This is a genomic window from Gemmatimonadaceae bacterium, from assembly GCA_036003045.1.
GTDB lineage: Bacteria > Gemmatimonadota > Gemmatimonadetes > Gemmatimonadales > Gemmatimonadaceae > JAQBQB01.
On record DASYSS010000027.1, the window covers coordinates 1 to 57,671 of the forward strand.

The 57,671-nt window shown below is 66.7% G+C and carries 46 protein-coding genes (1 of these 46 running past the window's edge); 31 read left to right on the plus strand and 15 right to left on the minus strand.

What is annotated here, in order from left to right; all coding sequences use genetic code 11:
* The first annotated feature begins 235 nt into the window (after positions 1 to 235).
* Positions 236 to 1,435: a homogentisate 1,2-dioxygenase gene (locus VGQ44_05545; GenBank protein ID HEV8446259.1), complete on the plus strand. Its 1,200-nt coding sequence runs from the start codon at positions 236 to 238 to the stop codon at positions 1,433 to 1,435.
* A 186-nt stretch (positions 1,436 to 1,621) separates the two neighbouring features.
* Here VGQ44_05545 and VGQ44_05550 read toward each other — a convergent pair whose 3' ends face one another.
* Positions 1,622 to 2,434, minus strand: a complete 813-nt coding sequence (locus VGQ44_05550; GenBank protein ID HEV8446260.1) for an enoyl-CoA hydratase/isomerase family protein — start codon at positions 2,432 to 2,434, stop codon at positions 1,622 to 1,624.
* Positions 2,431 to 3,183: a hypothetical protein gene (locus tag VGQ44_05555; GenBank protein ID HEV8446261.1), complete on the minus strand. Its 753-nt coding sequence runs from the start codon at positions 3,181 to 3,183 to the stop codon at positions 2,431 to 2,433. The genes VGQ44_05550 and VGQ44_05555 overlap by 4 nt, the downstream gene beginning before the upstream one ends.
* A gap of 123 nt (positions 3,184 to 3,306) precedes the next feature.
* Here VGQ44_05555 and paaA point away from each other — a divergent pair, with 123 nt between their 5' ends.
* The 4 genes from paaA (at position 3,307) to paaD (ending at position 5,949) form a co-directional block, all read left to right on the plus strand.
* Positions 3,307 to 4,305 (plus strand): 1,2-phenylacetyl-CoA epoxidase subunit PaaA, encoded by a 999-nt coding sequence (gene paaA / locus VGQ44_05560; GenBank protein HEV8446262.1) that lies wholly within the window; start codon positions 3,307 to 3,309, stop codon positions 4,303 to 4,305.
* Between the two features lie 70 nt (positions 4,306 to 4,375).
* The gene (gene paaB / locus VGQ44_05565) at positions 4,376 to 4,666 is read left to right on the plus strand and encodes a 1,2-phenylacetyl-CoA epoxidase subunit PaaB (protein HEV8446263.1); all 291 of its coding nucleotides are present in this window, start codon (positions 4,376 to 4,378) and stop codon (positions 4,664 to 4,666) included.
* A 21-nt stretch (positions 4,667 to 4,687) separates the two neighbouring features.
* On the plus strand, positions 4,688 to 5,443 hold the full coding sequence (gene paaC, locus VGQ44_05570) for a 1,2-phenylacetyl-CoA epoxidase subunit PaaC (GenBank protein HEV8446264.1): 756 nt from the start codon (positions 4,688 to 4,690) through the stop codon (positions 5,441 to 5,443).
* Positions 5,443 to 5,949 (plus strand): 1,2-phenylacetyl-CoA epoxidase subunit PaaD, encoded by a 507-nt coding sequence (paaD, locus tag VGQ44_05575; protein HEV8446265.1) that lies wholly within the window; start codon positions 5,443 to 5,445, stop codon positions 5,947 to 5,949. Before paaC ends, paaD begins: the two co-directional genes overlap by 1 nt.
* A 392-nt stretch (positions 5,950 to 6,341) precedes the next feature.
* Here paaD and VGQ44_05580 read toward each other — a convergent pair whose 3' ends face one another.
* The gene (locus VGQ44_05580; GenBank protein ID HEV8446266.1) at positions 6,342 to 8,525 is read right to left on the minus strand and encodes a transketolase C-terminal domain-containing protein; all 2,184 of its coding nucleotides are present in this window, start codon (positions 8,523 to 8,525) and stop codon (positions 6,342 to 6,344) included.
* Positions 8,526 to 8,665: 140 nt separating this feature from the next.
* Between VGQ44_05580 and paaG the strand changes: the two genes are divergently transcribed.
* The 6 genes from paaG to VGQ44_05610 all read left to right on the plus strand — a co-directional run bounded on the left by paaG (position 8,666) and on the right by VGQ44_05610 (position 17,323).
* The gene (gene paaG / locus VGQ44_05585; protein ID HEV8446267.1) at positions 8,666 to 9,481 is read left to right on the plus strand and encodes a 2-(1,2-epoxy-1,2-dihydrophenyl)acetyl-CoA isomerase PaaG; all 816 of its coding nucleotides are present in this window, start codon (positions 8,666 to 8,668) and stop codon (positions 9,479 to 9,481) included.
* The gene (locus VGQ44_05590; protein HEV8446268.1) at positions 9,481 to 10,692 is read left to right on the plus strand and encodes a 3-hydroxyacyl-CoA dehydrogenase NAD-binding domain-containing protein; all 1,212 of its coding nucleotides are present in this window, start codon (positions 9,481 to 9,483) and stop codon (positions 10,690 to 10,692) included. The genes paaG and VGQ44_05590 overlap by 1 nt, the downstream gene beginning before the upstream one ends.
* Complete coding sequence (locus VGQ44_05595) at positions 10,689 to 11,144, plus strand: hotdog fold thioesterase (GenBank protein ID HEV8446269.1); 456 nt, start codon at positions 10,689 to 10,691, stop codon at positions 11,142 to 11,144. Before VGQ44_05590 ends, VGQ44_05595 begins: the two co-directional genes overlap by 4 nt.
* Positions 11,141 to 12,370: a 3-oxoadipyl-CoA thiolase gene (gene pcaF / locus VGQ44_05600; protein ID HEV8446270.1), complete on the plus strand. Its 1,230-nt coding sequence runs from the start codon at positions 11,141 to 11,143 to the stop codon at positions 12,368 to 12,370. Before VGQ44_05595 ends, pcaF begins: the two co-directional genes overlap by 4 nt.
* Positions 12,371 to 12,395: 25 nt before the next feature.
* Entirely contained in the window at positions 12,396 to 14,492 is a 2,097-nt protein-coding gene (gene paaZ, locus VGQ44_05605) for a phenylacetic acid degradation bifunctional protein PaaZ (GenBank protein HEV8446271.1), read from the plus strand.
* A gap of 173 nt (positions 14,493 to 14,665) precedes the next feature.
* Positions 14,666 to 17,323, plus strand: coding sequence for an ATP-binding protein (locus tag VGQ44_05610; GenBank protein ID HEV8446272.1), 2,658 nt, complete (start codon positions 14,666 to 14,668; stop codon positions 17,321 to 17,323).
* A gap of 49 nt (positions 17,324 to 17,372) precedes the next feature.
* Here VGQ44_05610 and VGQ44_05615 read toward each other — a convergent pair whose 3' ends face one another.
* The 3 genes from VGQ44_05615 to VGQ44_05625 form a co-directional block, all read right to left on the minus strand.
* Positions 17,373 to 19,043, minus strand: coding sequence for a peptidase dimerization domain-containing protein (locus VGQ44_05615; GenBank protein ID HEV8446273.1), 1,671 nt, complete (start codon positions 19,041 to 19,043; stop codon positions 17,373 to 17,375).
* Between the two features lie 131 nt (positions 19,044 to 19,174).
* Complete coding sequence (gene thrC, locus VGQ44_05620; GenBank protein ID HEV8446274.1) at positions 19,175 to 20,467, minus strand: threonine synthase; 1,293 nt, start codon at positions 20,465 to 20,467, stop codon at positions 19,175 to 19,177.
* A complete protein-coding gene (locus tag VGQ44_05625) occupies positions 20,464 to 21,423 on the minus strand; it encodes a homoserine kinase (GenBank protein ID HEV8446275.1) in 960 nt (319 codons plus the stop codon). The genes thrC and VGQ44_05625 overlap by 4 nt, the downstream gene beginning before the upstream one ends.
* 62 nt (positions 21,424 to 21,485) lie before the next feature.
* On the opposite strand from VGQ44_05625, the gene VGQ44_05630 reads away from it, so the two are divergent.
* Positions 21,486 to 22,883, plus strand: a complete 1,398-nt coding sequence (locus VGQ44_05630) for an APC family permease (GenBank protein ID HEV8446276.1) — start codon at positions 21,486 to 21,488, stop codon at positions 22,881 to 22,883.
* A gap of 22 nt (positions 22,884 to 22,905) precedes the next feature.
* Here the strand turns inward: VGQ44_05630 and VGQ44_05635 are convergent, their stop codons facing one another.
* Entirely contained in the window at positions 22,906 to 24,168 is a 1,263-nt protein-coding gene (locus VGQ44_05635) for an amidohydrolase family protein (protein HEV8446277.1), read from the minus strand.
* A 36-nt stretch (positions 24,169 to 24,204) separates the two neighbouring features.
* Entirely contained in the window at positions 24,205 to 25,623 is a 1,419-nt protein-coding gene (locus VGQ44_05640; protein ID HEV8446278.1) for a rhodanese-like domain-containing protein, read from the minus strand.
* 48 nt (positions 25,624 to 25,671) lie between these two features.
* Here VGQ44_05640 and VGQ44_05645 point away from each other — a divergent pair, with 48 nt between their 5' ends.
* From VGQ44_05645 to speA, 6 genes are all read left to right on the plus strand, one after another.
* Positions 25,672 to 27,009: a hypothetical protein gene (locus VGQ44_05645; protein ID HEV8446279.1), complete on the plus strand. Its 1,338-nt coding sequence runs from the start codon at positions 25,672 to 25,674 to the stop codon at positions 27,007 to 27,009.
* A gap of 90 nt (positions 27,010 to 27,099) precedes the next feature.
* The gene (locus tag VGQ44_05650) at positions 27,100 to 30,096 is read left to right on the plus strand and encodes a prolyl oligopeptidase family serine peptidase (protein HEV8446280.1); all 2,997 of its coding nucleotides are present in this window, start codon (positions 27,100 to 27,102) and stop codon (positions 30,094 to 30,096) included.
* A 40-nt stretch (positions 30,097 to 30,136) separates the two neighbouring features.
* On the plus strand, positions 30,137 to 31,171 hold the full coding sequence (locus tag VGQ44_05655) for an ABC transporter ATP-binding protein (protein HEV8446281.1): 1,035 nt from the start codon (positions 30,137 to 30,139) through the stop codon (positions 31,169 to 31,171).
* On the plus strand, positions 31,168 to 32,016 hold the full coding sequence (locus VGQ44_05660; protein ID HEV8446282.1) for an ABC transporter permease: 849 nt from the start codon (positions 31,168 to 31,170) through the stop codon (positions 32,014 to 32,016). Before VGQ44_05655 ends, VGQ44_05660 begins: the two co-directional genes overlap by 4 nt.
* Positions 32,013 to 32,627: a pyridoxamine 5'-phosphate oxidase gene (gene pdxH / locus VGQ44_05665; protein HEV8446283.1), complete on the plus strand. Its 615-nt coding sequence runs from the start codon at positions 32,013 to 32,015 to the stop codon at positions 32,625 to 32,627. The genes VGQ44_05660 and pdxH overlap by 4 nt, the downstream gene beginning before the upstream one ends.
* 22 nt (positions 32,628 to 32,649) lie before the next feature.
* Entirely contained in the window at positions 32,650 to 34,674 is a 2,025-nt protein-coding gene (gene speA / locus VGQ44_05670) for a biosynthetic arginine decarboxylase (protein ID HEV8446284.1), read from the plus strand.
* A 10-nt stretch (positions 34,675 to 34,684) separates the two neighbouring features.
* On the opposite strand, the gene VGQ44_05675 is transcribed toward speA, so the two are convergent.
* From VGQ44_05675 to VGQ44_05685, 3 genes are all read right to left on the minus strand, one after another.
* On the minus strand, positions 34,685 to 35,110 hold the full coding sequence (locus VGQ44_05675; GenBank protein ID HEV8446285.1) for a hypothetical protein: 426 nt from the start codon (positions 35,108 to 35,110) through the stop codon (positions 34,685 to 34,687).
* Positions 35,111 to 35,137: 27 nt separating this feature from the next.
* A complete protein-coding gene (locus VGQ44_05680) occupies positions 35,138 to 35,542 on the minus strand; it encodes a hypothetical protein (protein HEV8446286.1) in 405 nt (134 codons plus the stop codon).
* 198 nt (positions 35,543 to 35,740) lie between these two features.
* On the minus strand, positions 35,741 to 36,100 hold the full coding sequence (locus VGQ44_05685) for a hypothetical protein (protein ID HEV8446287.1): 360 nt from the start codon (positions 36,098 to 36,100) through the stop codon (positions 35,741 to 35,743).
* Positions 36,101 to 36,308: 208 nt separating this feature from the next.
* Here VGQ44_05685 and VGQ44_05690 point away from each other — a divergent pair, with 208 nt between their 5' ends.
* Positions 36,309 to 37,547 carry an amidohydrolase family protein gene (locus tag VGQ44_05690; GenBank protein HEV8446288.1) on the plus strand — a complete coding sequence of 413 codons (1,239 nt, stop codon included), beginning with the start codon at positions 36,309 to 36,311 and terminating at the stop codon, positions 37,545 to 37,547.
* A 109-nt stretch (positions 37,548 to 37,656) separates the two neighbouring features.
* On the opposite strand, the gene VGQ44_05695 is transcribed toward VGQ44_05690, so the two are convergent.
* Together VGQ44_05695 and VGQ44_05700 are read right to left on the minus strand one after the other, a co-directional pair.
* Complete coding sequence (locus tag VGQ44_05695) at positions 37,657 to 38,256, minus strand: superoxide dismutase (protein ID HEV8446289.1); 600 nt, start codon at positions 38,254 to 38,256, stop codon at positions 37,657 to 37,659.
* Positions 38,256 to 38,876 carry a VTT domain-containing protein gene (locus VGQ44_05700; protein ID HEV8446290.1) on the minus strand — a complete coding sequence of 207 codons (621 nt, stop codon included), beginning with the start codon at positions 38,874 to 38,876 and terminating at the stop codon, positions 38,256 to 38,258. The genes VGQ44_05695 and VGQ44_05700 overlap by 1 nt, the downstream gene beginning before the upstream one ends.
* 142 nt (positions 38,877 to 39,018) lie before the next feature.
* On the opposite strand from VGQ44_05700, the gene VGQ44_05705 reads away from it, so the two are divergent.
* Positions 39,019 to 41,646, plus strand: coding sequence for a glycosyl hydrolase-related protein (locus VGQ44_05705; protein ID HEV8446291.1), 2,628 nt, complete (start codon positions 39,019 to 39,021; stop codon positions 41,644 to 41,646).
* Between the two features lie 109 nt (positions 41,647 to 41,755).
* Here the strand turns inward: VGQ44_05705 and VGQ44_05710 are convergent, their stop codons facing one another.
* Entirely contained in the window at positions 41,756 to 42,625 is an 870-nt protein-coding gene (locus VGQ44_05710; GenBank protein ID HEV8446292.1) for an ABC transporter permease, read from the minus strand.
* Entirely contained in the window at positions 42,622 to 43,623 is a 1,002-nt protein-coding gene (locus tag VGQ44_05715) for an ABC transporter permease (protein HEV8446293.1), read from the minus strand. The genes VGQ44_05710 and VGQ44_05715 overlap by 4 nt, the downstream gene beginning before the upstream one ends.
* A gap of 12 nt (positions 43,624 to 43,635) precedes the next feature.
* Here VGQ44_05715 and VGQ44_05720 point away from each other — a divergent pair, with 12 nt between their 5' ends.
* The 11 genes from VGQ44_05720 to VGQ44_05770 form a co-directional block, all read left to right on the plus strand.
* Positions 43,636 to 45,222, plus strand: coding sequence for a peptide ABC transporter substrate-binding protein (locus VGQ44_05720; GenBank protein ID HEV8446294.1), 1,587 nt, complete (start codon positions 43,636 to 43,638; stop codon positions 45,220 to 45,222).
* The gene (locus VGQ44_05725) at positions 45,219 to 47,966 is read left to right on the plus strand and encodes a heparinase II/III family protein (GenBank protein ID HEV8446295.1); all 2,748 of its coding nucleotides are present in this window, start codon (positions 45,219 to 45,221) and stop codon (positions 47,964 to 47,966) included. The genes VGQ44_05720 and VGQ44_05725 overlap by 4 nt, the downstream gene beginning before the upstream one ends.
* Positions 47,959 to 48,708, plus strand: a complete 750-nt coding sequence (locus tag VGQ44_05730; protein HEV8446296.1) for a TrmH family RNA methyltransferase — start codon at positions 47,959 to 47,961, stop codon at positions 48,706 to 48,708. Before VGQ44_05725 ends, VGQ44_05730 begins: the two co-directional genes overlap by 8 nt.
* Positions 48,709 to 48,740: 32 nt before the next feature.
* Positions 48,741 to 50,099 (plus strand): aminotransferase class III-fold pyridoxal phosphate-dependent enzyme, encoded by a 1,359-nt coding sequence (locus VGQ44_05735; GenBank protein ID HEV8446297.1) that lies wholly within the window; start codon positions 48,741 to 48,743, stop codon positions 50,097 to 50,099.
* A complete protein-coding gene (locus tag VGQ44_05740) occupies positions 50,096 to 50,998 on the plus strand; it encodes an amidohydrolase family protein (protein ID HEV8446298.1) in 903 nt (300 codons plus the stop codon). The genes VGQ44_05735 and VGQ44_05740 overlap by 4 nt, the downstream gene beginning before the upstream one ends.
* Positions 50,995 to 51,771, plus strand: coding sequence for a hypothetical protein (locus VGQ44_05745; protein HEV8446299.1), 777 nt, complete (start codon positions 50,995 to 50,997; stop codon positions 51,769 to 51,771). Before VGQ44_05740 ends, VGQ44_05745 begins: the two co-directional genes overlap by 4 nt.
* 116 nt (positions 51,772 to 51,887) lie before the next feature.
* Positions 51,888 to 52,577, plus strand: coding sequence for a cytochrome c3 family protein (locus tag VGQ44_05750; GenBank protein ID HEV8446300.1), 690 nt, complete (start codon positions 51,888 to 51,890; stop codon positions 52,575 to 52,577).
* Position 52,578: 1 nt separating this feature from the next.
* A complete protein-coding gene (locus VGQ44_05755) occupies positions 52,579 to 55,677 on the plus strand; it encodes a molybdopterin-dependent oxidoreductase (GenBank protein HEV8446301.1) in 3,099 nt (1,032 codons plus the stop codon).
* A 12-nt stretch (positions 55,678 to 55,689) separates the two neighbouring features.
* Entirely contained in the window at positions 55,690 to 57,159 is a 1,470-nt protein-coding gene (nrfD, locus tag VGQ44_05760; GenBank protein ID HEV8446302.1) for an NrfD/PsrC family molybdoenzyme membrane anchor subunit, read from the plus strand.
* The gene (locus VGQ44_05765) at positions 57,159 to 57,659 is read left to right on the plus strand and encodes a DUF3341 domain-containing protein (GenBank protein HEV8446303.1); all 501 of its coding nucleotides are present in this window, start codon (positions 57,159 to 57,161) and stop codon (positions 57,657 to 57,659) included. The genes nrfD and VGQ44_05765 overlap by 1 nt, the downstream gene beginning before the upstream one ends.
* Positions 57,649 to 57,671, plus strand: partial view of a cytochrome c gene (locus VGQ44_05770; protein HEV8446304.1) — the beginning only. 706 nt of this gene lie beyond the right edge of the window; the window shows 23 of its 729 coding nt (coding positions 1-23); the start codon lies at positions 57,649 to 57,651; the stop codon falls past the right edge of the window. Before VGQ44_05765 ends, VGQ44_05770 begins: the two co-directional genes overlap by 11 nt.

Consider the following 57,671-nt stretch of genomic DNA (forward strand, 5'->3'; position numbering starts at 1 on the left):
AACTTCAAGGCGCTGTTCGAGGCGATCGAGCACGAACAGGGGCGCCGGGGTAACCTGTAGTCTGGACTCACTCACTAAAAGACATCACGGATGACTCGGGCACTCTAGTCGCCAGCGACGGCGTCAGCGCCAGGAAACTGCGCCTTGAGACTTGCCTGACGGTGTCGCTGTCAACGAGAGCCTAGAGTGGTCGGTTGATCAGAGATCTTTTTTAGTCCACGCACCCTAGACAAAGATGCCCATCTACCACACCCTCGGCGCCATCCCCCGTAAACGCCACACCGCGTTCCGAAAGCCGGATGGGGGCATCTATGCCGAGGAGCTGATGGGGCACGAGGGGTTCACGGGGACGTCGTCGCTGCTGTACCACGTACATCCGCCGACGACGGTAAAGTCCGTGCGCCGCGTGAAAGAGACGGCGTTCGAGGCTGACCCCGACCAAACGCTCCGGCATCGGCATTTTCTGACGGCGCGCGCGAAGAAGGGGGGGAGCCCGACCCTCGACCGCATTCCGCTGATGTTCAACCCGGACATCGCGATGCTGTACGTCGAGCCGGACAAACAGGACGAGCACTTCTATCGAAACGCGCAGTCCGACGAGCTGGTGTACGTCGCCAAGGGGAAGGGCGTTCTCGAGTCGGTGTTCGGCCGGCTGCCGTTCGGCGAGGGCGACTACTTGATCATCCATCGCGGCATCCTGCATCGATACGTCTTCGAGTCATCCGGCGACAAGCCCAAGCTACTCGTCTTCGAGAGCCGCGGGCACGTGCGGTGGCCGAAGCGGTATCGCAACGAGTTCGGCCAACTGAAGGAGGGCGCGCCGTATTCGGAGCGCGACATCCGCCGCCCGCTCGAGCTCGAGACGCACGACGAGATGGGCGACTTCCGTCTGCTCGTGAAACAATACGACGGCATCAACGAGCTCATTCTCGACCACCATCCGTTCGACGTCGTCGGGTGGGATGGCTACTTCTATCCGTGGGCGTTCAACATCGCCGACTTCGAGCCGATCGTCGGCCGCGTGCACCAACCGCCGCCTGTGCACCAGACGTTCGAGGGCGACGGATTCGTCGTCTGCTCCTTCTGCCCTCGCCCCTACGACTTCGACCCGAACGCCGTCCCGGCGCCGTACAACCACAGCAACGTGGATTCGGACGAAGTGCTGTACTACGCGTCGAGCGAATTCATGAGCCGGAAGGGGATCGAGTTCGGGAGCATCACGCTGCACCCCGACGGCATTCCGCACGGTCCGCATCCGGGACGCGCCGAAGCGTCGATCGGCGCCAAGTCGACGAACGAGCTGGCGGTGATGATGGACAGCTTCCGCCCGCTGCGTGTCGCGAAGAGTGCGATGGCGTTCGAGGACCCGAACTACCACAAGAGCTGGATCGAGGCACAGCACTCGGGGATCGCATTCAATCCGCCGACCAGCTGATCGCGGGCCTGACTGGCCCCTGACAAGATCCCAAGAAACTCAACACAGATGCCGCAGACCTTTAACAGCGATTGCCGCGGATAAACAACGAAAGCTTTTGTAGTTACTGCGGGATTGCTTTTTCAAATCTGCGGCATCTGCGTTGCATTCTTGGCCGCGGGCGAGCGTGGCCGGCGTGGCGGGCGACTACTTCGCCCCGAATCTCGCGATCGCGTCGCGGGTAAACTGAGAGAGCACGAGCGTGCCGCTCGTCTCCGCCCGCTGCTCGAGAAGGGCGGGCCAATCGTCGGTGCCGGCCCAGACCGCGCGCTTGATGCCCATCACGGCGTCCGGGTTCGCCTCGATGAGAGCGGCCACGCGGCGCGCGACTTCGGCGTCCAACTGCCCGCTGTCGTTGACGACGCGCGCGTAGAGGCCGTGGCGCTCGGCCCACTCCGCGTCTCGCCAGTCGGCGTCGATGGCCATGGCGCCGAAGGCGCCGGTGCCGATCTTCCGCTCGATGGCCGGCCCCACCACGAACGGACCGATGCCGACGGCGAGCTCACTCAATCGCACCGACGCGTTCGACGTCGCGATCGCGTAGTCCGCCGCGGCGACGATCCCGACGCCGCCGCCGACCGCCTTGCCGTGCACGCGCACGACGATCGGCTTCGCCGACTTGATCATCGAGCCGATGACGCGGGCGAACCCCATGAAGAACGCTTTCCCCTGCACGGCGTCGCCGATCGACGAAAGCTCGTCGAACGACGCGCCGGCGCAGAACGCCCCCGTGCCATAACTCCGGACGACGATGACGCGCACGTCGGCGCGCACGCTCACGTCGGCGATGGACACGGCGAGGTCGCGGAGCACCGTCGCCGGAAGCGAGTTGCTCTTGGGGTGCCCGAAGCAGATATCGGCGACGCCGTCGGCGACGAGCCTCGAAACATTCCCGTCCGCGGAGAGCGGCGCGTGCTGGCCGAGCGTCACCTCGCGGGGGCGGGTCGTGCCTGCCGTCATTGGCCGACGCGAACGCGCACACCGCCTCGAATCGTTCCGATCGTCGTGTTGCCGTTGCGGAATGTGTCGCACGCGACGCTGCTGCAGACACCGCCCGACGACACGAAGCCGCTGCCGTAGCTCGTATAGCCGTAGACGTACAGCGCTTCGCCGAAAACGCCGTAGCGATCGTAGAGATTCTTCTCGATGCCCGCGCCGACGGTCACTTCAGCACTCACGCGGTGCTGTTGCTTGGCGCTGCCGGTGCCCGCCGTCGATTCGTAGTGGATCGTGCCGGGCTGCCAATCGATGAGTCCGAGCCCGAGGCTGAGGTTCGGCATCAGGTAGGGGACGGGCATCCGCAGGCGAAGTCCCGAAGTCACCTCGAGAATCCCGGCGTGCGACGCGGTCACCGACGTCACGGTCCCGCCGTTGAGCGGTGTAAAGTTCGCGAGAAAGAGCGGCGTGTTGAGCGGGAGAGCACTATACGCCGCGTTGAGGCTGAAGCCGACTCGGCTGACCCCGCTCGAGCCCGTATCCCAGTTTTCCCAGCCGGCGTAGTACGTCGTGCCGCGATCCCAATAGCGCAGCGCCGCGTGAGGACTCACGGGTGTCGAGGAGCCGGTGCTCATCCGCACGTAGTTGCCGGGCACCAAGCCGTCGTTCCATGGGTTGCTTGGTACCTCATCCCCGCCGCCTTGAGCGAGCGCCGCGCTCGACCCGAGCACGGTGAGAAGAGCGGTAACGGCGAGCGACGTCGGTCGGCGCATGCGGACTCTGGGACGAGGTGAGACGATGGCGAAATCTATCCGGCGGTATCGGCCGGGCACTAGATTTCACAACGAGATAGAGGGTGCGCCGCGAGTCGGTACGCCCCACTCGATCAGACACTCATGTCATCGACGAACCCCCGCCCACGCCCCCCAACGCCGGCCCCGTCGCCCCCCGCCGAGGACCCGGCGAAGATCCGGGAGTTCGAGGCGCGAATCGCCCGGGGCGAGTCAATCGAGCCGAAAGACTGGATGCCGGAGCGCTACCGCCGGCAGCTCGTTCGCATGATGTCGCAGCACGCGCATTCAGAGGTTGTCGGGATGCTGCCGGAGGGCAACTGGATCACGCGCGCGCCGAATCTTCGCCGGAAAATGGCTCTGCTCGCCAAAGTGCAGGACGAAGCGGGCCATGGACTCTACATCTACTGCGGCACCGAGACGCTCGGCGTCGACCGCGGTACGTTGATCGATCAGCTGCTCGACGGGACGGCGAAGTACTCGAGCATCTTCAACTATCCCACGCTGACGTGGGCGGATATCGGGTGCATCGGCTGGTTCGTGGACGGCGCGGCGATCGTCAACCAGACGATGCTGGCGCGCGCGTCGTACGGACCGTACGCCCGCGCGATGGTGCGGATCTGCAAAGAAGAGAACTTCCACAAGCGTCAGGGCTACGAGATCATGGCGACGCTCGCCGCCGGCACGCCGGCGCAGCGCGCGATGGCGCAGGATGCCGTGAACCGCTGGTGGTGGCCGTCGCTCATGATGTTCGGTCCGTCCGACAAGGATTCGCCGAACTCCGCAGAGCTGATGCGCTGGGGCGTGAAGAAAAAGAGCAACGACGAGTTGCGGCAGCGGTTCGTGAACCTCACCGTCGCGCAGGCGAAAGCGATCGACGTCACGCTCCCCGATCCAGAGTTGCGCTACGACGCCGAGACGGAAAACTGGAACTTCGGCGAGATCGACTGGGACGAGTTCTGGCGCGTCGTGAAAGGCGACGGCCCGTGCAACCGCGAACGGCTTGCGGCGCGCCGTGCCGCGCACGACGAAGGTGCGTGGGTTCGTGAGGCCGCGGTGTCATACGCCGCCAAGCATCGCCCCGAAGCCGACGAAGCCGCGTGATCCCGCCTCAACACGGCCCGACTGCCGTTTTCCGGTCTACCGGTCTTCCGGTCCACCTGTTTCCGGTGTCATGAGCGACGACTCGCAGTGGCCGCTCTGGGAAGTGTTCGTGCAGCCGCCGAAGGGCGCGCCGCACGAGCATGCCGGGAGCGTGCACGCCGCCACGGCCGAACAGGCGCTCGAGAACGCGCGCGACGTCTACGCGCGGCGCGGCGAAGCGGTGAACATCTGGGTCGTTCCCAGCTCGGCGATCACCGCGTCGTCGCCGGAGGATGCCGGGCCGTTCTTCGATCCCGGGAACGACAAGCCCTACCGGCATCCGCAGTTCTACAAGGTTCCGCGCGGCGTTCGAGGGGTCTAGCGAGTTAGCGCTGACGCCGCCATGACCGCCCCCGCCGCTTTTCACTATTTGCTCGCTCTGGGCGACGATCGCCTGATCCTCGGGCACCGTCTGTCCGAGTGGTGCGGGCACGGGCCGATTCTCGAAGAAGACATCGCGCTCACGAACATCGCGCTCGATCTGATCGGACAGGCCACGCTTTTTTTCAAGCTTGCCGGTGCGACGGAGGAAAAGGGGCGCAGCGAAGACGACCTGGCCTTTCTGCGCGACGCCGTCGAGTTCCGGAACGCACTGATCGTCGAACTTCCGCGCGGCGACTTCGCGTTCACCATCGTCCGCCAAATGTTGTTCAGCGTCTACTCGCTCCTCCAGATGGAGGCGCTGGCGTCGGTGACCGACGCCGACGTCGCGGGAATCGCCGCCAAGGCCGCGAAGGAGACTCGCTATCACGTACGGCACGCGACACAGTGGGTCGTGACGCTCGGCGACGGCACCGACGAAAGCCATCGCCGGGCGCAGGACGCGCTCGACGAGTTGTGGCGCTACACGGGTGAGCTGTTCATCGCCACGTCGAGCGATTCAGAGGCGGAAAAGGCAGGCGCGGGCGTGAATCCCGAGACCCTCTCATCGTCGTGGCACGCGCAGGTGGGAGAGATTCTCCGTACCGCGGGGCTCGAGATCCCTGAGACGGGGTACATGCAGAGAGGCGGCCGCGAGGGCCGCCACACCGAACATCTCGGACACCTTTTGTCGGAAATGCAGATCCTGGCGCGTTCCCACCCGGGAGCCCAATGGTAATGCGGGCTCCTTTGTCGAGCGCGGAGTTGCTCGAGATCCTCGAGGAGGTAAAGGATCCCGAGGTGCCCGTGTTGAGCGTCGTGGAGCTCGGGATCGTTCGCGAGGTCGAGCGCGATGGCTCGGGTGCCCGTGTGACGGTAACGCCGACCTATTCGGGTTGCCCGGCGATGCGCGAGATCGAGACCGAGATTCGGCGCGCGCTCGAGGCCCGCGGCGTGGACCCCGTCGAGATTCGAACGGTGTACGCGCCGGCGTGGACGACCGATTGGATATCGGATACCGCGCGCGCGAAGCTCGAAGCGTACGGAATCGCGCCGCCGAGTGGCGGCGCCGCCGTGTCACCGACCGCGGTCGTGCGGTTGGAGCGGCGCGCCGCGCGAGTGCGATGTCCGCGCTGCGGATCGGAAAACACGACGTTGACGAGCGAGTTCGGATCGACGGCGTGCAAGTCGCTGCGCGTGTGTCGCGCGTGCGGAGAGCCGTTCGAGGAATTCAAGACGATCTAACTCACCGCCGCGGTCGGTTACTCCGTTCGGGAAATTTTCTCGATTGACGGATCGAGAACACAATTGCACTTTAGCCCCACGCGATCGGACACGGTCTTCACCGTTCGCGTGAAGCTTCGGGCACGACGGTGTTCGGGGCGCTCGTGAGGCGGACGTTCGACGTCGCTTCACCGGTCACGAGGTCGCTGGACGTGGCTGTAGCTTTGCAGAATTCCAGAGCACCGGGTGGGACCGATACCGTCCGGAAAAGGGAAGTCGATCAGGCCATGCACGTCATGGCGTCGAACCAAATGATCGAATCCCGCCAGCGAGGATGAGCCCCTCAGGCCGCAGCGTGCTGCGCCTGAGGGGTTTGTCACATCTACGGGCGGATAGCGCGACCGGTGGACCGGTCAAACGGCGAGCAGTCGCTCGATGCGCTCGGCGATCGTGTCGACGCTCGGGAGCACGGCTTCGAGCAGAATCGGATGATAGGGCATCGGCACGTCTTCGACGGCGATGCGATCGACGGGCGCGTCGAGCGACCAGAAGGCGTCGCGAGCCACGGTGGCCGCGATCTCCGCGCCAAAACCTGCCGTGAGATTGTCCTCGTGGACGATCGCGCATCGGCCGGACTTCTCGACCGACTCGAGTACGCACGCGCGATCCCAAGGAGCGATCGTGCGGAGATCGATCACTTCGACGCGATCGCCGAAGCGGCCGGCGGCTTCGATGCACCGGTGCACCATCGCGCCCCACGTCACCAGCGTGACGTCGCTGCCGGCCATTCGAACCGCGGCGCGTCCGAAAGGAAGCACGTAGTCGTCGCCGGGATAGTGCGCGCTCCCTTCGCTCGTCATCAACAGCGAGCGGTGCTCGAAGAAAATCGTCGGATCGGCGCCGCGCATCGCCGCGCGCAGCAGCCCCGCCGCATCGGCCGCGTCGGACGGAATCGCGACGCGCCAACCGTAGGCATGCGCGAAGCGCACTTCATCACTCAAGCTGTGCCACGGGTCGCCGACGTCTTTTCCGAACCCACCCGGCATTCGCACCACGATTGGCGCCGCGAACCGGTTCGCGGTCCGCCAGCGAAGCGTGCCGCAGTTGTTCAACTGCTCCGCGGCGGGATCGGCGTACTTCCGGAACTGAATCTCAGCCACGGGCATGAGGCCGCTGATCGCCATTCCGACCGCGCGCCCGATAATGCCTTCCTCGGAGAGACTCGTGTCGAACACACGGCGATCGCCGAATTGCTTCTGGAGTCCCTCGGTGACGAGGTGCACTCCACCTTTGCGTCCGACGTCCTCGCCGAACACGAGGCACTTGGGGTTGGCCTCGAGCTCGTGTCGCAACGTCCGTCGCACCGATTCGGCGAAGCGGACGACGTCTCCGCCTTCTGTAGGAACGTCCGTCCCGTCGAGCTCGGCGCGCTCGGCGCGTGAAAGCCCGCCGAACGCCTCGGGCGAACCGGGAGTGTCGTCCGCGTAGACCCAGTGCGCGACGTTGGCGGGGTCGGGGTACGGCCTCGCGCGGGCTGCGTCCAGCGCCTGCTGCACGTCGCGCGCGACGTCGGCCTCCAACTCGCTCCACTGTGTTTCGCTCAGGATCGACGGAACGAGGTGCGCGCGGAGGCGCGGCATCGGGTCGCGCGCCGCGTCGGCGGCGATCTCCGCGTCGGTTCGATAGCCGCGCTGATTATCCGGGCCTGAATGGCTCGACAGGCGCGGCACCGTGAGACGCACCAACGCGGGACCGCCGCCTCCTCGCACGTGCGCGACACCTTCGGCGAGGAGCTTCGCGGCTTCCCCAGGATTCGTCCCGTCGCCGTCGCGAATGAACAAATTGCCGAACGATGCCAGGTTTCGGGCGATGTTGGCGCCCGGCGTCTGCATGTCGCCGCGGACGGAAAGTCCGAGCCCGTTGTCCTCGACGTAGAACAGCATCGGCAGCGAAAGGGTGGTCGCCATCGTGAGGGCGGACCAGAACCCGTTCGTGGCGACAGAACCCTCACCGCCCAGGACCACTGCGATCGCGCCTTTCCAACTCGCGTCGCCGAGTACGTCCGTGTGGTAGCGAATCGACTGCGCCCATCCGGCGCACGGCGTGAACTGAGAACCCACGTCGCCCGACATCGGAAGCACGATCGGGCAGTCGCGGCTCGGAAGGTTGCAAACCACGCCGATGTCACGCCCGTCGCTGAATCCCCCTGAACGTCCCAGCGGACTCGCCAGAGCGTCCTCGACGCTCAATCCGAGCGAGAGGAGAAGGGGGCGCGAGCGATAATAGGCGCTCGCGGCGTCGCGCGGATGCGTGAGGAGCGACCCGAGAATCGCCTGGGCGACGTCGTGTCCGCGCGCCGAGAACTGGTAGAGCACAACATGCTCGCGCGGAACGCTCGCGCGGTTCTTGTTGGTCGCCTCTTCGACGTCGTCGAGCGCGCGCGAGACCAGTGCGTGATACGCGATGCCCCGCCAATCGAAGCGCGAGCCGGCCGCGCCGGAATTCGGCGCGGAGTCGGCCGCGCTAGGCGCGGGGGCAGCCGGCGCTTTACTCGACACGCGCGCGCGCGACCCGCGGGGTGGTGGAACGGTCGTCACGTCCCGAAATCTGCCCCCCTGTGGTGACCGATACCAGCGCGAATCGCGGCGTCGAGCATCGCGGGCGGGGGCAGGGACGGGCTAATTTGAACGCCGAGTCGAGAAGGGTGGGCTGCATTTCCCCCCAAGGACGAGCGACCATGGGTCGCGATTTCACAGCCACTACCGCAACGATGGCCGAGATTCTCTGTGAAGTAGCCGACGGCGTGGCCGCGATCACGCTCAACCGGCCGGACGTTCTCAACAGCTTCACGCGCCCGATGGCTGCGGCCTTGCTCGAATCGCTCGGGCGCGCTGCCGAGGATCAGACGATCCGCGCCGTCCTGTTGACCGGCGCCGGGCGCGGGTTTTGTGCGGGCCAGGATTTGGCCGAAGCCGCTCCGAGCAACGACGTCATGCCAGACCTCGGCGACTTCGTTCGCGACAGCTACAACCCGATCGTTCGCGCGATTCGGACGCTGGAGAAGCCAGTCGTCTGCGCGGTGAACGGGGTTGCGGCGGGCGCTGGCGCCAATCTCGCGTTCGCGTGCGACATCGTCTTCGCCTCGTCCAGCGCGACGTTCATTCAATCGTTCGCGAAGATCGGAGTCATCCCCGACAGCGGCGGGACTTTCATTCTTCCGCGCATCGTTGGACTGCAGCGGGCATCGGTCATGACGATGCTTGCCGAAAAAATGACAGCCGAGCAGGCGCGTGATTGGGGTCTGATCTACATGGTCGTGGATGCTCCAGCGCTGCTCGAAACAGCTTTAGGTACGGCGCGCTATCTCGCTACGCAGCCGACGCGTGGACTGGGACTGATCAAGCGTGGCTTCAACCGGTCGCTCGGTGTGGATTTGGAGACGCAGCTCGACTACGAGGAGGAACTGCAGCGCGAGGCCGGGGCGACGGCCGACTATGCCGAGGGCGTTCACGCGTTCCTCGAGAAGCGCAAACCGGTTTTCACCGGCCGTTGATGGCCCCTCCCCCCCGCCACCCGCTCGACGCGAGCACCGTGGTCGGCGTCGTCGGCGCCGGCGCGATGGGAACCGGGATCGCGCAAGTGGCGTCGTCGGCGGGTCACCGGGTCGTCCTCGCCGACTCGATGGGCGGTGCCGTGGATCGAGCCAGGGCCTCGATCGTCAAAGCAGTCGCGCGCGACGTCGAGAAGAAGCGAATGACCAGCGAGGCCGCCGACGCGCTCGTGTCACGCATCGACTTCCGCGCCGAGCCGCTCGATTTCGAGCGATCGCCCTATCATCGCTGTGGCCTCGTGATCGAGGCGATCGTCGAGGACCTCGCGGCCAAGCGATCGGTGGTGCAACGGCTCTCGATCTCGACCAGGGACGCCCTGCTCGCGACGAACACGTCATCGTTGTCCGTGACGGCCATCGCGGCCGCGTGCCCCTCGCCCGACCGGGTGATCGGTCTCCATTTCTTCAATCCGCCGCCGCTGATGCCACTGGTCGAGGTCGTACCTCGCGCCGGCGGCTCGGCACCGCTGGTCGAGGAGTGCGTTCAGCTGATGCGCGCTTGGGGCAAGGTGCCGGTGGTCGCGTCCGATACGCCCGGGTTCATCGTGAATCGCGTGGCGCGGCCGTTCTACGGCGAATCAATCCGCATCCTCGAGGAGGGAATCGCCGACTGCGCGACGATCGACTGGGCGATGCGCGAGCTCGCCGGCTTTCGCATGGGACCGTTCGAGCTGATGGACTTCATCGGCAACGACGTCAACTACGCCGTGACGCGCGCGGTCTACGACGGGATGTTCAACGATCCGAGGTACAAGCCGTCGATCACGCAACAGCGACTCGTCGAAGCTGGACGTTTCGGCCGCAAATCGGGGCGCGGCTACTACGATTACGGGTCGGGTGCCACCGCGGCTGAGCCGACAAAAGATCCCGCCCTGGGACGGCAAGTGGTCGACCGCGTGCTCGCGATGCTGATGAACGAGGCGATCGACGCGGTCTACATGCGGGTCGCGTCGCCGGCCGACGTCGATCTCGCGATGACGCGCGGGGTCAACTACCCCAAAGGCCTGCTCGCGTGGGCCGACGAGCTTGGCGCGGCGGTCGTACTCGAGAGAATGGAGCGGCTCCAGGCGGAATTCGGCGAGGATCGATACCGTGCGAGCCCGCTCCTCAAGCGCACGGCACGCGCGAGCGGCCGCTTCCTCCCCTCGGCATGACCACATCGAATTCCGCGGCATTCGAGGAACAGGCCCTGGCCGAGCGCGTCGTGTCCGCGATGATGGCACGCGACGCATTCAGTCGGTGGTTGGGCATCGAGGTGCTCGACGTACGGCCGCGTGGCGCCACGATTCGTATGCGGGTGCGGGACGACATGCTGAACGGCTTCGGCGTCTGCCACGGGGGCGCGCTGTTTTCGCTCGCGGACAGCGCGCTCGCGTTTGCCTGCAACACGCATGGGCGCGTGACGGTGAGCATCGAGAACAGCGTGACTTACCCGGTGGCGATTCAAGCGGGCGACGAGCTGACCGCCGATGCGATCGAGGAGAATGCGACCCGGAAACTGGCTTTCTACCGTGTCGAGGTGCGGCGCGCGGGCGCGATCGTCAGCATCTTTCGGGGGACCGTGTTCAACACCGAGAAACCATTCTTTACCGACTCGAAGCCGTGACTCCGACCGCCCTCCGAGCAGCTTACCTGGTCGATGGGATTCGCACCCCTGTGGGAAACCTCGGCGGCGCGCTGAGCGAGGCGCGCCCCGACGACCTGGGGGCGCTCGTCATCGCCGAGGTCCTGAAGCGGAATCCGGCGCTGGATCCGGCGCGGGTGAGCGACGTCGTGCTCGGCTGCGCGAATCAGGCAGGTGAGGACAATCGCAACGTAGCGCGCATGGCGCTGTTGCTCGCGGGCCTGCCGACGTCCGTCCCGGGCGAGACGGTGAATCGTCTCTGTGCGTCTGGAATGAGCGCGGTGGTGAACGCGGCGCGGGCGGTGCAGGTCGGCGACGGGGACTTTTATATCGCGGGGGGAGTCGAGAGCATGACTCGCGCGCCCTATGCGATGTCGAAGGGAAGCAAGCCGTTCGCGCGCGACATCGAGTTGTTCGACACGAGTCTGGGCTGGCGCTTCGTCAATCCGCGGATGAAGTCGAAGTACGGCACGGATTCGATGGGACAGACGGCGGAAAACGTCGCCGAGCAGTATCACGTTTCGCGCGACGACCAGGACCTGTTCGCGGTTCGGTCGCAGCAGAAAGCCGCGGCGGCACGAGGCGCGGGGCGCTTCGTCCGCGAGATCGTGCCCGTCCAGATTCCTCAGAGGAAGGGTGCGCCCAAGTGCGTCGATGCGGATGAGTTTCTGCGTCCCGACACGACGCTCGAGATTCTGGCGACGCTGAAGCCCGCGTTTCGCGCCGAAGGGGGGGGCGGTTCGGTGACCGCTGGAAATTCGTCGGGGCTCAACGACGGAGGGGCAACGCTGCTCGTCGCGTCCGAGGTCGGCCTGAAGGAATTGGGTACCGCGCCGCTCGCGCGAGTCGTGGCGAGCGCGGTGGCGGGTGTCGAGCCGCGAGTCATGGGCATGGGCCCGGTGCCGTCGACGCGACAGGCACTCGCGCGCGCCGGGCTCACGCTGGATCAGATGGAGGTGATCGAGCTCAACGAAGCGTTCGCCGCCCAGTCGCTCGCTTGCCTGCGAGCGCTCGGCGTAGCCGACGACGATCCGCGCGTAAACCCGAACGGCGGTGCCATCGCGCTCGGGCATCCGCTCGGAATGTCAGGCGCGCGGCTCTTGCTCACCGCCGCGCGAGAGCTCGAAGCACGCGGCGGCCGATACGCGCTGTGCACGATGTGCATCGGTGTGGGGCAGGGGATGGCGACGATTCTCGAGCGCGCGTGAGACTCCACATGTTTTCGAGGCTTTCATGACGACGACAGCGCCGGCCTCACGCTTGATCGGTGTGGCGGGCAACGAGCCGCGCCGGCTGGAGAATTTCGTGAAGGGTCGCTGGATGTCCGGCGACGGCAACGCCACCGATCTCTTTCACGCGGTGACCGGTGAGAAGATCGGCGAGGCGTCGACGAACGGCGTCGACTTCGCGGGCATGGTGGACTACGCGCGACGGGTCGGCGGCCCGGCGCTTCGCACGCTCACCTTCCATCAGCGCGCATTGATGCTCAAGGCGATGGCGCAGCGGCTGATGGAGCTGAAGGAGGATTTCTACCTCGTCTCGGCCGCGACCGGCGCTACGCGCGGCGATTCGTGGATCGACATCGAAGGCGGCATCGGGACCTTCTTCGCCTACGCGTCGCGCGGCCGCCGCGAGCTTCCCAACGAGACCTTCTATATAGACGGGCCGCCCGAGCCCCTCTCCAAGGGAGGCACGTTCGTCGGACGGCACATCTGCGTTCCGATCGAAGGAGTCGCGGTTCACATCAACGCGTTCAACTTCCCCGTCTGGGGAATGCTGGAAAAGCTCGCGCCGACGTTGCTCGCCGGCGTGCCGGCGATCGTGAAGCCCGCGACGATCACATCGTATCTCGCCGAGTCCGTGTTTCGAGCGATGATCGACGCGCGAATCTTCCCTGAGGGCGCTATCCAGCTGATCTGCGGAAGCGCCGGCGACCTGCTCGACCACCTGGACGAGCAGTGCGCGGTGGCGTTCACCGGATCCGCGTCGACCGGGCGGATGCTCAAGACGTCGAGGGGAATCGTCGAGCGAAACGTGCGCTTCAACATGGAAGCGGACTCCCTGAACTATTCGATGCTCGGGCCCGACGCCGCGCCGGGAACGCCGGAGTTCGACCTCTTCGTGAAAGAGGTCGTCCGCGAAATGACGGCGAAGGCCGGGCAGAAGTGCACGGCCATTCGCCGGACGTTGGTGCCCGAGGCAGCATTGCAGGACGTCATGACCGCCATCGGCAAGCGCCTCGATTCGACAACGGTGGGCGATCCGGCCGTTGATGGGGTTCGCATGGGCCCCTTGGCCGGCAAAGCGCAGGTCAGCGAGGTGCGGAAGAGCGTCGAGGCCATCGCCCGCGTGACCGAGCTGGTGCACGGCAGCCTCGACGACTTCACGGTCGTCGGAGCGGATCGGCAGCGGGGCGCCTTCTTTCCGCCGCTGTTGTTCTACGCTCGCGAGCCCCTTACCACGCAGGCGCCACACGACGTCGAAGCGTTCGGGCCGGTCAACACCGTGATGCCCTATCGCACCGTGGACGACGCCATCGAGCTGGCGAAAAAGGGGCGGGGCAGTCTCGTGGGTTCACTGTTCACGGCCGACGACCGCGTCGCCCGCGACGTCGTCATGGGCACCGCGGCGTACCATGGCCGGCTCATGCTCGTGAACCGCGACAGCGCCAAGGAGTCGACGGGCCACGGCTCGCCGCTGCCGCACCTCGTGCACGGCGGGCCCGGACGCGCGGGCGGCGGCGAGGAGATGGGCGGCGTACGCGGCGTTCTGCACTACATGCAGCGGACGGCGCTCCAGGGCTCGCCGACGACGCTCATGCACGTCGTGAACGAGTACATGCCGGGCGCCGCACGCACGACGGATCAGGTGCATCCCTTCCGCAAGCACTTCGACGACCTCCGGGTGGGCGACGCGCTCGTCACGGCGCGGCGCACGGTCACCGAGGCGGACATCGTCAATTTCGCGGGCATCAGCGGGGACTTCTTCTACGCCCACATGGACGACATCGCGGCTCGAGATTCGCTGTTCGAACGCCGGGTCGCGCACGGATATTTCGTGCTGTCCGCCGCGGCGGGGTTGTTCGTCGACGCGGCGCCGGGACCCGTGCTCGCTAACTACGGTCTGGAGAGCCTTCGCTTCGTCAAGCCGGTCTACCCTGGCGACACGATACAGGCCACTCTTACGGTCAAGCAAAAGACCGCGAAAGAACCCAAGCCCGATCAGCCGCCGCAAGGCGTCGTCGCCTGGGACGTCGAAGTGAGGAATCAGACGGGAGAGCCGGTCGCGGTGTACACGATCCTGACCCTCGTGCGCCGCCGGTCGGAGTGACGTACAGAAGAGATTAGAGCGCTCTAATCCGGAGCGCGGCTGGGTTCCCGAGTGCCGATTCGGTGCGCAGCCGGCGCGCCGAAGACCGATACCGAAATTACGCCGTAGCGTCGTTCGTCGTCCCGAGTAGGGGCGTGCCTCGCCAAAACCCCATCGACTCCTGACCTGACTTCATGACGCCACGTCCGCGCGACGACGCGAGGATCGCTGAACAAGGCGGCCGGATACGGCCGCGGGCGTCGCTGCGCTCGCGGGTCGCGTTGGCCATCGTCGGCGTATCGGCGGCTGTCGTCGCGTCGTTCGGCGCGGTCGTACACCGCCAGATGACCGAATCGGCCACCGCCGCGGCGACCGAGCATCTCGAGCGCGCCGCCCGCGAAGTCGCGAGCATGCTGGGCGCGCAGGCCAAGAACATGCGGACCGCGATCGCCGCGGTCGCCGCGGATTCGGACGTCGTGAAGTTCTTGCGCCAGCCCAGCGAGCGCGGCGCCGAGGGGGCCCGCGAGGCCATGAAGAGTTTGTCGCCGATGCCCGGCGCGGCCGACGCGGAGTTGTGGAACGCGTCGGGCATTCGCACGCGGGCGTCGGTTTCATCATGGCCGGTCATGCCGGGCGCGGCGCGGACCGCGCTCATGAAAATCGTCGGCGGCCACGATTCGACGATCGTAACGCCGCTGTCGGTCCGCGACTCCGCTCTCGTCTACGAAATCATCTCGCGCGTCGGCTCCGCGTCGGCGCCGCTCGGATACGTCGTGTTGCGCAGACACCTCACGACTCCAGGCGTCGACGGATCGGCCCAACTCCGCGCCATGGTTGGTACCGACGCGTCGATTCTCCTCGGCAATGTGGACGACGACGTCTGGACCGACCTCAAATACCCCGTGCCGCGCCCGAGCCTCGCGGCTGCGCGTATCCCCGGCATCGTGGAGTTGGAGGAGCCGCGTATCGGCGCCGTTTTCGCATCCAGCCATCCCATCGCGTCCACGCCATGGAGCCTGGTCATCGCGTTCCCGCGTGCGACCGTTCTCAAGGACGTTCGCGAAGGGATGATCGCGATCATCATTTTCGGACTCGCCGTGTTGTTCATCGCCGCGGCGATGTCGTGGCGATTGAGCGGAGCGTTCACTCGTCCGCTGGTCGACCTGGCGACTGCCGCCGAGCGAATCACCGGCGGCGACTACGATCGCCCGTTGACGGTGCGCGGCGACGACGAAATCGGCGCGGCGGCCAGCGCGTTCAACCGGATGGCGACGAGCTTGCGCGGCAGCAGGTCCGAGCTGGAGGCCAAAGTCGCCGAAGCGGCATCGACCGCGCGCCGCCTCGAGCGCGTGATCACGTCCAGCGGCGCCGTGTTGTACGAGCTGGCGCCGCGCGACGGGGTGATGCGGATCACCTGGATCAGCGACAACGTTCCTGACCTCCTCGGCTACACGCTCGCCGAGGCGCTCGCGCCGGGGTGGTGGTCGAGCAACGTGTACCCGGACGACCTGAAGAAGACACCTGGGGGATCGGGCGATGCACGCACGGACGGCATACGCGAATATCGCTTTCGTCACAAGGATGGCCGCTATCGCTGGATGCGCGACGACCAGCGCATCGTGACCGACGACGCCAGCGGGCGGGCGCACGTAGTCGGAACGTGGCTCGACATCACGGAGCAGCGGCAGCTCGAGGAGCAGCTCCGTCACGCGCAGAAGATGGAAGCGATCGGTACGCTGGCGGGCGGTGTGGCGCACGACTTCAACAACATCCTCACGGTGGTCACGTCGTACGCCGAGCTGCTTTCGCGTACGGAGGACGATCCCAACCGCCGCTGCGATCTCGACGAGATCGTCGCCGCCGCGCGGCGCGCGACGCTGCTCACACGCCAACTGCTCACCTTCAGCCGGAAGACGATCGCCGAGCCGCAGTCCATCAGCGTGAGCTACGTCGTGGCTCGCCTTGGCGGCATGCTGCGGCGCCTGCTCAAGGAGAACGTCAAGCTCGTTCCGCGCTTGAGCGACGATGTCGCACCCATCGTCGGCGATCCGAACCAACTCGAACAGGTGGTGATGAATCTCGTGATCAATGCCGCCGACGCGATGCCCGATGGCGGCACGCTCGTAATCGAGACGCAGAACGTCGAGCTCGACGACGAGTACGCGCGGGCGCACGGCGGCGTGACCGCCGGCCGCTACGTGATGCTCGCCGTCAGCGACACCGGCGCGGGGATCGATCCGAAAATCATGGACAAGATCTACGAGCCGTTCTTCACGACCAAGCCGCCGGGCCAGGGAACGGGGTTGGGTCTCGCCAGCACCTACGCGATCGTGAAAGAGGCGGGCGGCCACATCTGGGTGTACAGCGAGCCGGGAGAAGGCTCGACGTTCAAGGTCTATTTCCCGTGGGAGCGCGGCTCGAAGGCGTCGCCGTCTCCGTCATTGACGCCCTCGGAGTTTCGTATGGTCGGCACGGCGCTGCTCGTCGAAGATGACGCGCGCGTGCGCCGCGCCGTGCGCCGCATGCTCGACCGAATCGGCTTCGACGTGCTCGAAGCCGGGGACGGCGAGGCGGGTCTAGAGGCCGCCGCGGGCCACGACGGCCCGATCGACGTCGTCGTGACCGATCTCATGATGCCGCGGCTCGGCGGCGGCGCATTCGCTCGCCGCCTGGCGCTGACGCGTCCGAACGTTCCCGTGGTGTTCACGTCGGGCTACACCGACGACACGGCGTTCCGGCGCGGGCTTCTGGAGTCAGAATACACGTTCGTCCAGAAGCCGTTTACGCGGGAACACCTCGAGGCAGCGATAGCGAGGGTGACACGAAAGGTCCGGAGTACGGTCGAGGTCTAGCAGGGCTTCGGTCTCCGGTCACCGGTGACCGGTGACCGGTGACCGGTCTTCAGGGCACCGCCTTCGTCGTATCGCGGACCGTCGGGTACTTGATCCCGAGCTGATCGAGGTACGTCTTGTACTTCGTGGGATCGTAGTAGTACTTCCGCATCTCCGGGCGGTACTTGTCCATGATCGCCTTGTTGAGCCAGATCGCCGGCTGGTCCTCGGCGCGCATGAGCGGGAAGTACTTGATCTCCTTCGTCTGCACGTTGCGGAAGTAGTCCCACGCCTGCGTGACGACGGTCGGCTTGGTCATGAGATCGAGCACCGTCATCGCCTGCACCTTGGCGCCCGCGACGACCCCCTTGTGCGCGATCGGCGTCGCCATGGCGATGGCGTTCCACCAGCTATGGCCGGGCAGTCCGGGAATGTTCGACGGATAGCGGAGCGTCACCGTCGGCAGATTCCACGACACATCGCCGATATCGTCGCTTCCGCCGCCGCGCAGATCTTCGGTCCGCGGCGGCGCTGGCAGCTCCGTCATCGTCCGGTCGGAGAGACCGCGCGGATTCTTCTGGCCGTACTCGCGCTGCACGCCCTTGGCCATCGTCTGATCGGCCTCGCTCCACTGCGGCATGCCGACCGCCTTGATGTTCTGGAACATGTCGTCGGCGATGACCTTGTTGAAATGGCCCGACCAGCCGGAGCCGAGGATGTTCACCGAGGCCAGCTTGGTGCTCGTCATCATCGCGGCGGCGCGGGCCATCGTGTCGCCGAGCGCGAACAATCCCTGCACGAGCGGCGAGTCGGTCTCGCGGAAGAAGTACCAGACGGACGCCGTCGGCGGCACGACGTTCGGCTGGTCGCCGCCGTCCGTGATGACGTAGTGCGAACGTTGGGTCAGGGGCAGGTGCTCGCGGCGGAAGTTCCAACCCACGTCCATCAGCTCGACCGCGTCGAGCGCACTGCGGCCCGCCCACGGAGCGCCCGCCGCGTGCGCGGCCTGTCCGGTGAAGTTGAAGCGCGCGCTGATCAGCGCGTTCTGTCCGGACTGCCCGTACGAGACGCCCAGATCCGAGCCGACGTGGGCGAACAGCACGATGTCGACGTCCTTGAACATGCCGGCGCGCACGAAGTACGCCTTGGCCGCCATCTGCTCTTCGGCGATGCCGGGCCACAGATGGATCGTCCCGGTCATGTGCTCGCGTTCCATGATGCGCTTCACCGCGATCGCCGCGGTGATGTTCATCGGCACGCCGGAATTGTGCCCTTCGCCATGTCCCGGCGCGCCGGCGACGAGCGGATCCTTGTAGCCGACGCCGGGTTTCTGATTCGCCTGCGGAATGTCGTCGACGTCGGAGCCGAGGGAGATCACCGGCTTGCCCGAACCCCAGGTTGCGTACCAGGCCGTTGGGATTCCCGCGAACCCGCGCGTGACCTTGAAGCCGTTCTTCTCGAGGATGCCCGTCAGGTACTTGGACGTTTCCTCTTCCTGCATTCCAAGCTCGCCGAAGCTGAACACCTCGTCGACCATCTGCTGCGACAACGTGGACAAGCTGTCGACGAGACGAATCGCCTCCTTCTTCATGGCGGCGAGCTTGGCGTCGTCGGCTGGGAGGTCGACGGGAAAGGTGACTTCGGGACGGTTGTCGGGGCCACCGCGTCCGCCGCGGCCTTGGGCAACGAGCGGGAGGGAGACGGTAAGAAGGAGCGCGGGGACGAGGAGTCGTGAGCGCATGAGAGAGAGGTCAGGGGAGACGAGGAGCGGCGGGCAGGCCGCCCGCGACAATTCTTCACGCCGCGTCGCGGTGACGCAACCGGCGACACGACAGTTCTTGCCTCAAGCGACCATCCGGCGTCGCCCGGCTGTCAGCCGCGCATTACTCGCTCGACCTCCGATACGAGCGGTTCGATCTCGATGGGCGGATTGGCGTGTGGCCGGTCCGCGCTTCGAGCGGCATGATACTCGGCGACCGCGTCGGGATCCTTGAGCAAATGCCCCGTCAACACCGACACGACGCGGTCATCTCGCGAGATCGTTCCGGACGCAAGCAGCTTGCGCACGCCGGCCACGCTAGCCGCGCTCGCGGGCTCGCATCCGATGCCCGCGGCGTCGATCACCGCCTTGGCTTCGAGAATCTCCGCGTCCGTCACCGATGTCACGACGCCATTCGTCTCGCGCATGGCCCGCACCGCGCGGTTCCACGACGCCGGTGCGCCGATCCGGATCGCTGTGGCGATCGTCTCGGGTTGGACCGTCACGCGTTCGGCGAAACCATGCTCGAAGCTGCGCGCGAATGGAGCGGCTCCTTCGGCTTGCACCGCGCAGAGGCGTGGCACGCGATCGATCAGCCCGGACTCTCGCGCATCGCGCAGCGCTTTTCCGAAGGCAGAGGTGTTGCCGAGGTTCCCGGCCGGCAGCGCGATCCAATCCGGTGCCCTCCACTCGAGTTGTTCGAGCAGCTCGAAGACGATCGACTTCTGCCCCTCGATGCGAAAGGGGTTCACGGAGTTGAGCAGATGAATTCCCAACTCGGCGCTCGCCGACCGCGCGAGGGTGAGGCATTCGTCGAAGCCGCCGCGCACGAACAGTGTGCGCGCCCCGTAGGCGATCGTCTGCGCCAACTTGCCGCCCGCGACTTTTCCCTTTGGGACGAAGACCAGAGCCGGTAGCTCGGCTCGTGCCGCGTACGCCGCGAGCGACGCCGACGTGTTCCCTGTAGACGCGCACGCCACCGCGCGAGCCGAACTCCGTTTTGCCTGTGTGATCGCGACGGTCATGCCGCGATCCTTGAACGATCCCGTCGGGTTGTGGCCTTCGTGCTTGATGAGCAATCGTTCGGGCGATTCGAATCCGATCCATCGAGCGACGGCGCGACTGTCCAGCAAGGGCGTGTTGCCTTCGGGATGGGTCACGATTTCGTCGGGGCGGGCCGACGGCAGCACGAGCTCCCGATACCGCCAGACGCCTGAAGCATCGGGCCCCCGCAACGCGGACCGCCGATCGGCGAAGCGCGCGCGCAACGCCGGCCCTTCTCCGACCAGCACGTGTCTCAGCTCGAGAAGGCCGCCGCAGGACGGGCACACACCCGCCGCGTTCAACTCGTCGAGCTCCGTCCCACAGTCTTCGCAGACCTGAACGCTCGTCGCGACGGACGTCACGTCACCTCCACCAGGCGTGCGCCGCGCTCGTCGACCGATGCGACTCGTCCGTCGGCGCGAACGCCGTGCTCCTCGAACGCGCCGAGCATCGCCGCGAGCGCCGCCTGCGCGGCGAGCTCGCCGTCGGCGAGGGCGAACAAAGTGGGGCCCGCGCCCGAGATCGAGCATCCGAGCGCGCCGGCGTCGAGCGCGGCGCGCTTCACGTCGTGGAACGCCGGGATCAACGGTGCGCGCGCCGGTTCGGCGATGCGATCGTCGACCGCGCCGCGGAGCAGCGCGGGATCGTCGAGGCAGAAGGCGGCGACCATCGTCGCTACGGCGGTGGCCTGCGCGAGCGCGGTCGCGCGGTCTACCGAATCGGGAAGGATCTGGCGCGCGCGCTGCGTGGTCAGCGTGAGGTCGGGGCGAGCGAGCGCGATGCGGAGCCACGACGGGACCGGCACGCGCACGAAATCCAACGGCTCGACTTGGCGAATCAGGAGAATTCCGCCGAAGAGACACGGCGCGATGTTGTCGACGTGCCGGCCGGCGACGCGTTCCTCGGCGGCGAGCGCGGCGAGCACGAGCGCGCGGTCGTCGAGTGGACGGCCGATCAGCGCGTTGGTCGCCAGCGCGCCGGCCACTGCCGACGCCGCGCTGCCACCCTGGCCCCCCGCGAGCGGCAATCCCTTGTCGACGCGAAGCGTGACGCCCACGTCTTCGCGCCCCGCGAGACGAAGAACCTCGAGCGCCGCGAGTCCGCTGGAGTGCATTTCCGCGTCGCGCGGCAGGCGAGGATCTCCCGCCTCCTCGATCCAGACGCCAGGCGCGCCGTCGACGCGCGCTTCGACCGAGTCGCCGATACCAGTGAGCGCGCAGCCGAGAATGTCGAGCCCGGGACCCATGTTGCCGACTCCTCCGGGCGCGAACGCGCGAACCTTCGTCCGCGGGTTCGCACCCACGATCGCTTCGTTCATGCTTGATTCAAGTCTCCGTCATGCGGAACGACAAGTGCTCGTCGTGCGCGTATTTTCTCTGCGTGTCTGAAACCACCGGAACCCGAGCGTCCGTCGCGCTCAAGACCGAGGGCCGCGCGCGCTCCGGCGGGCTCGCCGCGCGTTCGGCGCTCGGCACGTTCGCCCTCGTCTTCGTGCTGTTCTTCTGCACGTCGGGCGGACCGTACACGACCGAGACGCTGATTCACCGAGTCGGTCCGGGGCTCGGGTTGCTCATCCTGATTCTCGTTCCGCTCGTCTGGTCGCTGCCCGAGGTTCTCATCGTCGGCGAGCTGGCGAGCATGATGCCGGAAGAGGGCGGCTACTACCGGTGGGTCGATCGCGCGTTCGGACGCTTTTGGGCGTTCCAGAACGGATGGCTGACGTGGATGTACTCGCTCGTCGACATGGCGATCTACCCGGTGCTGTTCAACCAATACTTGACACACTTCGTCCCCGGCATCGACGCACGCTTCGAGTGGGTCGTGTCGCTCATCGTCATCTGGGGCGCGACGGCGATCAATCTGCGCGGGTCGGTTCGGGTAGGACGCGCGTCCGTGCTCGCGGGGGCGTTCATCGTCGTCGGCTTCGTCGCCGTCGCGCTCAGTGCGCTGCCCAACGCGTCGCACATTCCGTGGCGCCCGTTCGCCGCGCCCGAAGGCGGCGGGGTGAGCGGCCTCGCCGTCGGCATCTCGATCGCGCTCTGGAACTACATCGGCTGGGACAACGCGTCGACGGTCGGCGGAGAGATGCGGGATGCGTCGCGCGGCTACCCGCGGGCCCTCGCGTTCGCGCTTCCACTCGTCGCGTTCATCTATCTCGTTCCGTTGCTCACGACGTTGGCGGCCACCGACTGGACGACGTGGGAAGACGGCGGCTGGCCGGCCATCGCCGCGGCCGCGGGGCACGGCCGCGTTGGAGTGTTCCTCGGCGCCTGGGTCGGAATCGGCGGCATGGTGAGCGCGCTGGCGTTGTTCAACGCGTTGCTGATGTCGTACTCGCGAATTCCCTTCGTCATGGCGCAGGATCGATTGCTGCCGTCGCCGCTTGCCCGCGCTGACTCGCGCGGCACGCCGCGCACGGCCGTGGTGGCGTCGGCAGTGCTGTACTCGATTTTCGTGCTCGCGCCGTTCGGCGAGCTGGTGATCGCCGACGTGCTTCTGTACTCGCTCGCGCTCTTTCTCGAGTTCGGCGCGCTGGTGCGTTTGCGCCGCACGGAGCCGGATCTTCGCGGCTACTTCCGCATTCCGTTGGGTCGGCGCGGAGTGTCGGTGTTGGCCGGTATCCCGATGCTGGTACTCGTCGGCGTGATCGCGATCTCGTTCATGGACGGCGAGTACGGTATCAAGGCCGTACTCGCCGCGGGTGTGGCGATCGCGCTCGGGCCGATCATGTTCTCACTCGCGTCGCGCGGAAAGGCACAAGAAGCCGTGCCGCGGTGAACGCAGGTGGGGCACGGGTCGATCACGGCTTCTTGTAGACCGTCCCGCCTTTCATCACGAAGTCGACACTGCTCAATGCCATGATGTCCTTCGTCGGGTCGCCCTTCACGGCGATGAGATCGGCGAAGAGTCCGGTCTTCACGGCGCCGATGCGATTCTCCCAGTGGAGCATCTTGGCGTCGTTCACCGTCGCCGCGCGCAACGCCTGAAGCGGCGTGAGACCGTTGGTCACCAGTCCTTCGACTTCCTTGGCGTTGTCGCCGTGCGCGAGCGGACCCGAGTCGGCGCCGTTGCAGATCATCACGCCCGCGTCGAGCGCGTACTTCAAAACGGCCGCCTTGTTTCGGCCTCCCACGGACACCGTCGGTACGTAGCACACGCCGTGTTCGGCCATGAGCTTGAAGACGTCGGGCGTGCCGTTGTCGCCATGCTCGATCGTCGCGACGCCGGCCAATACCGCACGGCGCATGCCTTCGGCCGTCGTCGCGTGCGCGGCGACCGATCGACCCGAGCTCTTGGCCGCACTCACGGCCGCGTTGAATTCTTCCTGCGTCGGCCCCGGCATCGTTTCGCCGTTCGGACCCCAGCGGTAGTCGGCGTAGATCTTGATCCAATCGGCGCCGTGTTTGATCTGATCGCGCACGACGCGCGTGAATCCCTCGGGTCCGTTCGCTTCTTCGGCGCCCTGAGGAATCGCGTCCATGTACTCGGTGGCGAAGTTCTTCGGCGCGTACTGCCCCGTGACGACGATGGCGCGAGTGACGACCTGCATGCGCGGGCCGGGAATGATCCCTTGATTGATCGCTTGCTTGAGACCCACGTCGGCGTAGCCGGCGCCCTCCGTACCCAGATCGCGAACCGTCGTGAAGCCCGCCATCAGTGTGGCGCGAGCGTGATTCACCGCGCGCGCGACGCGCAACGCTTCCGACTCGTGGAGCACCTGGTCGTCCCACGGCGTCTCGTTGTACGGATGGAGAAGCAAGTGTGAATGCCCTTCGACGAGTCCCGGCAGCAGCGTCGTACCGGGGAGCGTGATGGTCACGGCATCGGGCGGCGCGGACACCTGACTCCGCGGTCCGACCGCGTCGATGGTATCGCCGCGGACGAGCACGACCCAGCCGTCGTGCGGCGCGTCGGCGACCGCATCCCAAACGCGATCGGGCACCAGGAGCGTCGGCGGTCCGGAAGGGCGAGCCGTGGCTCCGCCGCGTCCGCCGCGGCCTTGTGCGGAGGCCAGCACTGGAAAAACGACGACAACGGCGGCGAGCAGGAAAGAGCGATGCATGATTTGGTGTTTGTGAATGAGGCGGATCGATACGATCTACTTCTTGCCGTGCGAGCGTTCAACGGGAAACCGCGCGGCCGTCCAGGCGTCCATGCCGCCCTTCAACGTCGCGACGTTCGTAAAACCTTTTGCCTGCAGCATGCTCGCCGCGATCGACGCGCGGGTACCGCCCTGACAGTGAATCGCGATTGGAAGGTCGCGCGGGAGATCGTCGCTGGCGTTGGGCAGGTCACCGAGAAAGAGATGTCGCGCGTTCGGGATGTGGCCCGCGTCCCACTCGGCGGCCCCGCGCACGTCGATCACCGTTCTGTGGTTCGCCGTTGTCACGTCGGCCAGATCCACTTGCTCGACGTTCGCCAGACGGTCGGTCGCGGCCCACTCGCTCCGCGCGGCGCGTCCGGCCCACCCCACGACGCGATCGAACCCGATCAGCGCCAGCATCCGCCGCGCGTTCTCGACGCGAGTTGGTTCGTCGGCAAGAAGGACGATGTCCTGCGCAGGGCCGATCAGCGTCCCGGCCCACGTCGCGAACGACGTCCCGAAAGGGATCGACATCGACCCGGGAATGTGCGATTGAGCGAATTCCGCGCTTGGCCGCGCGTCGATCACGACGTTCGACGCAAGCGCGCGGCGCAGATCGTCCACGCCGAGCTCCGACAGCTCGCCGCGCGGCGGCATCGCCGGTGGTCCGTCGCGGTTCAACGATTTCATGCGCGCGAAATACCTCGGCGGCTCCGGCTGGCCGGCCAGAACGGCGCGCACGAAATCCTCTTCGCTGGCGGCCTGAAACGCCCAGTTCGCGAGACGCTCGTATCCGAGTGTCGTGGAAGGAATCGCGCCGAGGGCCTTGCCGCATGCCGAGCCGGGTCCGTGTCCCGGCCACACCTGGAGATGGGCCGGAAGGGAATCGATGGCGTGCAGTGAGCGATACAGGCGGCGAGCCATCGGCTCCATCGTTCCGCCGGCCTTTGCCGCGCGCTCGAGAAGGTCGGGCCGCCCGACATCTCCCGCGAAGAGGAAATCGCCGGAGAACATTCCCACTGGAATCGGCGCGGCGGCGGTGTCGGTCACCACGAGGCTCACGTGTTCCGGTGTGTGTCCCGGCGTGTGGATCACGCTCACCGACAGCGTGCCGACGTCGAAACGGTCGCCGTCGTGAAGAAGCCGGGCCCCTTCCGCCGCGGCGAACGCGTACTGCCAATCGGCTCCGCCGTCTCCTGAGAGCAGAAGCTGGGCGCCGGCGCGCCGCGCCAGCTCTCGAGAGCCCGAAACGAAGTCTGCGTGAATGTGAGTTTCGGTGACCGCGACGATCGTCACGTGCGCGCGCGCGGCTTCCTCGAGATAGCGGTCCACGTCGCGGTTCGGATCGACCACCATCGCCATCGATGTCTGGTCGCACGCAACGAGATACGCGGCCTGCGCAAGTCCGTCTTCGTAGATCCGAGTGAGAAGCATGCAGGAGAATGGCTTGCCAGAGGTTGGCACGCAACGCAGGATTCAGCGATGCGTCGCATCTTCGGGTTCTGTCTTGCGCTCGTCGCTCTCTCTCGCGCGGGTGCGCAGACGACCGAAACTCCGGTTCCGTTCGACAGCGCCCACCGCGTGTTGGTCATCACGCCCGCGCTTGCCGAGCGTTTGCATCTCGCCGATCCGACGTGGCCCGTGCGCGATGAGTATCGCGACGTGCATCTCTATGCCTCGTCGACGGGGGGATTCGTTCTCGTCGCGCTGCTCCCAACCGGTTCACTCAAGCGCTATGAACTGACAGAAGCGCAGCGTGCGGCACTCGGCACGGCGATCGACGCGGCCATGGCGACGTCGGGCCGGCCTATCGGTCAGGTCGGCGCTGAGCCATCGGAACCGGCTGGGAATGGGTACGCGCGAAAGATCACGGCTCTCACCGCGTTGGGATACGCGCCGCTCGCGGCTTCGCTCAGCGACGACGGCTCCGTCGCGGGCGCCACGTACGTGCTCACTACGGGCGCCGCGTTTTTCATCTCGTACGGTGCGGCGCAGAGCGGCCAGATCACGCGCGCTCAGGGCGACCTATCCGCGAACCTCGGGGTCGCGGCCGGGGCGGCGGGGCTCGGCGTGGGATACGCCGCGACGGGAAACGGTGATCGCGGCGTGCGCGCCATCGCGCTCGGCTCGGCGCTCGCGGGGACGATCGCGGGCATTGGCCTCGGCCGCCATCTGACCGACGCCGAAGCGCATTCGTCGACGCTCGGCATCGAAGGAACGGCGGCGTCGGCGTGGGCCGTCGGCGCGGCCGCGGGCGCGCAAGGCCGAGGAATGGCCGCAATCGTCGCGGCGAGTGAACCGCTCGGCTATGTGATTGGTCTCCAGTATCCGCGCATGGCGTCGTACGGCGTGACCGCCGGTGACGTGAACGCCATGCAGACCGCGGGTCTGGTCGGCGCGCTCGTCGGCGGAGCATTGATCGGCGGCAGTCATCCGAGCCCTCGCCTGACCGGCGTCGCGCTGGGCTCGTCCTACGTCGCGGGACTTCTCATCGGCGATGGGGCGATCGCGCGGCCGTTCGACCTCACGACCTCCGACGCCAATCTCGTCACGATCGGCGCGGTCGCGGGAGCCGTCATGGGCTTGGCCATTCCGCTGATCGCACAGACCGACAACGGCTCGGTCATCTCAGGGTCGGCCGCGGCCGGCGCGACACTGGGCATGTCGCTGGTCTTCGGAAGCACAAATTTTCGGAGGGCAGGGGAGATCGTTCCCGTCAATCGCTCCTCATCGCGCCTTCGCATTGGGCCTGGGCTCGGCGTTCTCGGCCTCGTCACGCGGGCGCCGGGCCGGTATCCCGTCGCCAGCTTCACGTTCTGACACCAAATGGCAACGCGCCGAGGGCGCGTGTCGTAGACATAGAGCGAAGTCCCACCCCTTCATTCCGACCGTCCCCAGTCCCCCGTCCCCATGAGATACACTCGGCTCGCAGCTCTGCTCACCGCCGCGCTCGCCTTGGTTCCAGCGGCGCAGGCACAAAAGAAGGCGCTGACGCAAGCAGACTGGGACAAATGGAAGTCGATCAACGCCCCGCTGCTCTCCAACGACGGAAAGTGGGCGGTGTACACGCTCATTCCACAGGTCGGCGACGGCGAGCTCGTGATCCGCTCGACCAGCGGCACGACGGAATTTCGCGTTCCGCGTGGCTACCTCGGTCGGCCGAACAATGTCCCTGGCGGTTTGCGAGGTCCGGCCGGCGGTACCGGTGAGGGAGACCCCGTCGGCCCCAACGCGTCGCCTGCGCAGATCACGGCCGACAGCCGTTTCGTCATCGTCAGCACGCAGGCCTCGCAGGCGGAGGTCGAGCGAGCGGGTCGCGGACGCGGCGCGGCGGCGACCAATCGGCAGTCGCTCGCCATCGTGAGTCTGCCCGACGGCAAAGTCACCACGATCAACGGAGTGCGGTCGTTCCGACTCGCGCGCTCGAACGGGACGTGGCTCGCCTACGTGCCCGAGCCCGACAGCACGACTCCGGGCGACTCGTCAGCGCGCGGTGCGGCGAATGCCGCCGGCGGTGGCGGCCGTGGCCGCGGCGGCAGAGGTGGCGGTGGTGGTGCGCCGAGCAATCGTCGCCAGTTCGGAACGCCGCTCGTGCTTCGCAACCTCGCGAGTGGCGCCGAAGAGCGTTTGGCCGACGTGCTCGCGTTCGCGTTCGACGACAGCGCCAAGGTGATGGCCTACACGATCGTCTCGCGCGACTCGACGAAGGACGGCGCGTTCCTCCGCACGATGGGGGGCGCGACGACGACGCTGCTCGCGGGACGTGGCGACTACAAAGCGCCGACGTTCGATCGGACCGGCACGCAGCTGCTGTTCCTCTCGGATCACGACTCGTTCGGTCACGAGACGCCGGCGCGTTACACGCTCTACCAGGCGTCCACCAAGGGCGGCGCCGCGCAGGCGATCGTGAACCCGTCGCAGGTGACGCCCGGCATGCACATCGCCGACAACGGACCGCTGGCGTTCACGCGCAGCGGCACGGCGATCACGTTCAACGTCGCCCCGCCGCCGATCGACTCGGTGCCGGCGGATTCCCTCGTCGGCAAAGCCGTGTTCGACCTGTGGCATTACAAGGATCCCGTGCTCCAGCCGACGCAGCGCATCAACGCGCAGCGCGACCGGAACAAGTCCTACCAAGCGATCTACTTCGCGTCGACGAAGAAAGTGGTCCAGCTCGCCGACGACTCGATCCCCACGGTGAGCGTCTCCGAGGATGGTAAGATCGCCGTCGCGAGCTCGCGCGAGCGCTACATGATCGAGCAGATGTGGGGCGACGGCGGCTCCGACGTCTACGTCATCGATCCCTCGACGAACGCGCGTCACCTGATCCGCGAGAAGATCAATGGCAACGCGCAGCTCTCGCCCGATGCCAAGTTCGTGATCTTCTATGACAAGAAGCACTGGTACACCTACAATACGGCGACCAGCAAGCTCGTCGACCTTACGGGAAGCCTGAAGGGCGTCCACTTCGACAACGAGACGGACGACCATCCGAACGAGCCGCCGGCGTGGGGAGTCGCCGCGTGGACGAAAGGCGACAAGTCCGTCCTGATCAACGACCGCTACGACGTCTGGGAGTTCGATCCGACGGGCGCCAAGCCGGCCACCGTGGTGACCGACTCGGTGGGCCGAAAGAACTCGATCCAGTTCCGCGTCGAAATCGCGGGCGGTGGCCGCGGTGGCCGCGGCGGTGGCGGCGGCCGTGGAGGCGCCGCGCCGGGCGGAGAAGATCGCGGTGTGATCGACCCGGCCGAGCCGCTCATGCTCCATGCCGTCAACCAGGAAACGATGGCCAGCGGTTTCTACCGCACGCAGCTCGGCACGAAGAAAGAGCCCGAAAAGATCGTGATGTCGGATCTCGCCTACGGCACGCCGGTCAAAGCGGCGAACGCCGACGAGTGGATGATCACGAAGAGCACGTTCACCGAGTTCCCGAACCTGTGGGTCGGCCCGTCGCTCACGAACCTGACGAAGATCTCGGACGCGAATCCGCAGCAGAAGGACTACAACTGGGGTTCGGCGGAGCTCGTGCGTTGGCGCAGCGCCGACGGCGTCGAGCTCAAAGGCATTCTGTACAAACCGGAAAACTTCGATCCGAACAAGAAGTATCCGCTGATCGCGTACTTCTACGAGATCCTGTCGAACAATCTGTACAGCTACGTGCCGCCCACCGGCCGCAACGTGATCAATCCTACCCACTATGTGTCGAATGGGTACCTCGTTTTTGAGCCGGACATCGTCTACGAGACGGGCTTCCCGGGCCAGAGCGCGGTGCGGTCGATCGTCTCCGGCGTCGAATCGCTCGAGCGGCGCGGCTTCGTCGACGAGAAGCACCTGGGTATCCAGGGGCAGTCGTGGGGAGGCTATCAGACGGCGTACACCATTACGCAGACGCATATGTTCGCCGCGGCCATGGCCGGCGCGCCGGTCGTCAACATGACGAGCGCCTACGGGGGCATCCGCTGGGGCACGGGGATCTCGCGCGAAGGACAGTATGAGGTCGGCCAGAGCCGCATCGGCAAGCCGCTCGTCGAGGCCCCGCAGCTCTACATGCAGAACTCGCCGCTCTTCTATCTCGACCGGATCACGACGCCCTTGTTCATCATGAACAACGACGCCGACGACGCCGTGCCGTGGTACCAGGGCATCGAGTTCTTCGTCAACATGCGCCGGCTTGGCAAAGAAGTCTATTTCATCGATTACAACAACGACGTGCACAACCCGGCCAGCCGCGCGAACCAGAAAGACATCGCGATGCGCATGCAGCAGTTCTTCGACAACAAGCTGAAAGGCACACCGGCGCCCGACTGGATGGTGCACGGCATCCCGTACGTCGCGAAGGGCAAGGATCAGCTCGGCCCCGCTCCGGTTCAGGCGGGCATTCAGCCGGAAGTGAAGAAGCAGTAGAGATTCGCGGCGAGGGCCGGCCCGGGCTTAAGTTCGTTCAATGCCCGCGATCGAGACCCGAGCGTTGCGTAAGGTGTATCCCGCGCCCGCCGCCCCGAAGCGGCGGGGCGCGGGGGCGATGCCCGGCATCGGCGGACCCGGCGGTCCGCCGACCGCCACACCGTCCGGCGCATGGCCTCGCGCCGAGATCGTCGCCCTCAAAGGACTCGACCTCGCCGTTTACGAAGGCGAATTCTTCGGGCTGCTCGGCCCGAACGGCGCCGGCAAAACGACGACGATCGGCATTCTCACCACGCGTGTGCGCCCGACGTCGGGCACCGCGCTCGTCGGCGGCGCGGACGTCGGCACGGATCCGGTGCGCGTGCGCCGCCGCATCGGCGTCGTGCCGCAGCGCCCGAATCCCGACCGCAGTCTGAACGTGATCGAGAACCTCCAGTTCCACGCCGCGTACTTCGGCATCGGCTCGTCGCATTCTCTGCCTCGCGCGATGCAACTGCTCGAGCAGCTCGGGATCGCCGACAAGGCGAATGCCAAGGTCGACGAGATGTCCGGCGGCCAGCAGCAGCGGCTCATGATCGCTCGCGCGCTGATCCACGAGCCGCGCGTCATCTTTCTCGACGAACCGACGGTGGGGCTCGACCCGCAGACGCGCCTCGCGCTCTGGGACATCCTCCGCGAACTGCACGGCGAGGGACGCACGATCGTCATGACGACGCATTACATGGAAGAGGCGGACAAGCTGTGCGACCGCGTCGCGATCGTCGATCGCGGCGAGCTGCTCGAGCTGGACACACCCGCCGCGCTCAAGCAGCGCGCGCCGGGCGGCACGCTCATCGAGGTCACGCTCTCCGGCGACGCGAACGGCGTGGTGGACGAGGTCCGCGCCGTCGAGGGCGTGCTCCGCGCCGAACCGCAGGGAAGGCTGCTCCGTGTGTTCAGCGATCGCGGCGGACGCGTGGTCTCGCCCGTGATTCAGGCGGTCGAAGAGCGCGGCACTTCCGTCGCGAACATCACGCTCATCGAGCCGAGCCTCGAGACGCTGTTCGTGTCTCGCACCGGGAGGAAACTCGATTGAGCGCCGTCGACGTCGTCGCCGGGGGCGCCGCCACCGACGCGCGCCATCCACCGGGCGTCGAGGAGCACCAGGCCTCCGTTTGGTCGGTGTTCTTCGCGCTATTGCGCCGGGATCTCCGCGTCGCGCGGAAGGAGCTGGTGTTCTTCCTCGTGCGCACGACGATGCAGCCGCTTCTCTTTCTCGTCGTGTTCGGCTACCTGCTGCCGAAGATGAGCTTCGTCGGCAAGGGCTATCAGACCGCGCTGCTGCCGGGAATTCTCGCCGTGAGCCTCAGCCTCTCGGCGATTCAGTCGGTCGCGCTGCCGATGGTTCAAGATTTCGGCTGGACCAAGGAGATCGAGGACCGACTGCTCGCACCGGTGCCGACGCTCGTGATCGCCGCCGAGAAGATCGTGTCGGCGATGCTGCAGGGATTCATCGCCGCGGCGTTCGTGCTTCCGATCGCGCGGCTCGTGATGGGCCCGATCCCGGCCCTCACGCTGTCCCATGGCGGCGAAGTCGTCGTCGTGATCCTCCTCGGGTCGCTCGCCTTCTCGTCGCTCGGCATGTGGCTGGGCACCGCCATCGCGCCGCAGCAGATCGGACTGATGTTCAGCGTCATCATCGCCCCGATGCTGTTCTTCGGGTGCGCGTACTACCCGTGGCGCGGGCTCGACGTGATTCCGGTCCTCAAGTACATCGTGCTCGTGAACCCCATGGTGTACGTAGCCGAGGGAATGCGGGGCGCGCTCACCCCGGCCGTCCCGCATATGCCGCTGGTCGTCGTCGTCGTGGCGCTCCTCATCATCTCGGCGTTCTTCTGGACGCTGGGCACGCGGAGCTTCTTCAAGCGCGCCATCGGATGACCGGGCCTCCCCCGTCGCAGACCGCCGGCCCCGATCCGTTCACGCGATTCGCGGCGCTTTTCGAAGAAGCCAAGAACCTGCCTCGCGACCTCCTGCCGGAGCCGACGGCGTTCGCCCTCGCCACGGTGGACGAGCGCGGCGCGCCGAGCCTGCGGATCGTTCTGCTCAAACACGTCGACGAGCGCGGATTCGTGTTCTACACGAACCACGAGAGCCGCAAGGGGCGCGAGCTGCTCGCGACTCGCCGCGCCGCGCTCTGCTTTCACTGGCAGCCGATGGAGGTGCAGGTCCGCGTCGAGGGCGCCGCTGCTCCGGTGACGGACCAGGAGGCGGACGAGTACTTCGCGTCGCGCGCGCGTGGAAGCCAGATTGGCGCGTGGGCGTCGCGGCAGAGCCGAGCGATCGAGCACGAGGGCGATCTCGAGGCTCGCGTCGCCGAGATGGAGAAGCGTTTCGCCGGGGGACCCGTGCCTCGACCGCCGCAATGGTCCGGATTCCGCGTCGTTCCGACTCGCATCGAGTTCTGGAAAGGACGCCCCAACCGGCTGCACATTCGCGACGTGTACGAACGGGACGGTAACGGATGGCGGGTCAGTCGTCTCTACCCGTGATGAATTCGATTATTTTCGGCGCATGGCTACCACCACTCGCGTAACAGACGCTCCGACCGGATCGGCCGCGCCCGCGAACGGCGCGGCGCCGGCGGCCGGCGCTTCCGGCGCCGAGACGACGTCCACCGGCGCGGGCTGGTCGATCGACGCCGCTCGCGCGCTTTACAGGATCGAAGGGTGGGGCGCCGGGTTTTTCGACGTGAACGACCAAGGCCACGTCATCGTGCGGCCGGACAAGGATCGTCCCGACCACACCGTGGACCTCTACGAGATCACGAACGATCTCGAGGAGCAGGGGATCGCACTCCCCGTGTTGTTGCGCTTCTCGGACATCCTGCGTTCGCGCATCGAGGACCTGACGACGCGGTTCGAGCAGGCGCGCGAGGAATTCGGCTACACGGGCGGATACACGACCGTCTACCCGATCAAGGTCAACCAGCAGCGCCACGTCGTCGAAGAGATCGTCGAATTCGGCAAGGGTCGCCGCGTGGGACTCGAATGCGGGAGCAAGCCCGAGCTCCAGGCGATTCTCGGCCTCGCCGAAGACACCGAGCACCTGATCGTCTGCAACGGCTACAAGGACGAGGAGTTCATGCGCCTCGCCCTGATGGGCCAAAAGCTCGGGCACCAGGTGTTCATCGTCATCGAGCAGCTCAGCGAGATCGACGTGCTGCTCCAGGTCGCCGACGAGATGGGTGTGACGCCGACCGCCGGCGTCCGCATCAAGCTCGCGTCGCGCGGATTCGGCCGCTGGAAGGAGAGCGGCGGCGAGAAGTCGAAGTTCGGACTCAACTCCGCGCAGCTGATGCAGGCGATCGACAAGCTCCGCGCCGCCAACAGACTCGACATCATCAAGCTGATCCACTTCCATCTCGGATCGCAGATCACCGACATTCGCTTCATCAAGCTCGGGCTCACGGAACTGACGCGGTTCTACGTCGAACTCCGGAACCTTGGCCTCGACATCACGCACGTGGACGTGGGCGGCGGCCTGGGCGTCGACTACGACGGCACCAACTCGACGGCCGACGCGAGCGTGAACTACTCGCTGCAAGAGTACGCGAACGACGTCGTCTACACGTTGGCGGAGGCGTGCAGGGAACACGAAGTGCCCATGCCGCACGTCATCAGCGAGTCGGGGCGCGCGCTCACCGCGCACCACGCATTGCTGCTCATCAAGGTCATCGACGTCGAGTCGCAGGCCGATCGACCCGTGCCGGAGCTGACCGAGGACGATCATCAGCTGCTGCACGAGATGCTCGCCGACCATCGCGACGCGTCGCGCAAGACCGTGTCCAAGCGACGCGTGCGCGAGATCTACCACGACATGACGTTCGACAAGGAGCGCGCGCAGGAGCTGTTCAACAGCGGGGTGTTCACGCTGCGCGAGCGCGCGTTGGCCGAGCAGATCTATTTCGCCACGGCGAACGTGCTCGCCAAGTCGGTCCTGCGCAAAGGTGCCGACTTCGCCGACATCATCGCCGATCTCGATTCGACGCTCGTCGACCGGTACTTCTGCAACTTCTCGCTCTTCCAGTCGCTGCCCGACAGCTGGGCGATCGATCACGTCTTCCCGATCATGCCGATTCACCGGCTGAACGAAGAACCGAACCGCCGGGGAACGCTTCAGGACGTGACGTGCGACTCGGATGGCAAGATCGACCGGTTCGCCGGCGAGACCTCGGCCAACGCGAGCCTCGAGCTCCACGAGTTCCACGACGGCGAGCCGTACATGCTCGGCGTGTTCCTGACCGGCGCGTACCAGGAGATCCTGGGCGACCTGCACAATCTCTTCGGCGACACGAACGCGGTGCACATTCGCCTCGCGAACAACGGCGGATACGACGTCACGGATCTCGTGCACGGCGACACGGTGACGGAGGTGCTGAACTACGTCCAGTTCCGCGCGCCGGATCTCCTGCAGACGTTCAGGCGGAAGGTCGCCGCCGCGAAGCACATTTCGCGGCAGGAGGCGAATACGTTCATCGCCGACTACGTCGCCGGACTCGAAGGCTACACGTACCTCGAGGGCGAGGCCGCGCAGTAGCCCGCAGTAGCTACCAGTTTCCGTTCTGGTACACGTGCGATGTACCGAGCGTCGGCGCGACGACGATCCTCACGCGGTCGCCTTTGTTGAGGCTCAGCGGGCCGAGTAGCGTCGATCCGGTATCGCCCACCGGCCGGACCTCGAATGTCGTGAGCGAATAACGGAAGAAATCGGTACCCAGCCCGACGGTTTGCGTCGTGCCGCCGGCCACCGTGGCGACCTCGCTCGTGTCCTCGTTCGCTTCGGCGTAGACCTTCACCGCCGTCGGGAAATCGTTCTGCACGCGAAGCACGACGGCCGCCTGCGGCGGCGTCTGCAGCGTATCGAACGCCAACTGTCCGGCTGCCGTTTGCGACCGAATGCCGCTCTCGTGCGCGCACGCGGCGAAAAACACCATGGCAGCCGCCACGGCGGCGCCGATCGATCGTCGAGTCATTCGTTGCTCCTTCTCTCCTGCTTCCCGTTACGGCACCGTGGGACGGATTTCGACGCGGGCCGAGTCGAGGTTGGGCGTCACGATGAGGTTGGCGGTTTGGCCCCGACTGAGCCGGAATGGTCCGATCTGTTTCGAGGGGCCGGTCGCGGGCACGATCTCGAGCGAGAAGGATGTGCCGGGGAACGAGTTCGCGTCGAGTGCGACGGTTCCGAAACCGTCGCTCGCCAGGTTCACGAGCTCGTTGCGATTGTTCCCAACGATCGAAAAGACCTGGACGCGAGTCGGGTAATTGTTCTGCACGCGGATCAGTACGGTCCGCGATGTCGTGGCGCCGACGTCGATGTCGCCGGCCGCCGTCCGCGTGTTCTGCTGCGTACAGGCGTGCACCGCCGAGAGCGCGATGCTCGCGACCAGTATTCGCATGGGGCTCATGCCTCCCTCCTTCGAGCGGCCTGGTGAAGCGCACCGCTCGACTGCCACCATCGGGACAAAAGGGCAGGTTCAATGCCCGCGACGCGCATTCGACAGCGCCGCGGTCACTGTGCGGGCGGGCGCGGCCCGACGAGCCGCGGCCACTGTTGTGGCGCGACTCGCGGACCTCTTTTCCCCGGCCTCAGCCGGTCTTTTTACTTATGGTGCGGAGTGGTGAATGTCGACGTGGGACAGATTGATGTCCGGCGTCAGGACCAGCTCAGCCGTCTCGCCCTTGTTGAGCTTGAACGGCCCGAGCCGTTTGATCATGTGGCTGTCCTCGGGCCGGACCTCGAACGAAATCGATGGATAGGGAAACAGGTTCGGATCGAGCACGATGGTGCGCACGCCCTTGGTCGCGACGCTCGCCACCTCGTTGGGCTGGCCGCCCATCACCGTGTAGACCCGAACTTTCGCAGGATAGTTGTTCTGCACGCGGAGGAGCACCGTCCGCGTCGCCGACAGCGAATCGACGGCGATGTCGCCGGCAGCTGATTGCGTTCGCGATTCGCTTTGCATGCAGCCAGCGAGCATGCCCGCGCAAATCGCGCATCTGACGCCAATCGCAACACGTGTCATATGTTTATGCCTCCTCGGAGAGCGAGCTGAAGCAAGCTGCTCGAAAACTCCCTCGTTGTTGGACCAAAGGGGCAGTTTCGGTGCCGACACCTGGCGTCGGTTGCCGAAATCCGGGATTGCCCTGATCGGACTCAACCGGCAACCGTCGATGAGAGCTCTGTCATTTGCCGCCGGAATCGCGCTCACGGCACCGTCGATCGCCGACGCGCAGAATTCGTCGTTCGCCCCGACCCGCTCGACGGTCACCACGATTCACGCGGCGCGAATGATCGACGGCCGCGGGAAAGAGACCGAGAACGTGGTCGTCACGGTGAGCGAAGGCAAAATCACGAATGTGGCGCCGGCGACCGGCCGCGGCGTCCAGGCCACGTACGAGCTCGGCGACGCGACGCTGCTCCCGGGGCTCATCGACGCCCACGTCCACCCCGGGTGGTACATCAACGGGCAGGGCGCGCTGCACAATGGCCGCGACGGAGATACCCCGACGCAGTCCGTGCTCGCGCGTGCCGGGAATCTCGACGCGACGCTGATGGCCGGATTCACGACGATCCAGAGCGTAGGCGGGGCCGAGGACCTCGAGCTGCGCGACGCGGTCGCGCGCTGGCAGATCCCCGGGCCGAGGATTCTCACGTCGATCACGCAGCTGAGCAACACCAGACCGTCCCCCGATTCGCTGCGCGCCCTCGTGCGGTCGCTCAAGGCGCGCGGCGCCGACGTCATCAAGCTGTTCGCGTCGGCGGGACTCGGCGCGGGCGGGGCACAGACGCTGTCCGATGAACAACTCGCCGCGATCTGCGGCGAAGCGAAGGCGCAGGGACTTCGCTCGGTCGTCCACGCGATCAGTGCCGGCAGCGTGCGCGCCGCCACGCTCGCCGGCTGTACCGAGATCGAACACGGCACGTTCGCGACGCAGGCCGAGCTGACGCTCATGGCGGAGCAAGGAACGATCTTCGATCCCCAGGTTTGCCTGGTTTTTCAGAACTACATCGACCATCGCGACGTGTACGCGCGCTCCGGATACACGGACTCGACCTTCATGCTGCTCGGCCAGGCGATTCCCACGGCCACGGCGATGTTCAAGAAGGCCCTGGGCACCCCGGGACTGAAGATCATTTTCGGCACCGACGCGGTCGCGCTGGCTCACGGGCGGAACGCCGAGGAATTGCTCTGCCGAGTGAAGGCGGGTCAGAATCCGATGGACGCGATCACGTCCGCGACGTCGGCGACAGCGGCAGCGCTGGGGTTGGGCGCGACGATCGGAACGGTCGCACCGGGCTACGAGGCCGACCTCATCGCCGTGCGCGGCGATCCGTCGCGAGACATCGCCGCGATCAGGAAAGTGACGTTCGTGATGCGAGGCGGCGTGGTGTTCACCGGAACGCCGTGAGCGATCGATGAATCGGAGAAAACGCTCGCGACAAATGCCAGACGCGGACAGAAAAGTGGCTAGCGATGGGCGTTGTGCCCACAGCTAGCCACTGTCGTTTGTTCGTCGCTCAGCGATATCGATCCGCGACCGCGTCCCAGTTGACGACGTTCCACCAGGCCGTGATGTAGTCGGGCCGGCGGTTCTGGTACTTGAGGTAGTAGGCGTGCTCCCAGACGTCGAGTCCGAGAATCGCGTTCTTGCCTTCCATGAGCGGGTTGTCCTGGTTCGGCGTGCTCGTGATCGAGAGCTTGCCGCCGTCGTTGAGGAGCCACGCCCATCCTGAGCCGAACCGTCCCGCGCCCGCTGCCGCGAACTGCTCTTTGAACTTCGTGAAATCGCCGAACGCCGATTTGATCCCGTCGGCGAGCTTGCCTGTCGGCTCGCCGCCCTTGCCGGGTCCCATCAACTGCCAAAACAAGCTGTGATTCCAGTGGCCGCCGCCGTTGTTCCGCACCGCGGTGCGCACCGCTTCCGGAACCGAGTTGATGCCGCGCATCAAGTCGTCGAGCGATTTGCTCGCCAAATCGGGCGACTTCTCAATGGCGGCATTGAGATTGTTGACGTAGGCCTGGTGATGCTTGGTGTGGTGAATCTCCATCGTGCGCGCGTCGATGTGCGGCTCGAGCGCGTCGTTCGCATACGGCAATGCAGGCAGCGTGAACGCCATTAGGCTCTCCTTGCTCTGTACCACCCGATGATGCCAGGCGAGATCGAGAGCAACACGACGATCGCGATCACACTCTCGATATGCTGGTCGACTCCCGGAATGTAGCGCCCCAGGAAGTAGCCGATGAACAGCATGCTCCAGATCCACGCGACGCCGCCGATGACGTTGTACAGCGCATATCGCCGGTGATCCATTTGCGCCATGCCGGCCACGACAGGAACGAACGTGCGAATGATCGGCATGAACCGCGCGATGACGATCGTCGCGGCGCCGCGCCGTTCGTAGAAATCGTGCGCGCGATACAGATGCTTCTTGTTGAAGAGCAGCGAGTCTTCGCGCTTGAAGAGCCGGGGGCCCGTCGCGGCGCCGACCACGTAGCCGACCTGGTTGCCGATGATCGACGCTACCGTCAACAGGAGTCCGAGCAGCCACACGTTGAACACGCCGGTGGTGGCCGCGAGGAGTCCGGCGGTCACGATCAGCGAATCGCCCGGCAGGAAGAATCCGACCAAAAGTCCTGTCTCGGCGAAAATGATCGCCGTCAGCCCCACGTACCCGCCCCAGGCGATGATGCCGCGGACGTCGCGGACGCGATGCAACCAGTCGAGCAGTGTGTGCATGGTGGCGGAAAGCTGAGTTGGCGGGCACAGGAAGTTCTGCGAGCAAGACGATCGAGGCAACGGTTGCGTTCGGCGACGAACGCGTCACGTTCAGAGCGTTCTCGCCGCCGCCACTCCTTCGACCTCGGGGACCAGTTCGACCGTGCTCGACGTACACGTCGTTTCACACACACACTGGGACCGCGAGTGGTATCTGCCAGTCGAGCGCTTTCGGCAGCGGCTCGCCGCGCTGGTCGATGAGCTGATCGACGATCCACCGGGAGAAGGGGAGAGCTTTCTGCTCGACGGCCAGGCGGTCGTGCTGGACGACTACGTTCGCGTGCGGCCGGAGCGCGTCCGCGCGCTGAGCGAGCTGCTTCGCCGCGGCAGTCTCGAAGCCGGGCCCTGGTACGTGCTTGCCGACGAGTTGATCCCGAGCGGCGAGGCACTGGTCCGAAACCTCCTGACCGGCCGGCGAACCCTCGAGCGGTTCGGCGCCGTCGCGCCGCCGGTCCTCTACTGCCCCGACTCGTTCGGACATCCGGCGGCGCTCCCGGCGATCGCCGCGGGCTTTGGTCTCGACCTCATCGTTCTTTGGCGCGGCTACGGCAGCCGGCGCTTTCCTCCAGGCGACGGAGCGTGGTGGCGTTCACCGAGTGGTGAGCGGGTTCTTCTCTTTCACTTGGCGCGCGACGGCTACTCGCTGGGATCGAATTTGCCGGTCGATCCGGCGGAAGCCGAGGGACGGTGGGCCGCGATGCGCGAGCAGCTGGCGCCGCGCTCGACGACCGGCGTCGTGCTCTTGCCCAACGGCGCCGACCACCACGCCCGGCAACTCGATTACCGCGACGCCGTGGGTGCACTCCAGTCGGTCGCCACCCACGACGCGGTCCATCGAAGCTCGCTGCGCGCGTTTCAACACGCGCTCTCCGAGCGCGCGGCGGCAGCGACCCTCCCGCTCGTCGAGGGCGAGCTTCGCGACTCGTACGGATACACGTGGACGCTGCAAGGCACGTTGGCGACCCGCGCGCACGAAAAGCGCCTCAACGCAATCGCCGAACGTTCGCTCCTCCGCGACGCCGAGCCGTGGAACGCGCTCGCGTCGCGTCGAAGCCGATCTCGCCGTTTCTTGCTCGACGAAGCGTGGCGCACGCTGCTCGAAGCGCACCCGCACGACACGCTCTGTGGCTGTTCGATCGACGAAATCGCCATCGCGATGGAGCAGCGCGTGCGTTCCGCGACGAACCAGGCGGCGGGCGTTCGCGACGATGCCATCCTCGATCTCGCTGGCCACGATCCGGCCGAGGCGCGCACGGCACGCGACGCGTGGCAGCCGGTGGCTCTCATTCGGAATCCAGCGCCGCGCGGGCGGAGTGGTGTCGCGATCATCGACGTCGAAGAGTTCGTCGCGGACGTGCCGGTCGGCCCGGGATCCCAGCCAGGCGACTCGCTCGACGTCCCCGAGCCGCGACGAACGCCGATCATTGCCGGGCTCGGCCCCGTCCAGGTCCTCGATCGCGCGACGCGCTACTCCCGAACCGAATCTCCGCGGCACTATCCGGACAACGATCTCGTATCCGTCACGCAGGTTGCCGCGTGGGTCGGGGACGCGCCGCCGTACGGCGTGGCCACCCGTGCGATCGGCCGCCGGTCGCGCGGCGCTGCTCCGGCCGATCGCGTGCGAACGGAGTCTCGCTCTCTCGAAAACGCGACGCTCGTCGTGGCCGTCCACGACGACGGGACGATTTCCTTGCTGCACAAACCCAGCGGCCGTCGCATCTCCTCGCTCATTCGATTCGAGGACGACGCGGACGTCGGCGACCTCTACACGCCGGCGCCGCGCGAGCGCGCCTGCGAATTTCGCCTCGGCGTCGTGCGTCGCGTGCACCGCGGCCCGCTTCGCGGCGAGCTCGCACTGACCACGAGAATCACGGAGCCGGGCGCGCCTCGCAGCCAGGGTGGCGTGGATCTGGCCATTCACCTGGCTCTCGACGCCGGCGCGTCGCACCTCGCGATCGGCTTGACCGGAAACAATCAGCGCGACGACCATCGTCTGCGAATCATTCTCTCCACCGACGTCGCGGCTCCGGAAATCTGGGCCGACGCCGCGTTCGGACCGGTGCGTCGCGTGCCGATCGCGCCGAGCGCGGACGAGACGCAGAGCGAGCGAGTCCCGCCAACAGCGCCGCTTCATCGGTACGTGTCGCTGTTCGACGACGCCCGCGGCTGCACCGTCTTCAGCGACGGCCTCGCCGAGTACGAGGGTCTCGAGGACGGCGGTATCGCGGTGACGCTCGTGCGTGCAGTCGGCGATCTCTCGAAGAGCGATCTTCCCGAACGTCCCGGCCACGCCGGGTGGCCCGCTCCGACACCGCTCGCGCAGTGCCGCGGCCCCTTCGCGGCGAGTCTCGGCGTAATGCTTCACGGCCCACGCGGCGCAACGACCGTCGACGCGATCGAGCACACGGCGGACGATTTTCTCGTGCCGATCTCGGGCGTGACTCTCCGATCCGCACTGCGCGTGTCCGACGACGCCGTAGGCCCGGAGCTCATCGGTGCCGGCCTCGCATTCTCGACGATCAAGGAGAGCGAGGACAGCCGCTGGCTCGTGCTTCGCTGCGTGAACCTCACCGACGAACCAGTCTCCGGCGCTTGGCGTCTTCCATTCACTATCGAAGAGGCTCGCCTCTCTCGTCTCGATGAAACGCCCGGCGACTCCGCACCGTTCGTCGGTCAAACGACTTCGTTCACCGCCGAGCCCCGCGGCATCGTCACCATTCTCGCGCGTTAGCGTTTTCGGTACCGACGCCTTAAGGGCTCGAGAACAGCAAAAAAGCTGTTGCTGGCGCCGCCGAATCCGTGGTGTATGCGCGCAAGTGTTCAGTTCTGGCAGTTCAACATCAGGCCCTATCGCGTAACGTCGCTCCGGACTCGCCCGCGAGACGATCGCGGAGGTCATCGCCGATCAGGGTGCAACAAAGCACGGTCGCGATCAGCGCGAGGCCCGGCGCGATGGCCACCCACGGGGCGACGACGATCAGGTCGCGTCCGCCGGCGATCATGTTTCCCCAACTCGGGCGCGGCGGCTGAACACCCAGTCCAAGAAACGACAGGCCGCTCTCGAGGAGAATCGCATTGCCGACGCCCAGCGTCGTCGCGACGATCGCCGGGCCCAGCGAGTTGGGGAGAGCGTGCCGCCAGAGCACGCGGGCGCTCGACGCGCCGAGGCTCGTCGCGGCGTCGACGAAGGGGCGCGTCTTCATGCCGAGCAGCTCGGCGCGGACCATGCGCGCGACGCCCATCCAGCCGGTCAGGACGAGCACGGCGACGACCGTGGTGAGACCCGGGCGCCAGAGCGACGCGCATACGAGCAGCAGCACGAGGCGCGGGATGGCGAGCAGCGCGTCGGAGAGCGCCATGAGCGTGCGATCCACGACGGCGCCCATCCATGCGGCCGCCGCGCCGGCGATCGTCCCCACGCCGCTGGCGACAACCGACCCGACGATTCCGACGGCGAGCGAGATTCGGCCGGCAAGCATCATTCGCACAAAGAGATCGCGGCCGAAGCGATCCGTCCCGAGAAGATGAAAGCGTCCGAGCGCGTCGCGCGAGAACGGCGGCAAGAGTCGCAGGCGAAGTACGTCGCCGATTCCGAGCGGGTCCTGACGCGACACGGCCGGCACGAGCAGGGTGGCGAGCACGAGCACGCACAATAGCGCCGTGGCGGCGCCAGGGAGCGTCCGCGCCGTCCGAATCGCGCGCGAGATCACGCGCGGCGCCTCGGATCGACCAGCGGCAGGGCGAGGTCGCCCGCGAGGTTCGCGAAGATTACCAGCGCGGCGTACACCGCGGCCGCGCCCATCACGAGCGGATAGTCGCGCGCGGCGATCGCGTCCACCATGAGCCGGCCCATTCCCGGCCAGGCAAACACGGACTCCACAAAGATCGATCCCGCGACGAGCCCGGGCAGCGACAGCGCGAACAGCACGATCAGCGGCGGCAGAACGTTGGAGAGTACGTGCCGCACGTTCACGCGCGCTGGCGACGATCCTTTCGCGCGAGCCGTGCGCACGAAATCCTGTCCCATCACGTCGGCGACGCTCGAGCGCGAGTAGCGCGCGATGCCCGCCGCTCCGACGGCGGTGAGGATGCTCACCGGCAGGATCGCGTGGCGCAGGAGATCCGAGAGCGCGGCGAATCCATGCACCTCGAGTCCCGGCGCATGAATCCCGAACGCCGGCAGGCGCAGCCACGCCGGCAATCCCCACTCCGCCGCGCCGTACGTGAACACGGCGACCAGCGCGAGCGCCAGCCAAAAGCTCGGCGCGGCATACATGGCCGTGGTAATCACCGTCAGCGCCCGATCCACGGCCCGGCCGCGACGCGCCGCCTGAATGAGACCGAGCGGAACTCCAATCAGGAACGTCAGAGCGAGCGAGGCGGCGCCGAGTCCAAGCGATACGGGAAGCGCATCGGCGACGGCGCGAGTCACCGGTTCTCGGCGGAGCGAGCTTTCGCCGAGATTGCCGTGCAGCACGCCGTTCGCCCACCGTGCATATTGCACGGCGACCGACCGGTCGAGTCCGAGCTCGGCGCGGATTCGCGCGGCGTCGGCCGCCGTCGCGGACGGCGGAACGAGGAAGGTCGCGGCATCACCCGGGGCGAGGCGGACGAGCGCGAACGTGAGCGTGAGCACCAGCCAGAGAAGCGCGAACGCGCCGGCGAGGCGCCGCAGCACGGCGAGGAGATGCACGCGCTGAACCTGCATGGGCGTGTTCGAGTGTCAACCGTCGCGAGCGTCGGCGCGGCGGCGCTCGTCATCGCATGCTGGAACGCCGAGCGGCCGCCCGACACGGTCGTTTATGCATCCGGCACGGATCTCGAGTCCGGCAACCCGCTTGTCACGATTCACCCATTGTCGCGCCAGATCCAGCGATTCGTTCTGTACGTGACGCTGGCGAAGTACGACGACAAGCTGCAGCCCACGCCGTACGCGGCCACGTCCTGGTCCTGGTCGCCCGATCGACGCGATCTCACGTTGCATCTCGCGAACGGTCTCCAGTGGCAAGACGGCGTGCCGACGACCGCGCGCGACGTCGCCTATACACTCGAGGCGGCGCGCGATCCGGCGACCGGATATCTGCGCTCGGCCGATCTCGCCGGCGTCGACACCGTCCTCGCTCGCGACGATCAAACCGTCGAGATTCGCTTTCACGCGCCGCAGTCGTCGTTGCCGCTCGTGTTCTGCGAGCTGCCGATCGTCCCCGCGCATTTGCTCGACACGATCGCCCACGCGGAATTACGGCGCGCGGCCTTCAACTTCGCGCCCGTCGGCAACGGCCCGTTCGAGTTCGTCGAACGGCGGGCAGGATCGCGATGGACGTTTCGCCGGAACCCGCGCTTCCCGTCGTCACTCGGCGGACCGCCGCGCGTCGCGGGTTTGGTAGTCGCCGTCGTCGACGAGCCGACGACCAAGTTCGCCGGTCTGGCAAGCGGCGAGTTGGACGTTGCCGGCATCTCACCCGCGATGGCGCCGCTCGCGCGGCGCGACCCGTCGATGCGCGTCGTCGAGTACCCGATTCTGTTCACGACGGGGCTGGTGTTCAACGTTCGCAAGCCGCCGTTCGACGACGCCCGCGTGCGCCGCGCGATCTCATTCTCGATCGACCGCGCGCGGATCGTCGCCGCCGCGCTCGCGGGCTTCGGAGTTCCGGCCACGGGACCAGTGCCGCCCGAGAGTCCGTTCGCCCTTCCCGCGACCGCGTCGCGCGACACGACCCGCGCGGATTCGCTGCTCGACGCCGCGGGATGGAAGCGTTCGGCCAACGGCATTCGTCAACGACTCGGCCGCCCGCTCGAGCTCGATCTGCTCACTGTCGGGTCGGGCGACAACGCGCTCGAGCAACTCGTTCAGGCCGATCTCGCGGTGCGCGGGATCCGCGTCAGCATCCGGCAGGTCGAGTTGGGCACTTTCCTCAACGACGCGCGCGCCGCGACGAAGACATTCGACGTGCTGGTGGCCGGAATTCCCGGCGACGTGGCTCTCTCATTCGTGTCGGCGATGTTCGAGACGAGGCAGCGCGGCGGCGCCCTCGACTACACGGGCTTTCATTCTCGCGAGCTCGATTCGCTCTTCGTTGCGGCGCGAAACGCGACCGATGAGCCGGCGCGCGTCGCCTCGTGGCGCTCGGCGCAGCAAGTGCTCGACGACAGCATGCCGGTCGCCTGGCTGTACTACTCGCGCGGCGTCCAAGGAGTGTCGGCGCGGCTCCGCCACGTGACGATGGATCTCCGCGGCGAGATGGTGTCCGTCTCCGACTGGAGCATCGAGTCTGCGGCGGCGCGCAAGGTCGCCGCGTCGCGATGAGTGTTCTCGTCGATCAAGAGACGCTCGCGCGGCGGCGACACGCCGCCGACACTCCGCTGCGGGACCTCGCCGATTCGCTGGCCTCGGACCTCGCGCCGCTCATCGGACTGGACTTCTACTTTCCGCCGCAGAAGGCGTTGCTCTCGCGTGCCGGTGGACGATGCGAGGTAGACGGCGCGATGCTCGAGTTCGATCCGTTCTCGCCGCACGAGCATCGCTGCCCCCGCTGCGGCCGGGTGTACTCGGGCGAATTGCACGACCGGTTTTGGACCTACTGGTACCAACTGTGGCTCGCCGAACGCGCGGTGCACGGCGCGGCACTGGCATCGGTCGGCCGCGGCGACCAGTTCGCAGCGTTGTCCCGCGACATTCTTGCCGGATACTGCGAGCGGTATCTGCGCTATCCCAACATCGACAATGTTCTCGGGCCCACGCGCCTGTTTTTCAGCACGTACCTCGAGTCGATCTGGCTGTTGCAGATCTGCGTCGCCGCCGACTTGATGGCCGAACGCGAGAGCGCGCTGGTCGACCGCGTGCGCTCGGAGATCGTCGAGCCGAGTCGTGCGTTGATCGCTGAGTTCGACGAAGGAGGATCGAACCGGCAAGTCTGGAACGACGTCGCGTTGCTCGCGGCCGCCCGCCTCCTCAAGGACGGCACGTCGGCCGAGCGCGCGGTGTTCGGCCGAAGCGGCGTAGCGCGCCAGATCGCGCACGGCGTGCTGAGCGACGGCACGTGGTACGAGGGCGAGAACTACCATTTGTTCGCGCACCGCGGCCTCTGGTACGCGGTGACGATGGCCGAGCGCGCGGGAATCGCGCTCGACTCCGAGCTCGTGCGGAGATTTCAGCGCGGGTTCGCCGCTCCGTTTCTCTCGGTGCTTCCGGACTTCACCCTTCCATCTCGGCGCGATTCACAGTACGCGATCTCGCTGCGTCAGTGGCGCATCGCCGAGCATTGCGAGCTGGGACTCGCTCGAGAGGACGATCCGACGCTCCGCGGCGCGCTCGCGCGCATGTACCTCGACCCCGCGCCGCGAGGGACGCTGGGACGCGACCGTTCGTCCGCCGACGTCGAGCGAAACGTGATCGCGTCGTCGTTGACCCGCGCCGATCTCAGTTGGCGCGCGTTGTTGTTTGCGCTGCCCCACCTGCCTCCGCTCGAAGCCGCCGCGCCGGAGTCGGCGTTGCTGGAGGGGCAGGGACTCGGCGTCTTTCGCCGAGACGCCGGGCGCGCGTACGCGGCACTCGACTACGGGCACTCGGGTGGGGGCCACGGCCATCCCGACCGCCTGAATCTTCTGCTCGCCCACGACGCCGTGCGCTGGCTGGACGACTTCGGCACCGGCTCGTACGTCGATCGCACGCTCCACTGGTACCGCAGCACGCTCGCGCACAACGCGCCGCTCGCCGACGGCCACTCGCAGCGGCCGACGAACGGCATGCTGCGGAACTACGAAGAGCGCGAGGATTGCGGTTGGATCTCGGCGGAAGCGGAAATCGCGCCTGGCGTTCGCGTGCGCCGCTCGGTCGCCGTGTTCGCGACGTATCTCGTCGACAGCGTCGAGTGGGAGGAAGAAGAGATCCCCGTGTCGCCCGCGTCGACATCGGAGCTCGGCGACGTCGAGCCGTGCCCGACGTTCGACCTTCCGATTCACGCCGCCCTGGAGCTGACTGGCGGCGTCGGCGCGGCCGAAGGCGCGCCGCTGACCGGCGGACACGGTCTCGAGGACGGTTTCGACTTTGCTCATGAAACGACGGTCCAGCAAGCACCGGTCGGCACGACCGTCGTCGGGCTGGCGATGCGCGACGGCGCGCGGGCGTCGTTGTGGGGGCGCTCGATGGTGCCGTGCGAATGGTGGCGTGCGACGGCGCCCGGCGCGCCGGGACGCGGCGACCATGTGTTCTGGATCGTGCGCGCGCGGGAGCGAGACGGCCGGCACGACTTCGTGTGGAGTTGGAGCGAGGACGTCGTTCGCGCGGAGTTCGGTGAATCGATCCGAGTGGTGATGGCCGACGGCAGCGTCCACGACCATCAGCCCATGGCCGACCGATGGGAGATCGCGTTCGTCGATGCCGGCGGTAAAACGCGGCGCGTCGGACTCACCGGCGTCGTGCGGAGGACGGAGGCGCAACAGTCGATCGCGACGGCAGCCGACGCCGCGCCGCTCCGCCTCGTTCGCGGCGGCGAAACGAGGGTGACGCTGGGCGCGGAGCACTATCGACGCTCGGAGGAAACGTGGGAAGCGGCCAGGTGTCCCTCCGCCGACGTCGTGTTTCGCGCCCGTGGCGCCGTACTGACGATCGCCGTGACCGTTCACCGCAGCGACGTCACGTTCGCGCCGCGAAACGCCGAGAATCCGTTCGACAATGAGTCCTCCGACGTGAACGGCGACGGAATTCAACTGTACGCCAAATTCGACGGCCGGATCGCCGGATGGATGCTCGTACCCGAATTGGGCGGCGACTCCGTTCGTGTCCGCAGCCTCATCGGTACGGAGACGCAGCCTGAGCCGCCGCGGGCAACCTGGGAACGAGTCGGCGGCGGCTACCGCGTCACCATGGCGCTCGACGCGTCAGGTCTCACGGCGATCGACCTCATCGTGAACGAGATGCCCCGCGGCCGACTCCGTCGCCGCGGTCAACTCGTGCTCAGTGGAGCGTCGGGCGAGTTCGTCTATCTCCGTGGCGACCGTCAGGACGCCGACCGACTCCTTCCCATCGACTGGGCCGACGAAAATGTCTGAATCGCTGCTCGACTCGGTTGTCGTCGTGCTCTACGAGCCCCTCGATCCGGTGAATATCGGGGCGACGGTGCGCGCGATGAAGAACATGGGCGTGCACCGTCTGCGCCTGATTCGACCCGTCGTTTACGACGTCCAGCGAATCGAAGGGATCGCGCACGGCACGATGGACGTGATTCAGCAGATCGAGCGCTTCGACACGTTCGACGAAGCGGTTTCGGACTGCGTTCGCACCGCGGCTTTCACGGCGCGCCGCCGCTCGGCGAAGATTCGGCTGGTCGAGCCGCGCGAGGCGGCGCGCGAGCTGCTCGACGCGGCGCCCGACGGCCTGGTCGCCATCATCTTCGGTCGTGAGGACAACGGTCTGCCGAACGACGTGCTCGACCGGGTGCACGTGACGGTGACCATCCCGACGACGAATCACGCGTCGCTCAACCTCGCGCAGGCCGCGCTGATCGCGTTGTACGAGCTTCACCGGCTGGCCGCCGATGCGACGCGAACCATCGCGCCGCCGCGAAAAGACGCGCCGCCGCCGACCAACGGTGAATTCGAGCAGTATTTCTCCGACGCGGCGAAGTCGCTCGAGATGATCGAGTTCTTCAAGACGCGCTATCCCGAGCACATCATGCGCACGCTGAGGTCGCTCACCTTTCGCGCCGCGCCCGACGCCCGCGAGCTGTCGTTGCTCCGCGCGATGTCGATCGAGGTGATGAACTTCATCGAGCGCAAACGCCGGCGGGGTTGACGTCGGCGAACCGACGGACCTCAATTTCGAGCATGCCATTTCGCCGCTTCTTCGAGCGGGGTGCGAAGGACGCACCCGCTGCGCCGGCTCCTGCAGCCGATGAATCTGCTGAGGACACGGCCACCGTCGCCGACGACGAAGCGGAGGCTTCCGCCGAAGCGGAGGTGATTCCCGCGGAACACGATGAAGCCGATTACCGCGACCGCGCCGCCGCCGTGCTGCCGACCGGCGCCTCGACGGGCAGCAAACGCACCGCCGCCCTGTACGGCTCCGAGGATTCTCCCGGGCCGTCGCACTACATTCGCGCTGTCGGGTGCCGCGTCACGGACGTGGACGGCAACGAGTACGTCGACTGCACGATGGCGCTCGGCGCCGTCTCGCTGGGATACGCTGAGCCGAACGTCACGCGCGCCGTCGTCGACGCGATCGCCGGCGGCAACGTCAGCGCACTCTCGAGCGTGCACGAAGTGGATGTCGCCGAGCGATTATGCGGGGTCATCCCGTGCGCGGACAAAGCGCAGTTTCTCAAGTCCGGCGCGGAAGCGATCGCCGCCGCGGTGCGCATCGCGCGAACGTACACGTCGCGCGACGTCGTGGTCGGATGCGGCTACTTCGGGTGGCTGGACTGGTCGGCCGACGAGACCACGGGCGTTCCGCAGGGTGTGCGGAAGGATTTTCGGCGGATTCCATTCGACGACGTCGCTGCGTTGGAGGCGGCCGTGGCCGCGGCGGGGAGCCAGCTCGCGGCGATCGTGATCGAGCCCGTCATCGAGCGCATGCCGTCGTCCGAGTGGATCAACCGCGCGCGTGAGCTCGCGACGCAATCGGGCGCCGCGCTCATCTTCGACGAGATCAAAACCGGATTCCGCCTCAAGACCGGCGGCTACCAGGCGTTCGCCGACGTCGTGCCGGATCTCGCCGCGTTCGGAAAGGCGATGGCCAACGGATTCCCGCTCGCCGCGGTCGTCGGCCACCGGGACCTCATGGACGCCGCGCGCAAGACGTGGATCTCGTCTACGCTGGCGAGCGAATCGTCGGCGCTGGCCGCGGCGGGGGCGGTGCTCACGTGGCACGACAGCGTCGACGTGTGCGCCTCGCTCTGGTCGATCGGCGCGGACATGAAGCACGCGATCACCGCGGCGATCGAGGCGAGCGGGGTGCAAGGGATTACCATCGACGGCCCCGACCCCATGTGGATGCTCCGCTTCGACCGACCGGAACGCGAACAGCGTTTTCTCGAGCTCGGCGTGGCGAACGGCGTGATCCTCAAACGCGGCGCGTACAACTATGCCGCGCTCGCTCACGACGACGACGCGCTGAGGGACCTCGAGCGCGGCGCGAGCGACACGCTGGTCGCGTTGCGTGACGAGGAGGCGGAGGGCACCGATTGAGCGCGCGCACGGCGGGTGTTCCTCTCGGCGGCGGTGGCCCCCTCGTCGACGTCCACGCGCACTTTCATCACGCACGTACCGGTCGTTCCGACTGGGCGGAAGTGAACGAGGCGCGGTTCCGCGCCGGCGACCGCATCGGCATCACCTACCACGTTGCGTCGATCCTCGGCACGTGGGGGTTTTCGTCGCCGACCTACTTCCCGTCGCCCGACGACATCGCGCTCGGCAACGACGCGATGCTGGATCTGTGCGCGCGCGAGCCGGATCGGGCGCGCATGTTCACGACGGTGAATCCGAACTACACGGAGCACGCGTGCGCCGAGATCGAGCGGTGCAGGGCGCGCGGAGCGATCGGCATCAAGCTGCTCGCCAGCCGGCGCGCCGACGACGCGCTTCTCGATCCGATCGCCGCGCTCGCGGCCGAGCATCGCCTGCCGATGCTCCATCACATCTGGCAGCACCGCACGCGGGAGTGGCCGTCGCAAGAGATCTCTGATGGCGCCGACTTGGCGCGCCTCGCCGACCGACATCCGCGAGCGAGCTTCATCCTCGCGCACATCGGCGGCGGGGGCGACTACGCCCACACCTTTGCCGCCGTCCGCGACGTCCCGAACATCTTTCCCGACCTATCCGGCAGCGGCGTCGATCGCGGCATGCTCGACGCCGCCGTCGACGCGCTCGGCGCCGAGCGCTTGTTGTGGGGATCGGATCTCACGATGTGCACCGGTCTGGCGAAGCTTCGCGCGCTCGACGTGATGGGTCTGAGCCGCGACGAGATCGAAGCGATTCGCTGGAAGAACGCGGCGCGGCTGTTTCGCCCCGGAAGCTTTCCGAGGTGTGAGCGGTCGTCCGCCGGCATCGATGCGGCGCGCGATTCCCTCGCCGGAGTGCGCGCGTGATCGACGTCAACACGCTGATTGGTTCATATCCGTTCCGCGAAGTTCCCCATCCCGACCCTGACGCGCTCGTGCGCGTTCTCGACCGAGAGGGAATCGACGGCGCGTGGGTCGGCCATCTGCCGTCGGCGTTTCATCGGGATCCGACGGCGGGCAACGCGTCGCTCTACAAGGCTCTCGCGCCGTACGCCGGCCGTCTTCGGCCTGTCCCCGCGATCCGGCCCGATTGGCCCCACTGGCTCGGGGCGCTTGCGGCGGCGAGAGAGCAGGGGGCTCCCGCAGTGCGCGCATATCCGCCGCAGTGGGGCCTCGCACCCGGCGGCGGCGCGTCGACGAGCCTGCGCGAGTTCGCCGTGGCGACGGGAGAGATCGGACTCGCGCTGCTGTTGACGGTTCGATTCGAGGATCTCCGGCAGCGCCATCCTATGGATTCCGTCGGAGACGTGACGGGCGCGACGGTCAGGGCGCTGGCGCGTGCGGGCGAATCGGTGCGCCTTGTCGTAACGGCGGCGTCGCGAGAGTTGATCGAGGAGGTGCACTGGGGGTTGACGCCGGCCGAACAGCGGCGGGTCTTCTGGGACATCTCGTGGGTGTGGGGGCCGCCCGAGGATCATCTCTCGAAGCTCTTCCGCACGGTCGGCTCGAAGCGATTCGTGTTCGGCTCGCAGTGGCCGCTGCGCTTGATGCAAACGCCGACGGCAAACCTCGACCTGCTCGGTGACGACGTCGCCGATTCGTCGCTCGCCGACGCGCGCGACATCTGCTCGGCCGCGTAAACGTGGCTTGCGTGCAATCTCCCGCCCTTTCTAGATTTCCCGGCCAGTCGGACGCCTTGTGAATTAGTTCACAAGACCGTAGCAGCCCGCCGCGTTTCAAAATTCACCCCATCGCGATGACCAAGCGAAGGAAATGGACCGCCATACCAGGGCTGTTCGCTCTGGCCGTAGGCGCCGTGATGCTCTCCGCGTACGCCGGAGCCTCGTCCTCGCAACGCCGCACCGTCATCCAGCCGATCGCCTTTCCGCACACGGTGCACGTGCAGAAGCTCGGCATCAACTGTCTCTACTGTCACAACGCGGCGAACAAGTCGATGGACCCCGGGCTCCCGGCCGTGTCGACGTGCATGGGATGCCACAACGCGATCGGTCCCGATCGTCCCGCGAACGATCTCCACGGCAACAAGCCGTATAAGAGCGCGGAGATTCAAAAGCTCTACAACTACGCGAATCAGACCGCCCCGTTCCTCGGCATGGGCGCGAAGGCGATTCCCATTCCGTGGAATCGCGTCCACAAACTTCCCGAGTACGTGCACTTCCCGCACACGCGCCACATCAACGCCGGCGTGACGTGCCAGACGTGCCACGGGCAGATCCAGAACATGGAGCGCGTCTACCAGTTCTCGAGCCTCAACATGGGCTGGTGCGTCAGCTGCCACGTGAATGGCTACAGCCCGCAGGAAGGACTGGAGGCGGCCGGCTACGCACCGCAGCCCGGTATCGGCGCCAATGCCGCCGCGGCGACTACGGGTACGACGGTCGAGCGCAAGAAGGCGCGCTACGACTGCGCCAACTGCCACTACTGAGATGAGCAACGACACCAAGGTCCCCGGGGGGGGCGTCAAGCGCCGCGAGTTCCTCAAGGTGGTCGGTGTCACGGGCGCGGCAGTCGCCGCGACCGGATGCCTGCCCGAGGATACCGGAAAGCTCATTCCATATGTCCACTCGCCCGACGAAACGGTCCCGGGCGTGTCGACCTATTTCGCGTCCACGTGCCGCGAATGCTCGGCCGGCTGCGGGTTGATCGTCGAGACGCGTGACGGCCGCGCGATCAAGCTCGAGGGAAATCCCGACCATCCGTTGAACCGCGGCGCGCTCTGCGCGCGAGGTCAGGCCGCGCTTCAAGGGTTGTACAACCCGGATCGCCTCCGCTCGCCGATGGTCAAGGAGAACGGCGCGTGGAAGCCGATCACTTGGGACGACGCGATCACGCGTTTGAGCCAGACGCTCACGCAGTCCAGAGCGACGGCCGCGAATTCGATCTTCCTCAACCAGCACGAGAGCGGCGCGTTCGCGCGCTTTCTCGACACTTGGCTGGCGGCGTACGGCATGCCGGCGCACGTGAGCGTCGACTTCGAGTCCGACAGCGCGGCGATCGAAGCCAACCGTCGCACGTACGGCGTCGCGTGGCCTTCGCTCAGCTTCCAGGACGCGCGTCTCATCATCTCGTTCGGCGCCGACTTCCTCGAGTCGTGGGGCGCGAACGTCCCGCAGCAGCTCGACTTCGCCGAAGCACGCGCGAAGCTCGCCGGCGCACCCCGGTTCTGGTACGTCGGTCCGCGCCGGTCTCTCACTGGCTTGAACGCCGATGAATGGCTTGCCTGCAAGCCGGGCGGGGAGTTGGCGATCGCCAACGCGCTCGCCAAGAAGATCAGCATTCAGCAGGCGGCGACGGACAGTGGAGTCGATGCCGCGACGCTGCAGCGCCTCGCCGACGAGCTCGCGGCGTCGCAGCATGTGCTGGCGCTCGCGGGAACGAGCGGCGCCGACGCGCTCGACGTCTCCCTCGCCGTCGCGGCGATCAACGGCGCGAACGGTGCGGTCGGCACGACGATCAAGCCCACCGAGCCGATCACGTCGTTCGATGGCATCGCGTCCGACGACCACGTGCTCGCCGCGGTGGAAAAGATGCGAGCGGGGCAGGCGGGCGTCGTCTTCGTGCGCGGATGCAATCCGGCCTACGCTCTTCCAAAGGCCGCGAAATTCGCCGAGGCGTTCGCGAAAGCCTCGTATCGCGTGAGCTTCTCGAGTCAGCCCGACGAAACGACGGAGCTCTGCGACCTCGTCATCCCGGATCTGCACGCGCTCGAGTCGTGGGGCGACGCCGAGCCGGTGCGCGGCACGCTGTCGCTCCAGCAACCGGCGATGGATCCGGTCTTCTCGGCGATCAAGGGGTCCACGGCCGACGCGCTCATCGCCGTCGCGAAGAAAGACTCGACGCTCGGCGGCAGATTCCCCGCGGCCGATTTCCGCACCTACTACATCGCGAACTTCCCCGGCGGCGCGCCCGGCCTGGCGGCGGCGCTTCCGAAGGGGCTCGTCGCGGCGACGCGCCCACCGGTGGCGGCCGCTGCAGCGGTCGCCGCGGGGCCGAAGCCAGCGGCCATCGCGAGCACACAGGGCGATCTCTTCCTCGTCGCGTACCAGTCGCCGACGCTCGGTGACGGTCGCGGCGCGAACAAGCCTTGGCTGCAGGAGCTGCCTGATCCCGTCACCAAGATCACGTGGAGCACGTGGGTCGAGCTGCACACCGAGACCGCGCAGCGACTCGGCATCGACCGCGGCGACATCCTCGAGGTCAAGACGGCGAGCGGGACGATTCGTGGTTACGCGTTCCCCTATATGGGAATTCACAAGGACGCGATCGCGATTCCGACGGGACAGGGGCACCACGCGACGGCTTCGATCGCACGGTTCGAACCGAAGAGCCACGACCCGTCGCAAATCCAATGGGGTTACGGGCGGTACGCGCGGGACCTGGGCGCGAACGTCGGCGATCTGCTCCCCGTGAGCACCGACGCGGCGGGCGCGCTCGTGCTCACGGCGACGAAGGCGTCGGTGTCGAAGACCGGCGAAAGCCGAATCTTGCCGAGTACGGAAGGCTCGGCGCGGCAGCACGGCCGCGGCATCGCGCGCGCGGTCAACGCGGCCGACATCAACAAACCGCCGACGGCCGAAAGCGAGATCCCCGGCCAGGCGAGCCACGAATTCTTGCCCGGCCTTCGGTCGCCCGTCGCGGCGGACGCGCAGGGCGATCTCGGCGCGCCGACCGCGGCGGATCGCGGGAAGGACAAAGGCCTCTACAATCCCGACAATCCGCTCGGCATGACCAAGCGGCGTTGGGCGATGACCGTCGATCTCGCGCGCTGCACAGGCTGTTCGGCGTGCGTGACCGCATGCTACGCCGAGAACAACATCCCGACCGTCGGCGCCTATTGGCAGAACGCGACGATCTGGGCGGACGAGAGGCCGGGCTTCAACATCGAGCGCGGCCGCGAGATGAACTGGATTCGTCTCGAGCGCTACTTCGAGGGGAATGTGGACGGCAAGTTCGGCGAGCCGTTCGAGACCCGGTTCATCCCGATGATGTGCCAGCACTGCGGCAACGCGCCGTGCGAGCCGGTGTGCCCCGTGTACGCGACGTACCACTCGCCGGACGGGCTCAACGTGCAGGTCTACAACCGCTGCGTCGGCACGCGCTACTGCTCGAACAACTGCCCATACAAGGTTCGCTACTTCAACTGGTTCGGCTACGGCGAAGCGGACCGCAAGCAGTACGCGTTCCCCGAGCCGCTCAACTGGCAGCTCAACCCGGACGTGACGGTGCGCGGCAAGGGCGTCATGGAGAAGTGCTCGTTCTGCGTCCAACGCATCCGCGAAGTCGAGAACCGCGCCGCGCTCGAGCATCGCTCGGTGCAGCCCGACGAGTTCACGACGGCGTGCGCCCAGGCGTGTCCGTCGCGCGCCATCACGTTCGGTGACGTGGCCGACACGAATTGGACGGTGGCGCATCGCGTCGAAGACGCGCGCGCGTATCACGTGTTCGAGGAGCTCAACACCTTCACCGCGGTGGTCTATCTGAAGAAGGTCAACCATCCGGCCGGCGCCGCCGCGCCGCGAGCATAGGGAGCGCGCGGCATGGCTACGACCGTTCAGGGTTATCAGGATCCCGCCCGCCCGGGCGGACCGAGGCCGAACATTCCGTCGGCGGGCGTCCGATTCCCGGCCGTGCGGGATTACGAGCAGGTCGATCGCGAGATTTCGGGAACGCTCCGGCCGACACTCGGCTGGTTCGCGCTCCTCGGCGTCGCGATCCTCTGCATGCTGATCGGCGCGCTGACGTGGACGTATCAGATCCACGAAGGCCTGGGCGCCGCGGGCTATCAGCCGCCGGTGATGTGGGGCGTGTACATCATCACCTTCGTGTTCTGGGTCGGTATCGGCCACGCGGGCACGCTGATCTCGGCGATCTTGTATCTGTTCCGCGCCGGCTTCCGCACCAGCATCTACCGGGTGTCCGAAGCGATGACGGTGTTCGCGGTCATGACCGCCGGACTCTTCCCGATTCTGCACCTCGGGCGCCCGTGGAAATTCTTCTGGCTGATCGCGTACCCGAACTGGCGGCTCATCTGGCCGAATCCAAAGAGCCCGCTGGTGTGGGACGTCTTCGCGATCCTCACATACCTCACGATCTCGAGCACCTTCCTCTACATCGGGCTGATCCCCGACATCGCGATTCTGCGCGACCGGGAAAAGAATCCGTTGCGGAAGTCGATTCTCGCGATGCTTTCGCTGGGATGGCGGAACTCGGATCGCGAGTGGCGTCACTTCACGCGCGCGTACCTCTTCCTCGCCGCGTTCGCCACGCCGCTCGTGCTCTCGGTGCACTCGGTCGTGTCGTTCGATTTCGCCATGGCGCTCTCGCCCGGTTGGCACGCGACGATCTTCCCGCCGTACTTCGTCGCCGGCGCCATTTTCTCAGGCATCGGCATGGTGTTCACCATCGCCATTCCCCTGCGCAAGGCGTTCAAGCTCGAGCACTACATCACGCTGAACGACCTCGACGCCGCCGCGAAGCTCTGTCTCTTCACGTCGATGGTCGTGGGACTCGCGTACCTCACCGAGTTCCAGGTCGCGTGGATGAGCGGCAACCGGTTCGAGCAGGACTACTTCTGGAACCGGGTGTTCGGCCAGTGGGCGTGGGCCGCCTGGATCATGCTCATCTGCAACATGGTGCTGCCGCTCTCGCTCTTCTCGCAGAAGCTGCGGCGCAATCCGAGCTGGCTCTTCATGCTCTCGCTCACCATCAACCTCGGCATGTGGTTCGAACGGTTCGTGATCGTCGTGCCGTCGCTCTCGCATGAGTTCGAGCCGTGGCAGTGGGGCACCTACCATCCGACGTTCGTCGATTACAGCATCCTGCTGGGCAGCTTCGGTTGGTTCTTCATGTGGTTCCTGCTGTTCGTCAAGCAGCTCCCCGTGATGGCGATGTCGGAGATCAAGGAAGTGATTCCACCGCGCATCAGAAAGGCTTTCCCGCACGGCGATCCCGACCGCGATCTGGCGATGCCGTTCGTGCACCCCGACGAGATGGGAGCGGAGCACTGATGCAAGGCGTCCTCGGAGCATTCCACGAGATCGACTCGGCGCTTCACGCCATTGAAGATCTGAAGGATCAGCGGTTCGGCGATATCACGGTTTTCACCCCGACGCCGCGCCACGAGTTCGACCACGTCATGAAGCATCCGCCCAGCAAGGTGCGGCTCGTGACGTTGTTGTTCGGCTTGGCCGGCGTGACGTTCGGCTACTGGATCGCGGTGTGGATCTCGGACTACTGGCCGATCGTCGTCGGCGGCAAAGCCATCGCGACGTGGGTGCCGTTCACCATTCTCGGGTTCGAGGTCATGGTGCTGATCGGCGGACTGGCGACGGCCTTCGCGATGTTCGCCTTCGCGCACGTGCCCAGGCTGACGACGACGGTCGGCTACGACGCGCGCTTCAGCGGCGGACACTTCGGCGTTTGGGTCGTGACCGACCCGGATCGCGCCGACGCCGTCATGGGAATTCTCAAAAAGCACGGGGCCGAGGAGGTGCGTCGTGAGCGATAATGTCGGTTTCGC

What these genes read in the sequence shown, in the direction of transcription:
- speA (HEV8446284.1), top strand. Translation starts at nt 32,650, where the DNA reads ATGGCTACCACCACTCGCGTAACAGACGCTCCGACCGGATCGGCCGCG.
- VGQ44_05675 (HEV8446285.1), bottom strand. Translation starts at nt 35,110, where the DNA reads ATGACTCGACGATCGATCGGCGCCGCCGTGGCGGCTGCCATGGTGTTT.
- VGQ44_05685 (HEV8446287.1), bottom strand. Translation starts at nt 36,100, where the DNA reads ATGCAAAGCGAATCGCGAACGCAATCAGCTGCCGGCGACATCGCCGTC.
- VGQ44_05715 (HEV8446293.1), bottom strand. Translation starts at nt 43,623, where the DNA reads ATGCAGGTTCAGCGCGTGCATCTCCTCGCCGTGCTGCGGCGCCTCGCC.
- VGQ44_05725 (HEV8446295.1), top strand. Translation starts at nt 45,219, where the DNA reads ATGAGTGTTCTCGTCGATCAAGAGACGCTCGCGCGGCGGCGACACGCC.
- nrfD (HEV8446302.1), top strand. Translation starts at nt 55,690, where the DNA reads ATGGCTACGACCGTTCAGGGTTATCAGGATCCCGCCCGCCCGGGCGGA.
- paaG (HEV8446267.1), top strand. Translation starts at nt 8,666, where the DNA reads ATGGGTCGCGATTTCACAGCCACTACCGCAACGATGGCCGAGATTCTC.
- VGQ44_05555 (HEV8446261.1), bottom strand. Translation starts at nt 3,183, where the DNA reads ATGCGCCGACCGACGTCGCTCGCCGTTACCGCTCTTCTCACCGTGCTC.
- VGQ44_05625 (HEV8446275.1), bottom strand. Translation starts at nt 21,423, where the DNA reads ATGAACGAAGCGATCGTGGGTGCGAACCCGCGGACGAAGGTTCGCGCG.
- pdxH (HEV8446283.1), top strand. Translation starts at nt 32,013, where the DNA reads ATGACCGGGCCTCCCCCGTCGCAGACCGCCGGCCCCGATCCGTTCACG.
- VGQ44_05550 (HEV8446260.1), bottom strand. Translation starts at nt 2,434, where the DNA reads ATGACGGCAGGCACGACCCGCCCCCGCGAGGTGACGCTCGGCCAGCAC.
- VGQ44_05610 (HEV8446272.1), top strand. Translation starts at nt 14,666, where the DNA reads ATGACGCCACGTCCGCGCGACGACGCGAGGATCGCTGAACAAGGCGGC.
- VGQ44_05750 (HEV8446300.1), top strand. Translation starts at nt 51,888, where the DNA reads ATGACCAAGCGAAGGAAATGGACCGCCATACCAGGGCTGTTCGCTCTG.
- VGQ44_05590 (HEV8446268.1), top strand. Translation starts at nt 9,481, where the DNA reads ATGGCCCCTCCCCCCCGCCACCCGCTCGACGCGAGCACCGTGGTCGGC.
- VGQ44_05650 (HEV8446280.1), top strand. Translation starts at nt 27,100, where the DNA reads ATGAGATACACTCGGCTCGCAGCTCTGCTCACCGCCGCGCTCGCCTTG.
- VGQ44_05645 (HEV8446279.1), top strand. Translation starts at nt 25,672, where the DNA reads ATGCGTCGCATCTTCGGGTTCTGTCTTGCGCTCGTCGCTCTCTCTCGC.
- VGQ44_05635 (HEV8446277.1), bottom strand. Translation starts at nt 24,168, where the DNA reads ATGCATCGCTCTTTCCTGCTCGCCGCCGTTGTCGTCGTTTTTCCAGTG.
- VGQ44_05640 (HEV8446278.1), bottom strand. Translation starts at nt 25,623, where the DNA reads ATGCTTCTCACTCGGATCTACGAAGACGGACTTGCGCAGGCCGCGTAT.
- paaD (HEV8446265.1), top strand. Translation starts at nt 5,443, where the DNA reads ATGCGGGCTCCTTTGTCGAGCGCGGAGTTGCTCGAGATCCTCGAGGAG.
- VGQ44_05680 (HEV8446286.1), bottom strand. Translation starts at nt 35,542, where the DNA reads ATGAGCCCCATGCGAATACTGGTCGCGAGCATCGCGCTCTCGGCGGTG.
- paaB (HEV8446263.1), top strand. Translation starts at nt 4,376, where the DNA reads ATGAGCGACGACTCGCAGTGGCCGCTCTGGGAAGTGTTCGTGCAGCCG.
- VGQ44_05545 (HEV8446259.1), top strand. Translation starts at nt 236, where the DNA reads ATGCCCATCTACCACACCCTCGGCGCCATCCCCCGTAAACGCCACACC.
- VGQ44_05595 (HEV8446269.1), top strand. Translation starts at nt 10,689, where the DNA reads ATGACCACATCGAATTCCGCGGCATTCGAGGAACAGGCCCTGGCCGAG.
- paaZ (HEV8446271.1), top strand. Translation starts at nt 12,396, where the DNA reads ATGACGACGACAGCGCCGGCCTCACGCTTGATCGGTGTGGCGGGCAAC.
- VGQ44_05655 (HEV8446281.1), top strand. Translation starts at nt 30,137, where the DNA reads ATGCCCGCGATCGAGACCCGAGCGTTGCGTAAGGTGTATCCCGCGCCC.
- VGQ44_05730 (HEV8446296.1), top strand. Translation starts at nt 47,959, where the DNA reads ATGTCTGAATCGCTGCTCGACTCGGTTGTCGTCGTGCTCTACGAGCCC.
- VGQ44_05735 (HEV8446297.1), top strand. Translation starts at nt 48,741, where the DNA reads ATGCCATTTCGCCGCTTCTTCGAGCGGGGTGCGAAGGACGCACCCGCT.
- VGQ44_05755 (HEV8446301.1), top strand. Translation starts at nt 52,579, where the DNA reads ATGAGCAACGACACCAAGGTCCCCGGGGGGGGCGTCAAGCGCCGCGAG.
- VGQ44_05690 (HEV8446288.1), top strand. Translation starts at nt 36,309, where the DNA reads ATGAGAGCTCTGTCATTTGCCGCCGGAATCGCGCTCACGGCACCGTCG.
- VGQ44_05695 (HEV8446289.1), bottom strand. Translation starts at nt 38,256, where the DNA reads ATGGCGTTCACGCTGCCTGCATTGCCGTATGCGAACGACGCGCTCGAG.
- VGQ44_05765 (HEV8446303.1), top strand. Translation starts at nt 57,159, where the DNA reads ATGCAAGGCGTCCTCGGAGCATTCCACGAGATCGACTCGGCGCTTCAC.
- paaC (HEV8446264.1), top strand. Translation starts at nt 4,688, where the DNA reads ATGACCGCCCCCGCCGCTTTTCACTATTTGCTCGCTCTGGGCGACGAT.
- paaA (HEV8446262.1), top strand. Translation starts at nt 3,307, where the DNA reads ATGTCATCGACGAACCCCCGCCCACGCCCCCCAACGCCGGCCCCGTCG.
- VGQ44_05615 (HEV8446273.1), bottom strand. Translation starts at nt 19,043, where the DNA reads ATGCGCTCACGACTCCTCGTCCCCGCGCTCCTTCTTACCGTCTCCCTC.
- VGQ44_05700 (HEV8446290.1), bottom strand. Translation starts at nt 38,876, where the DNA reads ATGCACACACTGCTCGACTGGTTGCATCGCGTCCGCGACGTCCGCGGC.